Annotated in this window: 46 protein-coding genes and 1 pseudogene (2 of these 47 running past the window's edge); 24 read left to right on the top strand and 23 right to left on the bottom strand. The window is 40.5% G+C overall.

Annotation, left to right across the window (positions count from 1 at the left end; all coding sequences use genetic code 11):
• From AC504W_RS06340 to ggt, 6 genes are all read left to right on the top strand, one after another.
• Positions 1–1,792, top strand: the 3' portion of a protein-coding gene (locus tag AC504W_RS06340; protein ID WP_494876847.1) for a glycosyltransferase. 503 nt of this gene lie to the left of the window's left edge; 1,792 of the gene's 2,295 nt are visible here — the last part of the coding sequence; the start codon falls outside the window, past its left edge; it ends in the stop codon at positions 1,790–1,792.
• 291 nt (positions 1,793–2,083) lie between these two features.
• Positions 2,084–2,842 carry an ATP-binding cassette domain-containing protein gene (locus tag AC504W_RS06335; RefSeq protein WP_494876846.1) on the top strand — a complete coding sequence of 253 codons (759 nt, stop codon included), beginning with the start codon at positions 2,084–2,086 and terminating at the stop codon, positions 2,840–2,842.
• Positions 2,839–3,468: an ABC transporter permease gene (locus tag AC504W_RS06330; protein WP_494876844.1), complete on the top strand. Its 630-nt coding sequence runs from the start codon at positions 2,839–2,841 to the stop codon at positions 3,466–3,468. Before AC504W_RS06335 ends, AC504W_RS06330 begins: the two co-directional genes overlap by 4 nt.
• A 5-nt stretch (positions 3,469–3,473) precedes the next feature.
• The gene (locus tag AC504W_RS06325; RefSeq protein ID WP_494876842.1) at positions 3,474–4,439 is read left to right on the top strand and encodes a glycine betaine ABC transporter substrate-binding protein; all 966 of its coding nucleotides are present in this window, start codon (positions 3,474–3,476) and stop codon (positions 4,437–4,439) included.
• 44 nt (positions 4,440–4,483) lie between these two features.
• A complete protein-coding gene (locus tag AC504W_RS06320; RefSeq protein ID WP_494876841.1) occupies positions 4,484–5,227 on the top strand; it encodes a phytochelatin synthase family protein in 744 nt (247 codons plus the stop codon).
• Positions 5,228–5,374: 147 nt separating this feature from the next.
• Positions 5,375–7,174: a gamma-glutamyltransferase gene (gene ggt, locus AC504W_RS06315; RefSeq protein ID WP_494876839.1), complete on the top strand. Its 1,800-nt coding sequence runs from the start codon at positions 5,375–5,377 to the stop codon at positions 7,172–7,174.
• Positions 7,175–7,238: 64 nt separating this feature from the next.
• On the opposite strand, the gene AC504W_RS06310 is transcribed toward ggt, so the two are convergent.
• Together AC504W_RS06310 and AC504W_RS06305 are read right to left on the bottom strand one after the other, a co-directional pair.
• The gene (locus AC504W_RS06310) at positions 7,239–7,505 is read right to left on the bottom strand and encodes a hypothetical protein (RefSeq protein WP_015112844.1); all 267 of its coding nucleotides are present in this window, start codon (positions 7,503–7,505) and stop codon (positions 7,239–7,241) included.
• Between the two features lie 548 nt (positions 7,506–8,053).
• Positions 8,054–8,632, bottom strand: coding sequence for a DUF1802 family protein (locus tag AC504W_RS06305; protein WP_494876837.1), 579 nt, complete (start codon positions 8,630–8,632; stop codon positions 8,054–8,056).
• A 79-nt stretch (positions 8,633–8,711) separates the two neighbouring features.
• On the opposite strand from AC504W_RS06305, the gene AC504W_RS06300 reads away from it, so the two are divergent.
• Both AC504W_RS06300 and AC504W_RS06295 read left to right on the top strand, forming a co-directional pair.
• Positions 8,712–9,671 carry an aldo/keto reductase gene (locus AC504W_RS06300; protein WP_103126661.1) on the top strand — a complete coding sequence of 320 codons (960 nt, stop codon included), beginning with the start codon at positions 8,712–8,714 and terminating at the stop codon, positions 9,669–9,671.
• A 520-nt stretch (positions 9,672–10,191) separates the two neighbouring features.
• Entirely contained in the window at positions 10,192–11,745 is a 1,554-nt protein-coding gene (locus AC504W_RS06295) for a hypothetical protein (RefSeq protein WP_494876836.1), read from the top strand.
• A 93-nt stretch (positions 11,746–11,838) separates the two neighbouring features.
• Here AC504W_RS06295 and AC504W_RS06290 read toward each other — a convergent pair whose 3' ends face one another.
• The 4 genes from AC504W_RS06290 to AC504W_RS06275 form a co-directional block, all read right to left on the bottom strand.
• A complete protein-coding gene (locus tag AC504W_RS06290; RefSeq protein ID WP_494876835.1) occupies positions 11,839–12,819 on the bottom strand; it encodes a PRC-barrel domain-containing protein in 981 nt (326 codons plus the stop codon).
• Positions 12,820–12,877: 58 nt separating this feature from the next.
• Positions 12,878–16,540 (bottom strand): chromosome segregation protein SMC, encoded by a 3,663-nt coding sequence (gene smc, locus AC504W_RS06285; RefSeq protein ID WP_494876834.1) that lies wholly within the window; start codon positions 16,538–16,540, stop codon positions 12,878–12,880.
• Positions 16,541–16,758: 218 nt separating this feature from the next.
• On the bottom strand, positions 16,759–17,586 hold the full coding sequence (locus AC504W_RS06280; protein WP_494876833.1) for a HEAT repeat domain-containing protein: 828 nt from the start codon (positions 17,584–17,586) through the stop codon (positions 16,759–16,761).
• 33 nt (positions 17,587–17,619) lie between these two features.
• Entirely contained in the window at positions 17,620–19,116 is a 1,497-nt protein-coding gene (locus tag AC504W_RS06275; RefSeq protein WP_494876831.1) for a protein kinase domain-containing protein, read from the bottom strand.
• 391 nt (positions 19,117–19,507) lie between these two features.
• On the opposite strand from AC504W_RS06275, the gene AC504W_RS06270 reads away from it, so the two are divergent.
• Complete coding sequence (locus AC504W_RS06270) at positions 19,508–20,368, top strand: hypothetical protein (protein ID WP_494876829.1); 861 nt, start codon at positions 19,508–19,510, stop codon at positions 20,366–20,368.
• A 44-nt stretch (positions 20,369–20,412) separates the two neighbouring features.
• On the opposite strand, the gene AC504W_RS06265 is transcribed toward AC504W_RS06270, so the two are convergent.
• Positions 20,413–22,278, bottom strand: coding sequence for an aspartate kinase (locus AC504W_RS06265; protein ID WP_494876828.1), 1,866 nt, complete (start codon positions 22,276–22,278; stop codon positions 20,413–20,415).
• Positions 22,279–22,468: 190 nt separating this feature from the next.
• Positions 22,469–23,098 (bottom strand): DedA family protein, encoded by a 630-nt coding sequence (locus tag AC504W_RS06260; protein ID WP_096582944.1) that lies wholly within the window; start codon positions 23,096–23,098, stop codon positions 22,469–22,471.
• Positions 23,099–23,678: 580 nt separating this feature from the next.
• On the opposite strand from AC504W_RS06260, the gene AC504W_RS06255 reads away from it, so the two are divergent.
• Positions 23,679–24,032 carry an STAS domain-containing protein gene (locus AC504W_RS06255; RefSeq protein WP_096582946.1) on the top strand — a complete coding sequence of 118 codons (354 nt, stop codon included), beginning with the start codon at positions 23,679–23,681 and terminating at the stop codon, positions 24,030–24,032.
• A 176-nt stretch (positions 24,033–24,208) separates the two neighbouring features.
• On the opposite strand, the gene AC504W_RS06250 is transcribed toward AC504W_RS06255, so the two are convergent.
• Positions 24,209–24,769 carry an Npun_F5560 family protein gene (locus AC504W_RS06250; RefSeq protein ID WP_096582948.1) on the bottom strand — a complete coding sequence of 187 codons (561 nt, stop codon included), beginning with the start codon at positions 24,767–24,769 and terminating at the stop codon, positions 24,209–24,211.
• Positions 24,770–24,977: 208 nt separating this feature from the next.
• Positions 24,978–25,310, bottom strand: coding sequence for a 30S ribosomal protein S6 (gene rpsF / locus AC504W_RS06245; protein WP_096582950.1), 333 nt, complete (start codon positions 25,308–25,310; stop codon positions 24,978–24,980).
• Between the two features lie 359 nt (positions 25,311–25,669).
• Between rpsF and AC504W_RS06240 the strand changes: the two genes are divergently transcribed.
• Entirely contained in the window at positions 25,670–26,443 is a 774-nt protein-coding gene (locus tag AC504W_RS06240) for a fumarylacetoacetate hydrolase family protein (protein WP_096585579.1), read from the top strand.
• A 64-nt stretch (positions 26,444–26,507) separates the two neighbouring features.
• Here AC504W_RS06240 and AC504W_RS06235 read toward each other — a convergent pair whose 3' ends face one another.
• Together AC504W_RS06235 and AC504W_RS06230 are read right to left on the bottom strand one after the other, a co-directional pair.
• Entirely contained in the window at positions 26,508–26,984 is a 477-nt protein-coding gene (locus tag AC504W_RS06235) for a Tic20 family protein (RefSeq protein ID WP_494876826.1), read from the bottom strand.
• A gap of 80 nt (positions 26,985–27,064) precedes the next feature.
• Complete coding sequence (locus AC504W_RS06230) at positions 27,065–27,262, bottom strand: hypothetical protein (RefSeq protein ID WP_494876824.1); 198 nt, start codon at positions 27,260–27,262, stop codon at positions 27,065–27,067.
• 640 nt (positions 27,263–27,902) lie between these two features.
• On the opposite strand from AC504W_RS06230, the gene glyA reads away from it, so the two are divergent.
• The 3 genes and pseudogenes from glyA (at position 27,903) to AC504W_RS06215 (ending at position 31,719) form a co-directional block, all read left to right on the top strand.
• Positions 27,903–29,186, top strand: coding sequence for a serine hydroxymethyltransferase (gene glyA / locus AC504W_RS06225; RefSeq protein ID WP_494876823.1), 1,284 nt, complete (start codon positions 27,903–27,905; stop codon positions 29,184–29,186).
• Positions 29,187–29,355: 169 nt separating this feature from the next.
• Positions 29,356–30,402, top strand: a complete 1,047-nt coding sequence (locus AC504W_RS06220) for a glycosyltransferase family 4 protein (protein ID WP_096582956.1) — start codon at positions 29,356–29,358, stop codon at positions 30,400–30,402.
• 65 nt (positions 30,403–30,467) lie between these two features.
• A pseudogene (locus AC504W_RS06215) lies at positions 30,468–31,719 on the top strand (competence/damage-inducible protein A).
• Between the two features lie 68 nt (positions 31,720–31,787).
• Here AC504W_RS06215 and AC504W_RS06210 read toward each other — a convergent pair.
• A complete protein-coding gene (locus AC504W_RS06210; RefSeq protein ID WP_494876821.1) occupies positions 31,788–33,287 on the bottom strand; it encodes a hypothetical protein in 1,500 nt (499 codons plus the stop codon).
• 150 nt (positions 33,288–33,437) lie between these two features.
• On the opposite strand from AC504W_RS06210, the gene AC504W_RS06205 reads away from it, so the two are divergent.
• Positions 33,438–34,238: an LmeA family phospholipid-binding protein gene (locus tag AC504W_RS06205; protein ID WP_494876820.1), complete on the top strand. Its 801-nt coding sequence runs from the start codon at positions 33,438–33,440 to the stop codon at positions 34,236–34,238.
• Between the two features lie 310 nt (positions 34,239–34,548).
• Here AC504W_RS06205 and AC504W_RS06200 read toward each other — a convergent pair whose 3' ends face one another.
• From AC504W_RS06200 to AC504W_RS06180, 5 genes are all read right to left on the bottom strand, one after another.
• Entirely contained in the window at positions 34,549–35,997 is a 1,449-nt protein-coding gene (locus tag AC504W_RS06200) for a sensor histidine kinase (RefSeq protein WP_494876818.1), read from the bottom strand.
• 291 nt (positions 35,998–36,288) lie between these two features.
• Positions 36,289–36,885 (bottom strand): hormogonium polysaccharide biosynthesis acetyltransferase HpsU, encoded by a 597-nt coding sequence (gene hpsU / locus AC504W_RS06195; RefSeq protein WP_494876816.1) that lies wholly within the window; start codon positions 36,883–36,885, stop codon positions 36,289–36,291.
• Positions 36,886–37,017: 132 nt separating this feature from the next.
• Positions 37,018–37,959 carry a glycosyltransferase family 2 protein gene (locus AC504W_RS06190; protein WP_494876814.1) on the bottom strand — a complete coding sequence of 314 codons (942 nt, stop codon included), beginning with the start codon at positions 37,957–37,959 and terminating at the stop codon, positions 37,018–37,020.
• Between the two features lie 15 nt (positions 37,960–37,974).
• The gene (locus AC504W_RS06185; RefSeq protein WP_494876813.1) at positions 37,975–38,907 is read right to left on the bottom strand and encodes a glycosyltransferase family 2 protein; all 933 of its coding nucleotides are present in this window, start codon (positions 38,905–38,907) and stop codon (positions 37,975–37,977) included.
• A 134-nt stretch (positions 38,908–39,041) separates the two neighbouring features.
• A complete protein-coding gene (locus AC504W_RS06180) occupies positions 39,042–39,854 on the bottom strand; it encodes a hypothetical protein (RefSeq protein ID WP_494876812.1) in 813 nt (270 codons plus the stop codon).
• Positions 39,855–40,033: 179 nt separating this feature from the next.
• On the opposite strand from AC504W_RS06180, the gene cobU reads away from it, so the two are divergent.
• The 3 genes from cobU to AC504W_RS06165 all read left to right on the top strand — a co-directional run bounded on the left by cobU (position 40,034) and on the right by AC504W_RS06165 (position 42,315).
• Positions 40,034–40,591, top strand: a complete 558-nt coding sequence (cobU, locus tag AC504W_RS06175) for a bifunctional adenosylcobinamide kinase/adenosylcobinamide-phosphate guanylyltransferase (protein ID WP_494876811.1) — start codon at positions 40,034–40,036, stop codon at positions 40,589–40,591.
• 129 nt (positions 40,592–40,720) lie between these two features.
• Positions 40,721–41,152: a hypothetical protein gene (locus AC504W_RS06170; protein WP_494876809.1), complete on the top strand. Its 432-nt coding sequence runs from the start codon at positions 40,721–40,723 to the stop codon at positions 41,150–41,152.
• 200 nt (positions 41,153–41,352) lie between these two features.
• A complete protein-coding gene (locus AC504W_RS06165; RefSeq protein ID WP_494876808.1) occupies positions 41,353–42,315 on the top strand; it encodes a ribonuclease Z in 963 nt (320 codons plus the stop codon).
• Between the two features lie 296 nt (positions 42,316–42,611).
• Here the strand turns inward: AC504W_RS06165 and AC504W_RS06160 are convergent, their stop codons facing one another.
• From AC504W_RS06160 to AC504W_RS06150, 3 genes are all read right to left on the bottom strand, one after another.
• Positions 42,612–45,917 carry a PAS domain S-box protein gene (locus tag AC504W_RS06160; RefSeq protein ID WP_494876806.1) on the bottom strand — a complete coding sequence of 1,102 codons (3,306 nt, stop codon included), beginning with the start codon at positions 45,915–45,917 and terminating at the stop codon, positions 42,612–42,614.
• Positions 45,918–45,926: 9 nt separating this feature from the next.
• Positions 45,927–46,664 (bottom strand): CBS domain-containing protein, encoded by a 738-nt coding sequence (locus tag AC504W_RS06155; protein WP_494876805.1) that lies wholly within the window; start codon positions 46,662–46,664, stop codon positions 45,927–45,929.
• 928 nt (positions 46,665–47,592) lie between these two features.
• Positions 47,593–48,303: a P-loop NTPase family protein gene (locus AC504W_RS06150; protein WP_096582981.1), complete on the bottom strand. Its 711-nt coding sequence runs from the start codon at positions 48,301–48,303 to the stop codon at positions 47,593–47,595.
• Positions 48,304–49,151: 848 nt separating this feature from the next.
• On the opposite strand from AC504W_RS06150, the gene AC504W_RS06145 reads away from it, so the two are divergent.
• Positions 49,152–50,519: an NAD-dependent succinate-semialdehyde dehydrogenase gene (locus tag AC504W_RS06145; protein ID WP_494876804.1), complete on the top strand. Its 1,368-nt coding sequence runs from the start codon at positions 49,152–49,154 to the stop codon at positions 50,517–50,519.
• Positions 50,520–50,617: 98 nt separating this feature from the next.
• Positions 50,618–52,261 (top strand): acetolactate synthase large subunit, encoded by a 1,644-nt coding sequence (locus AC504W_RS06140; RefSeq protein WP_494876803.1) that lies wholly within the window; start codon positions 50,618–50,620, stop codon positions 52,259–52,261.
• A gap of 216 nt (positions 52,262–52,477) precedes the next feature.
• On the opposite strand, the gene AC504W_RS06135 is transcribed toward AC504W_RS06140, so the two are convergent.
• The gene (locus AC504W_RS06135; protein WP_494876802.1) at positions 52,478–52,804 is read right to left on the bottom strand and encodes a hypothetical protein; all 327 of its coding nucleotides are present in this window, start codon (positions 52,802–52,804) and stop codon (positions 52,478–52,480) included.
• Positions 52,805–53,132: 328 nt separating this feature from the next.
• On the opposite strand from AC504W_RS06135, the gene AC504W_RS06130 reads away from it, so the two are divergent.
• From AC504W_RS06130 to AC504W_RS06120, 3 genes are all read left to right on the top strand, one after another.
• A complete protein-coding gene (locus tag AC504W_RS06130; protein ID WP_494876801.1) occupies positions 53,133–53,537 on the top strand; it encodes a DUF4112 domain-containing protein in 405 nt (134 codons plus the stop codon).
• A gap of 87 nt (positions 53,538–53,624) precedes the next feature.
• On the top strand, positions 53,625–53,858 hold the full coding sequence (locus AC504W_RS06125; protein WP_494876800.1) for a Nif11-like leader peptide family natural product precursor: 234 nt from the start codon (positions 53,625–53,627) through the stop codon (positions 53,856–53,858).
• 647 nt (positions 53,859–54,505) lie between these two features.
• Complete coding sequence (locus AC504W_RS06120; RefSeq protein ID WP_494878582.1) at positions 54,506–55,648, top strand: saccharopine dehydrogenase family protein; 1,143 nt, start codon at positions 54,506–54,508, stop codon at positions 55,646–55,648.
• Positions 55,649–56,033: 385 nt separating this feature from the next.
• On the opposite strand, the gene AC504W_RS06115 is transcribed toward AC504W_RS06120, so the two are convergent.
• Positions 56,034–57,332, bottom strand: a complete 1,299-nt coding sequence (locus AC504W_RS06115; protein ID WP_103126680.1) for a cation:proton antiporter — start codon at positions 57,330–57,332, stop codon at positions 56,034–56,036.
• Positions 57,333–57,484: 152 nt separating this feature from the next.
• On the opposite strand from AC504W_RS06115, the gene AC504W_RS06110 reads away from it, so the two are divergent.
• On the top strand, positions 57,485–57,671 hold the start of the coding sequence (locus AC504W_RS06110; RefSeq protein WP_494876798.1) for a cytochrome P450. Its footprint extends 1,154 nt past the window's final position; the window shows 187 of its 1,341 coding nt (coding positions 1–187); its start codon is at positions 57,485–57,487; the stop codon falls past the right edge of the window.

Raw genomic sequence — 57,671 nt, 5'->3', positions numbered from 1 at the left:
AAATATTAAAGAGCGTCACCGGGAAGCAGATGAAAAATCCATTGCGGTGATCAATGGAGATTTTATGCCATCTGTAGATATTTTTATTCCTACATACAATGAACCAGAATTTATTGTGCGGCGTACGATTATTGGTTGTCAAGCTATAGAATATTCTCAAAAAAACATCTATCTTTTGGACGATAATCGGCGCACAGAAATACGAGAACTAGCAGCAGAACTTGGCTGTCAATACATTAGCAGAGCAAATAATCAACATGCCAAAGCCGGAAACTTAAATAACGCTCTCACCCAAACTAATAGTGAACTAATCGCTGTTTTTGATGCAGATTTTGTTCCTACCAAAAACTTTCTGACTCGTACTGTGGGCTTTTTTCAGGATGAAACTATAGCCATAGTCCAAACCCCACAAAGCTTTTATAATGTTGACCCCATAGCCCGAAATCTCGGATTAGAAAATATTCTTACTCCCGATGAAGAAATATTCCATCGACATATTCAGTCGATGCGAGATGGTGCAGAAAGTGCCATTTGTGCAGGTACTTCTTTTGTTGTGCGCCGCACTGCATTAGAAAAAACTGGCGGTTTTGTCACTGAATCTTTATCAGAAGATTACTTTACAGGAGTTAATTTAGCTGCTTATGGTTATCGGATTATTTATTTAAATGAATTACTCAGTGCAGGTTTAGCCGCCGAAAATATAGCTGCTTATGCAACGCAACGCCTGCGTTGGGCGCAAGGTACACTTCAAGGGCTGTTTATTCAGTCTAATCCGCTAATCGTTCCGGGATTTAGTTTGACACAAAGATTAGCCCATTTGGGAGGATTTTTGAGTTGGTTTGCCACTATTTCCCGTATTTCTTTTCTGTTAATGCCCTTGGCTTATTCATTTTTGAATGTTACTCCGATTCGGGCAAAATTACCAGAATTAATTTATTTTTGGTTGCCTGTTTACTTAGTTAATCTCACAGTATTTGCCTGGTTAAATAAGTATTCTCGTTCAGCATTTTTATCAGATATTTATTTTTTAGTATTATGTTTTCCTGTAGCGTGGACAGTAATTAACTCTCTGTTGCGTCCCTTCTCGACAGGATTTAAAGTCACACCCAAAGGAATAAGTAGCGATCGCTATACTTTCAATTGGAAATTAGCCTCACCTTTAATTCTATTATTTATCGCTACAGCTATTAGTTTGTGGCAAACCATCTGTATGTGCATACTCAAACAATCTATGGCTACAGAAGTACCAGCAATAGCTGAACAAACTGTATATATGGGCGTAGGTTGGGTGTGGAGTATCTATAATTTACTCATGATTGGTTCGGCAATTCTAGTTTTCCTCGATGCACCCAAAACAGATAAATTTGAATGGTTTGATCTACGGCGAGTTGTTGAGTTAAAAATTGAAAAGGAAAGTTTTTGGGGTGTTACCACAATGATGTCGGAAAGTGGTGCAGAAATAGCACTAACTCAGCAACTACCCATAAATTTATTTGTCAGTCAACCATTAACAATCAAAATTGCTGAAGAAAATCTACACCTAAATGCAGAGATTGTAAGTACAGGATTTGCTAATGAATTTCCCATTATCCGCATTTACTTTGAATCAGTCAGCCTTAATCAACATCGTCGTTTAGTAGAAATTTTATTTTGTCGTCCCGGACAATGGAAACGTCAAAATGCCCCAGGAGAGTTAAGTTCTCTGTTATTACTGTTGAGAATATTGCTGAAACCCCGCTTTATTTTTGATAAAAAAATTGATGTTAGCCCTGTTGGCGTGGCTAAGGTATAAGAGGATGGCTAGGGTGGGGTAAAAAACATTTGAGACATCAATATAGTTATGCTTGCCATCAGTGGGTGTTTTGAAGCTTGTGGCAATTTATTATGATGTGTTCTGTGTATATTTTCGAGATAATTTTTCATAAATAAAAATTAGCAAAGTGGCGAACACGCCACTTTGCATGACTTTATCTTCGTCGGCTAACGTGACAACACATACATAGTCTCTATGGCTGAATCAAATTTGACTTATGAGCAAAATCAGCAATAATAACGTAAAGTCAGCCTATAGCAACAGTCAACCATGTCGCAAAATCGCCAAATTGCTGTTGAATTCCACGATGTCAGCTTTAGCCGCAACCGTCGCAATTTAGTATCTCATCTCAACTTTTCTATCTATCAAGGAGAAGCTTTAATCTTACTTGGACGTAGCGGTAGCGGCAAAACCACGACAATGAAGTTAATTAATCGCCTTTTTACACCTACAAAAGGCGAGGTAATTTTTGATAACATACCGACAAATCAATGGGATGAAATTAAACTACGGCGGAAGATTGGGTATGTAATTCAAGAAACTGGTTTATTTCCCCATTTCACTGTAGAACGCAATGTGGGTTTAGTTCCTAGTTTAGAAAGTTGGAAACCGAAACAAATCAAAACGCGAGTGTATGAATTGTTGCAATTAGTGGGTTTAGATCCTGTGCAGTTTGCTGGGCGTTATCCCCACGAACTTTCCGGGGGACAAAGGCAAAGGGTAGGTGTAGCGAGGGCGTTAGCAGCAGATCCCCCAGTTTTGTTGATGGATGAACCTTTTGGCGCACTTGATCCGATTACGCGTTTAGAATTGCAGCAGGAGTTTCGGCGGTTACAGCAAGAACTCGGCAAGACAGTAGTTTTTGTTACTCACGATATTCAAGAAGCTTTTGTTTTAGGGTCTAGAATCGGTTTGATGTATGACGGAGAACTGGTAGTATTGGGTACAAAGGAGGAATTTCTGCGATCGCAACATCCAGAAAGCCTAGCATTTCTTGAATGTCTGCGTTCTCTGCAAGACAATTTATGAAAGATTTTTTCCTGATTAAGTATGCGCCAGAAATTTTTCAGCATACACTAGAACATTTGTTTTTGGTAGGCATTGCTATTGGAATCGCAACATTTATCGGCATTCCTTTAGGCATTTTAATTACTCGTCAACCTCGCCTGCGTCAACCAATTCTGGGACTAGCTAATGTGTTACAAACTATTCCGAGTTTGGCGCTATTTGGGTTATTGATTCCTGTACCTGTAATTGGTGGTATTGGTGTTGTTCCGGCAATTGTAGCTTTGACTGTATACTCTTTTCTGCCGATAATTCGCAACACATATACAGGTATTACAAGTGTAGATCCAGCAATTATTGAAGCTGGTAGAGGCATGGGAATGACTGATAAAGAATTACTATTACAAGTCGAAATTCCCTTAGCGATGGGTGTAATTTTAGCTGGGGTAAGAGTTGCCACAGTTATAGCTATTGGCATTGCCACTATTGCCGCTGCTATTGGTGCTGGTGGTTTAGGCGTGTTTATTTTTCGCGGAATTGCGGTGGTGAATAATGATTTAATTTTAGCGGGGGCAGTACCCGCCGCCGTGATTGCATTACTCGCAGATTTGCTAATTGGATTATTTGAAAAACGATTAAAAATCAAATAAAAGTAATGAAAAAATTTTTGATATTTTTCATTTTAACTTTTGCTTTAGTAGTAGCGATCGCAGCTTGTAACCCCAACTCGAATAATACCACTGGTGATATTGTTGTTGCTTCTAAAGATTTTACAGAACAAGATATTTTAGGTGAATTATTAGCCCAACAAATTGAAGAAACAACCAAACTTAAAGTTGCTCGTCGTCCTCGTTTAGGTGGTTCTTTTGTTTGTCATAATGCTATTCTTGCTGGCAAAATTGATGCTTATATTGAATACACAGGCACAGCTTTTACTGGTATTTTAAAACAAAAAGCTGTAAATGACCCAAAAGTTGTTTACGAGAAATTAAAACAAGCATACTCGCAGCAATTTAAGCTGGAAGTAATGCCTAGTCTAGGTTTTGAAAATACCTTTGCAATCGTAATTCGTGGTGAAGATGCGAAGAAATATAATCTGCAAACCTTATCGCAGGCTGCACAATATACACCGCAATGGCGCGGCGGTTTCGGCTACGAATTTTTAGAACGAGAAGATGGTTTTCCAGGGTTAGCTAAAACCTACGATTTGCATTTTTCTAAATCACCGCAAATTATGGACTTGGGTTTAATATATCGCGCCCTAATACAAAAACAGGTAGATATGGTGGCGGGAAATTCTACTGATGGACAAATTGCTCGTTTAGGTTTAGCTGTATTGAAGGACGATAAACAATATTTTCCACCCTATGAAGCTACACCAATTGTCAGACAAGCAGTGTTGAATAAATACCCGGAGTTGAGAAGTGCGATCGCTCAACTTTCTGGTAAAATTTCCGCAGATGAAATGCGGCAGTTAAATTATTTGGTTGAGGGAGAACTAAGAGATATTAAGGAAGTTGTGCGTGAGTTTCGTAAGGCTAAAGGTTTAGTCTCACGCAGAGAAGCCACTGCACTGGGCAGGTTTCCTGACTTGTTCGCTGAAAGCGTTCCCGCAGGGTAGCAAGTGGCGTGCGCAGAGGCGCAAAGTTTTTATATGGAGAAATTATGAATATTAAGTTACGCAAAACTTTTGAAACAACTGTTAAAGCTTCAATTATCTGGTTTTGTGTTTCTAGTGGTACTGTTATTTCTCAAACACTACCTCTTTCAAATAACCTAATTGGCTTTAATTCAGATGAGGGAGAAAAGTTATTAATTCAAAGTCGAGCTAGAGAAGATTTCTTTCCTTTGAGTATGCAGTTTATAACTCAAAATAATCAAGCTTTTTGTGGCGTTGCTAGTAGTGTCATGGTATTGAATGGTTTAGGAGTTCTCGCACCAGAATCACCACAATATTCTCCCTACAGAGTATTTACGCAAGAAAACTTTTTTAGCAATGAAAAAACTAAAAAAGTGCTGGCACCTGAAGTTGTTGCTCGTGGAGGAATGACTTTAGATCAATTAGGCGGATTACTTGCTAGTTATGATGTTCAAGTCAAGATTTATCACGCGACTGATACTAATTTAGAACAGTTTCGTAAGCTAGTAGCTGAAAATTTAAAGCAACCTAATAATTTTGTAATAGTTAACTATTTACGTAAAGAAATTGGTCAAGAAAAAGGTGGGCATATTTCACCAATTGCTGCTTACAATGAGCAGACAGATAGATTTTTAATTATGGATGTTTCTCGTTATAAATATCCACCAGTGTGGGTTAAAGCGGCAGATTTATGGAAGGCGATTAATACTAAGGATACAGTTTCAGGTAAAACACGCGGCTTTGTTTTAGTGAGTAAAGCAACTTCTTAATTTCAAGGAATTTAAGTAAAGAACCGCAAAGTACGCAAAGAAAGAGGAAAAAGATTTGCATAAGTCCTATATATAATATGCAAATTTCAATAAATAATTACGCTATCGAGCGATAGGCTAAGACATATCAAATAAAACAGTATACAAATGTCGATCTTTACGAAACCCAAACAGGTTGTATTTACAGTCTTTTCCCTTGGGGTTCTCTGTTACAGCCAAGTTGCATCAGCGACTACCACTTTACCCTTACGCAGTAAAAAGGGGATGGTAGTATCTGCACATCCTCTGGCGAGTGAGGCGGGACTTTTGATGTTACGCCAGGGTGGTAACGCGGTTGATGCAGCAGTCGCCACGACTTTTGCGATATCTGTAGTTGAACCTTTTTCAGCGGGAATTGGTGGCGGGGGATTTTTGCTGCTGCATTCTGAGAAAACTGGCGAGATGAAGGCGTTGGATTTTCGGGAACGCGCACCTATTAAAGCGACAAGGAATATGTATTTAGATGCACAGGGAAAGGTGCGTCCGAATGCAAGTGTGAATGGATATTTGGCGGTGGCGACACCAGGAACGGTGGCGGGGATGTATGAGGTGCATCGCCGTTATGGTAAGCTGCCTTGGAAGGAAGTTGTCAACCCGGCGATCGCACTGGCTAAAAATGGGTTTATATTAAGTAAACAATTAACTTGGCGATCAATTCAAGTTTACGAAAACCGCAAACCCGTAATTCTCCAGAATTCCGCCGCTAGAGGCATATTTATCCGCAATGGCGAATTTTATCAGCCTGGAGAAAGATTAGTACAACGGGACTTAGCACGCACCTTAGAAAGCATTGCCGAGAATCCTCAAAGTTTTTATACTGGCAAAATTGCCCGTGCGATCGCATCAGACATGGCACAAAATCATGGTCTAATTACTTTAGATGATTTGAAGGCATACAAACCGATATGGCGAACTCCTCTCTGCGGTAGTTTTCACCAAGCTAAAGTCTGTTCAATGCCACCACCATCATCAGGCGGTGTTCATCTATTGCAGATTTTAAACATTATCGGTGCCAGTGATTTGCAAGCATGGGGATGGCACCACCCTAATAGTTTACATTTAATGGCGGAAGCAATGAAGATAGCCTATGCCGATCGCTCACAATATTTAGGTGATCCTGATTTTGTCAAAGTACCCGTACAAGCCCTCATTAGTCCAGCTTACGCTAAACAGCGCCGTCAAGAAATCAATCTGGATGTAGCGAAACCTGCGTCAGAAATCAAGCCAGTAGCACCAGAAACGCTCAAACGTTTTGGACAAGTTAGCAATCAAATTGTGCCTTTACCCAACAAATTATTAAGGTTGCAAGCTACTCGCTACGAATCTCCAGAAACCAGCCATATTTGCGTTGTAGATGAACAACGCAACGCTGTCAGCCTGACTTTTACAATTAATCTTGGTTTTGGTGCTGGTGTGGTGACACCAGGAACAGGAATTTTACTCAATAATGAGATGGATGACTTTGCCATTGCGCCAGGTGTACCTAACGCCTTTGGTTTAGTTGGCAATGAAGCGAACGCGATCGCACCCCGCAAAACTCCCCTGTCGAGCATGACTCCGACAATCATTACAGAAAATAATCACCTCCGCATGGCAGTGGGGGCCCCTGGTGGTAGCACAATCATCACTCAGGTATTGCAAGTGATTCTCAATGTGCTGGAATACAATATGGATGTTGGTGCAGCTGTCTCCGTACCACGCATACATGATCAGTGGCTTCCTGATGAGTTGCGCGTCGAACCTTGGGGTTTGGATGCTTTAACTCTGCAAGACTTACGCCGCCGTGGACACAACATCAAGGAAGAAAATACACCTTGGGGTAATGCTAACGCGATCGCTGTCAAAGCAGATGGCAGCTTAGAAGCAGCAGCCGATCCTCGCGGTGAAGGTTCGCCTAGAGGCTGGTAAACAGTTGTCACTTACTGACGCAACACTGCCGTTGTTCGGGATTGTTAAAATGCTTTAATTGCAACTATTGATTCTGCACCATCGATTCTGAGTATTCTACTTGAGTACCAAACTCATTAGCTCTAGCGCTGGGTACTAATGTCCAGCCAGCCTTTAGCAGTTTTTGATAAGTTGCCCAACCTTTAGATCCACCGGGAATTTGATAATCTGGTACTGCAAATTGCGGATAAGCTGTGTATGGTCGCCAACCTTTATTCGCCTCAACTTGCAAATATAAAATTTTCTCACCGTCGTTGCCAGACTTAGATAACCAGCACATTTGTCGATTCATGGCAAACTCCTTAGTGTTTAGCTAAAATTGCATAATCGCAGACTTTTGTCAAGCCTTGCATCACTCTTCTGGGATAATTTTTGATTCCCCTAGTATGTGTCCATTTATCTACAAATTGGTTTAGTAAAATTACGTAAGCCAACAGATAGAGTTTTCTAGACCATATTTGAGGATGCAACACGAAAAAATCACTCCATCCCCAACCACTGAAACTTGCATAAAGTGACAATAGCTGCGGATTTTGTATGAAAAAGTTGTTGATGAGTCAATATCTTTAGCTCCATGACGGATAATGATTCGGCATTGCTTACAGGCACAAAAATATCACCCTTTTCAGCAATACTTCGCTGGTTATGAGGGTAAGAATTTTCTGATCGTATCTGCGGTTTTTGCGAATGTATGTAGCAAGAGTTACTTTTTGGGCGTATGGCTGAATAATAATTTATTTGTTTTGCTAGTTACACCAGTAAGATTTATTTATCAGTGTTGAGTGCTGGGTGCTGAGTCAAGACAGCACAGCAGGCGCTATTGTCTCTCACCTCTCACCTCTAATCACCAACAATTGTGCGAATTTCCTTGACTATTGCGGAGTAATGCGAATCTGACAAAACAGGTGTTGCACCTTCGATGTTAATTAGTTGCGCTAAATCAATCCATGACTTGCAACCACCATATTGAGGAAGATAGGGGATTTCTTGAACCTTGGGTATTTTATAAGTCCGTAACAGGATTATATACAAAGGCTGACGCGGTTTCCATTTCAAGCGATCGCAAATAAAATGCTCATTCCAGATATGAAAGGGGAGTAAAGCGTTAACAGTCGACTCCTCACTAATCGGCAAAATATCTGTAATTTCCGCCCAACTGCCAATGCGAACCGTTTCTGGATGCCAACCAGGAGTTACTGGACAAACAAGGTCAGCATATTCTGATTTTAGCAGGAATGACTGTTGATGTTCAAAAGTTGGGTAAAGTAAAACCTGCTCATGAGCAACTTGGAAGCGGCCATTTTGCTCATGAATACCACCTTTACGTAGCAACATAATGGTTTTGCCACTTTCCAAAGCATTTATCGCCACAGACCATTCTTTGAGAGCGTATAAAGTCGTAGTCAAATTCATCGGCATCTACTATAACTCTGATTTAATTTCACGCTAAGACCGTTAAAGTATGAAACTATCCGGGGAAATGAATTAAAGAAGCATCATGGAAAAGCGAAAATTAGGTACATCTGCCGTAGAAATTACACCCATCATTGTGGGAACTTGGCAAGCTGGTAAAAGGATGTGGGTGGGAATTGAAGATGCTGACTCCATTAAAGCTATCCGCGCCGCCTTTGAAGCTGGAATTACCACTGTAGACACTGCCGAAGTTTATGGTGAAGGTCACTCTGAGCGCATTGTAGCCGAAGCTTTATCAGATGTGCGCGACCAAGTACAGTATGCCACAAAAGTTTTTTCCAACCATCTTAAATATGATCAAGTGATTGAGGCTTGCGATCGCTCCTTAAAAAACCTCAAAACCGATTATATCGACCTTTATCAAATTCATTGGCCTGCTGGTTCGTTTAATAGCGAAATCGTACCGATAGAAGAAACGATGAATGCTTTAAATCATCTCAAACAGCAAGGAAAAATTAGGGCGATTGGTGTTTCTAACTTTTCTCGCGCACAATTAGCCCAAGCATCACAATATGGACGCATCGATAGCTTGCAACCCCCATATTCACTATTTTGGCGGCAAGTGGAACAAGATGCTATGCCCTATTGTAGCGAAAATCAAATTTCTATCTTGGCTTATTCACCCTTAGCCCAAGGATTGTTAACTGGTAAATTTCCTCGCGGTCAAAAATTTGCCCCAGAAGATAATCGCTCTAGTAATAAACTATTTCAAGGCGAAAACTTTGAACACGCTCAACAAGCTTTAGATAAACTGCGCCCCATAGCGGAACGCCATCATTGTACCTTGGCACAGTTAGCACTAGCTTGGTTAATTGCCCAACCCCAAGCAAATGCGATCGCCGGTGCGCGTTATCCTGAACAAGCAAAAGATAACGCCAAAGCCGCTGATGTCAAACTCTCCGTTGAAGAAATTGCCGAAATCGATGCGATCGGGCGGATTGTCACTGATAACCTTGATAACAACCCAGTCATGTGGAATTGGTAAGCTGATATTTCTTCATCACACCAGAACCCAGACTTTCTTGACAAGTAGGGGTTCTGACATTTAGCTAATAACTAACAACAAATATTGCAATAATAAACAAAATGTCAACTTTAGTAAACTAGCGCTTACTGATTCCTAACTCAGTGTTAAATTGAATAGCAAGACATCAAACTAAGAAAAACCAACCCCAAAGGGCAAACGACTATGATGTCTCCCGTCAGTAGCCCAAGCAAATGTTCAGCATAACTCTAATTAAAAGTGGTCAAAGCCTGATAATATAAATAAAAGGCGAAGCCAAATCCCAAAGCGGAAAAACAAAGATTGCTGAAGTTGCTAGTTATTCAGTCCACCTTAGTTGTTTACTCCTTCAATTATTTAGCTAAGTTTAAAAAATTTGAAACCTGTGAATTCCCAAAAACCTGGTCATCGTTGACCAGGTTTTGATGTTTTTATCTATTGCTATAAATTAAATTTTTATACAAGGATTTGATTATAATTTAACAAATACCTTGCAATATAAATGTTAGCGAAAAAAGCAATTAATCGGATTTCAACCTTATTTTCCTATTATCCTTGGTTGATTGTAATTATCTTTTCAATTCTCGGTTTGATAGGTATTCTTAACCATTCAATGTGGCGAGATGAACTCAACCCTTGGTTGATTGTGAGAGATAGCCAATCTTTTACCGATTTAATTGCAAATATTAAATATGAAGGGCATCCGGTTTTGTGGTATTTTTCTCTAGCATGTTTGAGAAAAATTGCTGACAATCCGTTAATCATGCAAATTTTTCATTTATCTATTACCATTACTGCGATCGCAATTTTTTATTTATATAGTCCTTTTAAATCTCAACAAAAATTACTGTTTATATTTGGCTATTTTCCCTTATATGAATATTTTTTAATTTCTCGGAATTATGCCTTTAGTCTGCTGTTTATATTTGCTTTTTGTGCAGTATTTCCATCTAGAAAAAAAACTTATTTATATTTGGCTATTTTATTAGGTTTACTAGCCAATAGTAGCGCTTATGCTTTACTGGTATCATTTTCGTTATCATTGTCTTTGCTAGTCGAATTTTGTTTTGATAAGGAACATAGACAGCAATATTTCAATCAAAGCAAAAAATATGATTTATTTTTAAGTATTGCAATTATTATATTCTTTCTAATATTGTCAGCTTATATTATTACTCCTCCTGGAGATAGCTATCTTCATGGAGGTTTAAATAATGGCTGGTCGATTCAACTTGATATCCGCCAATTATTCAAAAGTATAAATAGATTATTTGCTAGTTACTTTTTAATCATCCCGCAAAAAAGATGGCTGGATTCAATTTTTTGTGCTTTCATCACTTTATTTATATTTTGTTTGACTTTAATTAAACTTTCTAAAAAGCCAATCCCTCTCTTTTTCTATATTATAGGTAATGGTGTAATACTCGCATTTACTTATTTAAGATTTGCTGGAAATCCTCGCCATTTTGGTCATTTTTATTTAGTTTTTATAGCAGCATTATGGCTAGAGAGTCACTATCAAGACTCTAAATTTTTATTCAACAAATTGTCGCTATCACCAAAATTACTGAAATTATCTCAGCAATGGCATTATATTGCTTTTACATTAATTCTCTACGCTCAGTTATTTGGAGGTATTTATGGCTTTAGTAGAGATTTAATTATCCCCTTTTCCGCCAGCCGGGAAACAGCGCATTACATTCAGCAAAATCGCTTAGAAAATGAATTTATTGTAGCCAGTCGTGATGCTAATATGGCTGCGTTAGCAGGTTATCTAAATCGGAAGTTATATTATCCTGAACTCCAAAGAATGGGAAGCTTCACCTTATTTAAAAAAGGTCGTCAAGATGTTGACCAACCTGAGATATTAAGACAAACTAGTTCTTTGTTGCAGAGTCAAGAAGCTAAAAACAAAATTTTATTGATTTTAAATAAACAACTGGATTCCAATAGAAATGATTTAAAGATTATTCCTATCAAAAATTTTCAGAAGGCTTGGGTAGATAGTGAACGATATTATCTTTATTGGGTAGATAAAGTAGGAGACAGAAAATAAAATACTGTTGCTAATATTCACATTCTCAAAATGTACTGGCTCCCCTACAAAATTAACCCCTCCTCGTAACTGAGGAGGGGTTAAAACTTAAGATTAATATCCGCCTTCTTCTTCGTATTCCGGCTGTCTTTCTTTAACTTTCTTAGGAATGTTCACTGGTTTTGGTGCATCTTCCCAAGCATCACTTTCTACATCATCGTCGTAGTCGTCGTAATCTTCAGTGTAGGCTTTAGTTTCATACTTGGGTGGTTGTTGATATCTATCTCGCCCTGTGGCTTCACTCCAGTTATCTTCTTCGTCCTCTTCCTCGTAGCGAATAGATTCATACTGTTGCGCTCTCATAACTTCGCGCCGTGGTCTTTCTTCTTCTACGTAATCTTCATTCCATTCTTCTTCTCGCGCTACAGGTTCTGGGGCGCGAACTTTGGGCTTGGGTGGTTGTAATGGGACACCGCTAGGTAGCTGATTTGAAGGTGCAACTGTGCGCGGTGCAGAATAACCATATTCTTCTTCTGCATCACGTTCCCAAGGTGGTTTCCCGATACCTAAACGTTCTAAAACGCCTACTGTTAATTGGGTTGTACGTTCCTCGGCTCCTTCAAATACAATTAATCTGCTGGGGCCTGTGCTAACAATTTCCTCTATTGAAATCTCATAAGTGCTGAGAAATTGGTCGGGAATTTGCGGTACTCCCAAAGAAGCAATAATTATAGAGTGCAGCTTACCTGATATCCCATCAAATTTAAAGCCCCGCACTCTGCCTAAGACTTCACCTGTTTCTGTAATTACTTCCCAGTTAATCAGGTTGCTGAAAGCTTCAATTTCAATATCTTCTATGACATCTTCGTTATCAACCAAAATTGCATCACCAATTTGGTTGATACTGCTGAGGTACATATAGCGTGGCAGTCCAGAGATAGAGATCAGGCTGTCTCGCAAACCAAGAGCCACAACCTCCCTTTGATCAATATCAACCCAGATTTGATTCACAATCCCTAGCCGCTTGGCGTTGTCGCGGGTAATCACCTGAGTATTTAATAAGTCGGAACGCCTAATTATCTGTTCAGAGGTCATTCTATACCGAGTCCTGATCTCGAATCCGGTTTATCTATACACTATTATTAACAAAGATTCAAGCAGATGTATTCGAGGATGATAACTTAATTCCCAAAACTTGGGTATAAGCGCCTCGTGCTTGAGTAACGCCAATGGTGCGTTCGGCTGATTCTATCATCGGACGACGCAAACTCACAACTATAAACTGTGCTAGTTGTGCCTGTTGTTTGATCATTCTAGCCAATCGTTCTACGTTTGCCCCATCTAAGAACATATCTACTTCGTCAAAGGCGTAAAACGGTGATGGACGGTAGCGTTGTAGGGCGAAAATAAAACTTAAGGCAGTGAGGGATTTTTCTCCCCCAGACATGGAAGCTAGTCGTTGTACAGGTTTACCTTTGGGGTGAGCAACTAAATTTAAGCCACTGCTAAAGGGATCTTCAGGATCATCAAGTTGCAGATAGCCGTCGCCTTCTGAGAGGGTGGCGAAAATTGATTGGAAGTTTTCGTTAACAGCATCAAAGGCTTCTTTAAAGGCGCGTTGCCGCAAGGTGGTAAAGTTTTCAATTCTTAATAGTAATTCTGTGCGTTCTGCTTCTAATGTCTGCAACTTATCTGTAAGTTCTTGCAGGCGGTTTTGGGTGCGTTCATATTCTTCCAACGCCAGCATATTCACAGGTTCCATTGCTTGTAAGCGTTTGGCAAGCGATCGCAATTCTTTCTGCAATTCTTCTAAATTTACCTGCTCTGGGACTTCCGGTAAAGGGCTAGGCAATTCTGGGAGTAGTTCTCGCAATTGATTTTGCAAAGTTTCTAGTTCTTCACGCCGCTTTTGCTGGGTTTCTTGCAGTTTTTCTAGTTCCCATTCCAATTGTTGCTGACGGAGTAAATGCGATCGCACTTCTTGTTCTATCGCGTCACGTTTTACCTTTTCTTCGCCTAAATTCTTTTCCATTTCACTCAACTTGGCGCGAGTTTCGGTGATTTGAGTGCTGAGTGCTGAGTGCTGAGTGCTGAGGGTTTGGAGTTTATGCTGAGAATTTTCTTGTTCTTGATGATATTGAGTGATGCGTTGTTCGGCTTCTTGGATGCGTTCTTGTAACCGCTGCTGCTGATTTTCGAGATTTTTTAATCGTTGTTCGGCTTCCCGGAGGTTAGCTTCCCGTTGTTGTAATTGTTGCTCTTGCGTTTTAATTACCGCTTGAATTTGTTGCCATTCACTAGGCGTTTGGGATGCTTCTAACTCTGCTAAAACTTGTCGTAATTGTTGTAATTGCGCTTCTTGTCCTGGTAAATCTTTGTCTAAAATTTCTAGGCGAGACTGTGCATTTGTAAATTTTTCGGTATTTTGCGCCAGTTGCGATCGCGTTGCTTCTAATTGCGTTGTCAAAGCCTTAATATCTTTTTGCAACTGTTCTAATTGCAATTGCTGTTCGCGCCTTGCTTGACGGGCTTCGGTGAGTTCTTGGGATAGCTGTTTGGTTTTGCTGGATAAAGATGCGATCGCATCAATACAACGATCTAAAATCCGTTCTATATCTACCAAGCGATTTTTCAACGCAATCGCTTCATCTGATTCTGCGGCTTCCCCTGTACCGAAGCGCAATGCAGAACGCTGATTTGTGCTTCCTCCAGTCATTGCGCCACTGGTTTCGAGCAATTCTCCATCTAGGGTGACAATGCGATATAAACCGAGGTTTTTCCGCGCCTGTTCTAAACTGGCGAAGACGACTGTGTTACCAAAAACATAGTGAAATACATCTTTATAACGGCGATCGCATTCAACTAAGTTCACAGCATAACTGACAAAGCCGTTAGCTAACCGCAAAGTTGCATCTTGCGTAATTCTCGGAGCCTGAATCTTATTTAATGGTAAGAATGTTGCTCTTCCGGCACGTTTTTGCTTGAGTAATTCAATCCCCGCCGCAGCTATCCCATCGTCATCAACAACGATATGTCCCAACCGCGCACCAGCCGCAATTTCCAACGCCAACTGATACCGAGGTTCCACTCGTCCCAACTGTACCACCAAACCACAAACCCCAGGCATTCCCGATTGGATAATTACCTTACTAGCTTGTGTACCTTGGACTTCCTGTTGTGCTTGGGTTTGGGCTTCAATTTTATCTAACTGCCGTTGTTTTTCCCGTTGCTCATTAGAAAGCCGCTTTTGCGTATCTTGCTGAATTTGTAATTCCTGTTCTGTGGCGGCAAGATTTTGGGCTAAATTTTGAATGGGTTCGCTAGAGGCGTTAAATTCTGACTCGACTCGTGTACACTCAGCTTGCTTTTCTGCTAATTGCGGTTCTAAAGTGGCAATTAGCTGAGTTTGTTCATGAATTAATTCTTGTAGCTGACTATTACGTTCTCTTAACTGTGCTTGCTCTGTGCGTTGCGGTTCTAGAGTTTGCAGTACAGTTTCAATTTGGCGGTTCAGTGCAGTTTGTTGCTGTACCCATGCTTCCGACGCAGAGGCGATTTCTGCGGCGGCTTCACGGGATTTTTGCAATGCTTGTTGTGCCTCATCCCGTTGCTGTTGACAATATACAATCGATTGCCGTTCGACATTTTGGGTTTCGGCAATTTCTCCCAAAGCTTGCTGATGCTGTTGAATTTCTTGCTGAGTTTGCACCAAGCGTTTAGCGGTTTCTTGGGAAGTTGTTTCTAATTCTGTTTGCTGACGCTGGAGTTGCTTGCGTTCTGCTTCTTGAGTAGCAAGGCTAGACTGTACCGCTAATAATTCCTCTTCACCCAAAGCTTTGACATGAGCGTTGAGTTGTTCTAATTCAGCAGTTTTCTGAGTAATGCCGACATTCAGCGTTTCTAATTGTAGTGTTAAATCATGATGAGAGCGATCGCCATTTTGAATTTCCGTCGCTAACTTTTCTTGCTGTGCTTGCAGAGAACGCCACGATAACACCGCTTCCCAAGACTGCTTGTGCAGATATTCCGTCCGTAGCTTTTGATATTTTTCCGCTTTAGCCCTATCTTGAGAAAGGCGATCGCGTTGTGCAGTTAACTCCGTCTCAATAATTCGGCAACTATCTTCCTTCTCCTTCACCTCATCCAACGTACCCTTAGCTTGGTGAATCTTGCGATCAAACGCCGCCACCCCCGCCAACTCATCAATAATTTCCCGCCTTTCCCTAGCATTCATCGAGATAATGCTGGTAACGTCCCCTTGAAGCACGACGTTGTAGCCTTCGGGATAAATCCGCAGACTCTCCAACTCCTCATGCAACTCTGTCAGCGTACAAGCAGCACCATTGATATAGTAATTTGACGTGTAAGTTCCTTGATGAGTCACCCGCAACCGTCTGGTGACACTCCACTCTTCCGATTTTGGATTTTGGATTTTGGATTTTGGATTTTCATCCTCATCTATTTCCTCTGAGTCCTCTAATTCCTCTAATTCCTCCCCGCCTTCCTCACTTTGCGCCTTTGCGTCTTTGCGCGAAATAATTTCTTCCCCCGACAAATCAAACGTCACCGTGACACTAGCTTCCACAGATGCGCGTCCCTTAGCCGTTTGAGTATTATTTACCAAATCCGGCAAGCGATCGGCTCGCATTCCCTTAGAACTGGCAAGTCCCAAACAAAACAACAGCGCATCCAAAATATTCGACTTACCGGAACCATTTGGCCCAGATATGACAGTGAACCCCGGCAGCAAAGGCACTGAGGTAGTACCGCCGAAGGATTTGAAGTTGGTAAGTTCCACGCGCTTGACGTATACCATAGTATGCGCTGGTTCACTGGGCTAATGGCTAATGAAGAACAAGTGTATCAATTAATGAAAATTTAGCAATAGGTTGTATGAATAAATTATCGTAGACGCGCAAGCGGCTTGCCGTAGGTTACCGCCAAGGCGCAGAGAGCGCAGAGGAGGGGAGCGCATCACTAAAATATCAAAAGTAATTTTAACGAACTTTCGGAAAAATAGTATTATTCTCTGAATTATATTTGTTGAGTTTTGTTATCGATAAATGTTTCTAACTCTTGCATAGTATATGTAGAGAGATTGTTAGTAAACATATAATGAGAGAACAAATTAACAACATCAGAAAAGCAAAAATATGGTTCTACCTTTTTTAAATCTTTTCTCTGTCTTTTATAATCTGATTTAGACATATTTTCTTGCAGCTTCCGATGTTGTAATACTAATAATTGATATTCATACTCAGCCTCTGCTTGTACAAGTGGATGTGAGTCATTCCGCAATTTCTCAGAAAAATTGTATTTCATAGAAAAATTTACATCTTGTTCACTGGCTGAATGGTACATAAATTCTCCTAGTAAATTGATAACAGCCCAGCGAGTTGTGTAATATTGGCTGTTTACCATACTTGAAAGTATATCCGAACGATTTTCTACACCAAGCCAAAATAATTCACCTAGGAGTCGTGGTACTAAAATTGGATCACTTTCCCTATATTCATAGAACGCTTGTAGTAAAACTGGGACACTCTCATAACTACATATCTTTCCCAAAGTATAAATTACTTGTCTACGAATGAAGTGGTTTTCTGCAAATACAAGACGTTCTAACTCAGGAATAATCACAGGTTCTAATTGTGTTTCCCAAGATATTTTGCAAGTCTCATTACGAGAACAACTTAAAACAAAATCTGTAATAAATAGCCCAGCATAACCAACAACATCTGGGTCATGATTTTGTAGCATTTTAATTAAAGTCTCAATTGCACCAAGAGATGACGCAACCTCAGCCATATAGTCTGAGTCTCCTAAATGAGAGAGATAGTTAATAATTTTAGCTTCTAGCATTTTTAACGAGAATATTCTGTCAAGCAAAAATAACTATTTCTTCGGCAATGCTTTGATTTCTTGAACTATCTTGTTATAGCCTGATTGGTCGCCTTGTTCTTGAAATAGTTTTTCAGCTTTTTTAAAATCTCTCAGTGCTGCTTTTTTCTTACCTAGTTGGGCGTAGATTAAGCCCCGATCATAATAGGCTAAAGCATAGTTAGAATCAAGTGCGATCGCTTGGCTAAAATCCTTCATCGCTGCTGGATAATCTTTAACTTTTACACGCCCTAATCCCCTGCCATAGTAAGCATAATGGTTTTGAGAGTTAAGTTTAATCGCTGTTGTGTAGTCGGCGATCGCTTCTTTGTATTTACCCAATCCAAACCAAGCAAATCCCCTATCATAGTAAGCATTGGCATTTTGAGGATTCAATGCAATTTCTCGACTGGAATTTGCTTGTACTTTTTCGTAGTTTCCTAAACGATAAAAAGTATTATCTTGATGGTTATAAGCTACAGAGTTATGCGGATTTATTTTAATAGGTTGCGTAAAATTATTTACAGATTCTTGATAGTTTCCTTGATCATATTCACTGATACCTTGTTGATAAAGTATTTGCTCATTATTTATAGGTTTTAACCATTGACTAAAACATCCTATAATCAGAGCGACAAGTAAACTAGTCATCCCTATAAATATCAGTCTGAATCTTGTAAACTGGAGTTTTTGTGGTTGGTATTGGTAATTCTTTAATTGCTGGAGGTCATTGATAACTTCAGTAACGGACTGGTAACGTTTATAGTAGTCAAATCGTACCATTTTATTAATAATTTTGGTTAATTCTTGGCTAACTTTAATTGTTCTATCACGCCAGATAATTTCACCAGTAAGTAAATTTTTTTGACTTTGTAATCTTGATATTTCATTTTGAGATAACCCCATAATTGCTGCGATCGCAATTATTCCTAACGCATAAATATCACTATTATATTGGGGTTGACCTTGCAATTGTTCTAGAGGTATATATTCTAAATTACCGACTATAGTTGTTACCATTTCTTGTACGGAACCAAAATCAACTAATACCAGTCGATTATCTGAATATCTGCGAATAACACTTGCTGGTTGAATATCTTGGTGAATGACATTACGATGATGTATAAATAATAAAATATCTAATATTTCTAATAATAAGTTAATTACTTGGTCTTCTCGTAAAGGGAATCCTACTAAAATCTCTTCAGCTAATTCATGACCATCAATTAATTCTTGAACTAGATAAAATTCTTCATCTGCTTCAAAATAAGCAACTATTTTTTGAATTCTATCGTTTTCTCGTCCAAGTTGTTGCAAAACTTTAGCTTCTTTAAAAAAGCTCTGTCGCAGCCAAGCTAAATTTTGAGGATTGTTAGTTTCTGGTCGTAGCTGCTTAATTATAAATTGCTGCTCAGGAATTGTAATATCTTCAACTAGATAAGTTTTTACGGACTCCTCCGTATATAATAATTCTATGATGCGGTAACGTGTAACCAAAATTTGATCATCCATATAGATAAGCTTTTATACGAAGTTACCTGATTATATATTAGTATTCTTACTAGTATAATTTTTGTGGGGATCAACCTTAGTTACAAAAAATATACAAAGACTAAAGAAATTGTAATTCATCTGATTAATTTTCATAAATGGTACAAAGAATCAGAAACAAAACAGGAAACAATTCTGTAAGAAAATACTGTTTTTACTGATGTGACTCTGCCATAGTTTACTTCTTATACAACAAGTGCTTAATTTCCATCTCTTGATTTTGAGGCGGAATATTACTGAGTAATTACTCAATAATTGACTAATCCAATTATTGCCGTGGGATCACTCATGACATGCTATTGCTCGGTACGGTAAAAGAGTTGTAATCGAATTGCTATAAACGCTAAATAGCTTGAAAATCAACTTATTTAAACGCAACAAAAATCAAGTAACGGCGACCAAGCGTCAACTGATCGAGGCTCTGCGTCGGCGTGATACTGCGGCCATTCAGAACTTGACGATGCGATCGCAAAATATGATCGGCGAAGAAAAATTAACTGAGATAGTCAACGAAGTATTATGTGAATGCGATGCTGAAAGCCACAGTTGGTTTTTTGCCAGTTTTGTCGGGCAATTTAGATATCAACAGATGCAGCAAGCAGCCCAAAATAATGTCTTTCATATATTAGTGAATGCAGGTTTAGAACCAGGAAAAGACTTTAGTTTAGGGCTAGATGGTGAGATGATTGTGAGCGATCGCGCCAAGCAAATCTTACTTAATCATCTGCCCCAAGAGCAACGAAGATTTTTTGAAGCTCAATTGCAAGTTTCTCAAGTTGCAGATCCTATTGTGGCAATTGAAAAGCAGTTGGGTTGCCCATTTTATACAAATTTAACGGAAATAGCGGCTTGTCAAGTGCAGGAACTGAATAATCCGCAAGCCGCCGCTTATTTAGGCGTATTATTAGCTGGTTTAGTCAAAAGGCATCCAGCCCTCCAAGATGTGGACTTTCCGACAAAGTTTATTGTGAATACACTGCAAGGCTTACCTCAACAGCGAGTCACAGCAATATTAAATGATCCAGAAACAGATCCTCAATTTGATGAAGTAATTATCTTTCAGGATTTATTAGCCGCAATGGCAGAACCTGAAATGAGTGAAACAGAGGATTGTAACAGCCTAGAACAACTCAAAAAGCTAGATACAGTTTGGTGTGGTGAATATCGGCTGGCAGAAATAGTCGCCAGCCTAGAAGAATTATCGAGGGAGTAAGAAACCCCTAGATGAAATTGCGTCAACCTTGGTGTTGATTTAGTTTATGCTGGCACTACAAATTTTTCGCTCCCAGCGAGATCAAAGGCAGTATGAATCACTTGTAAAGCTTTTACACCTTGTTCTTGAGCGACGACACAACTAATTTTAATTTCTGAGGTGGCAATCATTTGAATATTGATTTGGTGTTGTGCCAACGCTTCAAACATTTTGGATGCAATACCTGGTTGTCCTACCATCCCTGCACCGACAATACTGACTTTAGCGATCGCACTATCTAATACAACTTCACCCCAGCCTAATTCGGCTGCAACTTGGGTAAGTAGTTTTTGGGCAGTTTCCCCATCCATACGCGGAACTGTAAAAGCAATATCCCGTTTAGGAACACCATTAATTAATCGGCAGCGTTGAGATTGAATAATCATATCAACACTGATGTTGTGCTGTGCCAATATGCCAAATAACTTCGCCGCCATCCCCGCTTTATCTGGAACCTGACGAATCGCCAGACGTGCTTGGTTCATATCTAAGGCGACACCGCAAACCGGGCGGGAGTGGGGAGTGCTGAGTGCTGAGTGCTGAGTATTAAATATTTGTTCTGCGCCTCTACTCCTCTGCGCCTCTGCGCCTCTGCTCGCCTGCTCCCCTGCGGCAACTTCAAAAGCGTTACTCAGTGCAGTCACGGCGCGATCGCAGTCTGCGGCATCAACTACGCAGCTAACTTTGACTTCACTAGTAGAAATCATTTGAATGTTCACCCCTGCTGCGGCGAGGGTGGCAAACATTTTCGCCGCCACCCCCGGACGACCAATCATCCCTGCACCAGAAATACTGACTTTAGCAATGTCTTGTTCGATCATCACTTCCGCTTCGTCTGATTTGGGGTTAGATGGGTTTCGGAGTGCAGGTGCGATTGCTGATGCTACTGCTTCTGCCCGTTTTAATATCGGTGTGGTGACGGTAAAGGCAATATCGTTGCTATTACCTTCATGAATTGATTGAATAATTAAGTCTACATCAACATTTTGACGGGCAATTTCCCCAAATAATTTAGCCGCTACCCCGGGCTTATCGGGTACACGCAATAAAGCTACTTTTGCTTGATTGGTGTCAAATTCCACCGCATCCACAGGACGAGCAATTTCTAAATTTACTAGCGATCGCTCTTGGGGTTTGCGCGACGTTACCCAAGTCCCTGGGTCTTCTGTCCAGCTAGAACGTACTACCAAAGGGACACCATAGTTGCGGGCAATTTCCACTGAACGGGGATGCAATACTTTTGCTCCCAAGCTGGCCAGTTCTAGCATTTCATTACAGGTAATTGCATCCATCAACTGGGCTTCAGGAACCAAGCGCGGATCTGTAGTTAAAATTCCTGGCACATCTGTATAAATTTCACAAAAATCTGCTTGAATAGCTGCTGCTAAAGCGACCGCAGAAGTATCCGAACCACCACGTCCCAAGGTAGTAATTTCTAATTCTCCGGTGCTGGATATTCCCTGAAAACCAGCTACCACAACTACTTTGCCTTGATTAATATGACGCAGCAATCGGTCAGTTTCTATATGCAGAATCCTGGCGCGGGTGTGTTCTGCTTCAGTAACAATTCCTACTTGTGCGCCAGTCATAGAGATAGCTGGCTGGCCAAGTTCTTGCAATGCCATACTCAGGAGAGCGATCGTTACCTGCTCCCCAGTAGAAAGCAGCATATCCATTTCCCGGCGGTTAGGATTTTGAGAAATTTGGCTGGCTAGTTTGACAAGTCCATCTGTGGTTTTTCCCATTGCCGAAACTACTACAACCAAAGAGTTTCCTGCTTGCACCGTTTTACAGACACGCTGTGCAACAGCTTGGATACGTTCGACTGAACCGACAGATGTACCACCGAATTTCTGAACTATAAGCGCCATATCTTTGTCTTGAATGAAGTTTGCCTACTTTCATCAAGGCTCCTACCGGGTTAGGAAGCTTTGAAGGCATTAGCAGTAGTTATTTAGTTTACAGAAAATAGTGAGAAGTTTGAAATTTTCATCAAAGTAAAAAAAGGCAAAAGCCAAAATTATTTGTTTTGACTTTTGCCTTTTTATTTTTTACTTATATTTATTCGCCTGCTGCACGCTTAACTTGGCGGGACTCCAACCACAAGGGAATGGCAATTACAGCTACTAAAATGAGTAGGGCTGCGATCGCAAATTGACTTACCCAAGTAACCAATTGTTCTAAAGAAATTACTCTGCCAGCAAAAAAAGCTAATGTCACCATCACAGCAGCCCAGGTAGTTGCTCCTGCTAGGTTATATAAGAAGAATTTTAGGAACGGTATTTCTGCTATTCCCGCTAGTGGGGCTGCAAAAATTCGCAAAAGGGCGAAAAACCGTCCAAAAAATATGGCTTTGGCAGCATTTTGACTAAACTGATCTTTAATATTCAGTAATTTTTCTTCAGAAATCCTAAATATTTTACCTATTTGCAGCAGGAAAGGCCAGCCACCGAGTTTCCCAACCCAATAGCCGCAAGCACTACCAAGTACAGCACCTGCAACAGCATCACCTAGAACTAACCAGTAACTCAGTTCATCACTACCAGCTAGAAACCCACCTACAAGAGTTATGGTTTCACCAGGAAGAGGAATGCCCAAGTTTTCTAGTAAAATGCCCAAAAAAATTGCCCAGTAACCATACTGGTGGGCAAATTCCTGGATGTTTTCTAGTGAAATAAATTCAAGAGACATCCCGCACCGCCGCCTTTACAATTTTTTACCTTTACTCTATCTTGGCGCGTTTGTGGCTGGAGTGTCAATCAAAGTAATGTTTTGCCAAACTTAATTCATTCTCAAAGACGGACTCAGTGATGGGAAAAATCAAAGGATGTAGGGTTATGGGAGTGTCTGGATGTATGTGAGCAAAACTCTTAGCCAAACCTTTATACGTAATTTCTATCCCAGTTAATCGCTAACAATTGATAAAATCTATAAATTATTTAGTATTGACTATTATGCGTTTAGGCGGTATTAACACAGGTGCATAGTAGCTAAAACAAATCAATAAATTTTTTATAAAAAATTCATAAAAATCTCGTTAAACTATGAAAATCTCGTAAAAGCTATTATTGATACTGAATTTACTAAGCCTTTGTGCCTATATTTAGGGAAGTTAAGATAAATTATACGGCATGAATACGTAAACGTATAGTATCGACTTACAACTGTGAGTTCACAATACCTGTGAATCAGCAGTTTTTAACCGTTGAAACCGTGCAGTATTGATGTCAATTTTCATCTTTTTCAGTAGTTCAACTACCCAGATAAATACATGACTATCGCACAAGAATTGCAAGTGGTTTTATTCAAACCCCAAGGTAGCATAGACTTGGAGGGCGGTATTGCTCTCAGCCAAACTATGGCAGAAGTAGTACCCCAACCTGATCAACTTTGGGTCATTGACCTGGCAGAAGTAGATTTCATGGATAGTTCTGGTTTGGTTCCGTTAGTCAAAGCACTGACAACTGCCCGTCAAAGTGGTTGCCGTTTAGTTATTTGTAATGTCAAAGCTCCTGTAAGGTTAATTTTAGAACTGACTCAGTTGGATTCAGTTTTTGAAATTTTTAACACTTACGAGGACATAACCAATATTGTCAGCACACAACCTTTGACACTAGCAAACTAGTCTCTAATTATATTACTAAAAATTGTTAGTGTTGGCCAAAAGCAATTATCTTTTTTACCATTAATAATTGATTTTCGTGATGCTAAGACTCAGTACTTTTGCAACTTTGGTAAATTACAAATCTGACTGAGAAAAAGCTCAAGCATTGAGAGCCTGTAATTGCAGGCTTTATTTTTTTAAGCATTCTGCACAGCAGAAACGTTGCCTTGTCCAGTGACGGGGCGAGGAAAGTTAGGTAAGTCAATACCGCTGTGACTGGAGGTGCGAGTTTTGAGCGCTAAACGGTAACTTACGCTTTGTAGTTCAGCTTGCAGTTTGCGATTTTCTCGTTGCAAGATTGCTACTTTCTCCCTAATTGGAGCCATCCGTTCCTCAAATTTACGACGATAAATTTGCGGTAATTCTTGTACTACCTGCTCCAACATCCGACTGCGATCAGTTAACTCTTGCACAGACTGACGCAGTTGATAAATTTCTGCATCACGAGTAGCAATTTGCTCTTGATAAAATGTTACCTGTTGCTCAACAGCTTGTAATTGTTCTCGTAACGCCTGCAACTGACTGAAGTCGCGTTCAGTTTCAGAACGCTGGGGCATAAAATTAGCATTGCCCTTAACCAGCCGAAAGAGTTCTTGAGATAACTGTTGTACTAATTGATCTCGCAGTTGCAACTCTTGGCGTAATTGCGCGGCTTCTGTAGAGAGAGCTTGGATGTTGGGTATGTCAGTTTGGCTCACAGTGGCTTGCAGCTCCCATTGACGAATCTTTTCTCATCTTAGGTATAACGGCGATCGTACTGCCTTTGGCAAGTACTTGTTAATTTAGCATTCCCAACCGAAGCAGAAAAAAGTCAAAGGTAAAAAAAAATTTTTGTTTTGCTGTAGTTAGTACTGAGTTTTGAAGTACAAATACTCATTACTCAGTACTATGTAATCAACAATGTCCCTAGGCAGTTACGGCAACTTTCTCTTCTGCTGCTTCTGCTCCTGAAACTTCTTGCTTAATGGTTAAGTAGCGAATCACCTCTTCACTTAATCGCATAGCACGTTCTAAGGGAGCAATAATATTTCCCGGCCCAGTGTAGTTCATTTGGATGTAGATTCCATCCCGTTGCTTTTTAATTTCATAAGCAAGACGACGCTTACCCCGATTTTGAATTTCAATATTCTCGGCACCTTGGTCTTGAATCAAGGTTTGGTATTTAGCTACCGCTTGATCTACCTGTTCGTCAGTAAGGTCAGGACGCAGGATATACATTGTTTCGTAAACTGTGGACATGAGTTGAAAATCTCCTTTTGGACAAGGTGGCTGCCAGAGTGAAATTATACAAAGATTCCTAGAGAATATCCGTACATTTAAACATCTGAAGCAACAAGGAACTATAATCTTACCAGTTTTTTATATGAATCATCAGCAAAATCTGCCAAAATGCGGACTTTAACTAAAAGTTACTTTATAGGTAAATATTGTGCGATCGGGAATTCAGCCTTTGGTAAACAACAGCAAATTAATTGAACTATTGGCTGAACCAACAGGTATGCTTCCCAAAGGGAGTTTATCAACTCCTGATTCTCATTGCTGAAGATTCTCCGCACTCACGGCTCTTAATTGCAGACAATAAGGATATTATCAAGGTTATGGCACAGCGCTATGTGCGAGTTCAAAATCCAGAAGGCAAAGTTTATTATGGTTTGCTACAGCTATCTCTAAATGTGCAGGTGCTGGATGCGCCACCTTGGTTACAAGGACAACCGACAGATTTAGTTTTAGCACCAGATAGTTACCAAATTCTTTCCCCTTGCGCTCCCTCAAAAATTGTGGCAGTAGGTAAGAATTATGCAGACCACGCAGCGGAGATGGGAACACCCGTACCAAGTGAGCCATTAATTTTTCTCAAGCCGCCAACATCAATTATTGCTACTGAGACCGAAATCAAGTATCCACATCAGTCTCATAGAGTTGATTATGAAGGTGAATTAGCTCTAGTGATTGGCGATCGCGCTTGTGACTGTACTCCAGAAGAAGCCCAAACCAAAATTTGGGGTTATACAATTGCTAATGATGTCACAGCGCGAGACTTACAACAAAAAGATGGTCAATGGACTAGAGCTAAGGGGTTTGATACCTTCTGCCCCTTAGGCCCTTGGATCGTCCGGGAATTGAATCCAGGTGCAAGATTGCAGACTTTTATCAATGATGAGGCAAATCCTGTACAATCTGCTGGGATTGATCAAATGGTCTTTTCTCCTGATGTTTTGGTATCTTACATCAGTAAAGTTATGACTCTGATCCCAGGAGATGTGGTACTCACGGGTACACCCTTGGGGATTGGCCCCTTGCACATAGGCGATCGCATTCGGGTAGAAATTGAAGGCATTGGTCGTCTAGAAAATAGCATAGTAGGCCGTTAAGCAGTGCTGAGTGCTGAGTCACAAAACTAGTCTCTAGCCTCTGTCCCCTAGTTCATGCGTCCAGTTACCGAACCTGCATATAAACAGCATCGGAAATTGCGGGAATTTCTGCATAACGGCCCAAAAGAGACTGGACGACTGAATATGCTACTGCGGCTACGATACCGATAAAAATAGTGCTATACAGAGTTTCGATCGCAAAGCCACTACTAGGAATTTGCCCCAAAATACCAGTCAAGATGCTACACAAAAAGATCACAATGTCTAAAAGAATTGCTTGCATGGTGTTAAAACGAATAAAATGGGAAATTTTTTCGTTTCTGACGACTAGTAACCATAAAGCAAAGAAAATAATCAGTCCGGCAAAACTAATACTGTAATAAAGACTGATTAACGGCATCAAAGGTAAAAACAGTAATTGCAACACAGGAAATTGTGTTAGCAAAAATTTACTAAACATAAAAACCTCAATCAGAGGTAGCAAATAAGGTAAACAAGCAAAAATGCGATCAGAAACGTTTGTAGAACCACGCCAAGCCATTTTACGTTCTCCTGTGGCAGAATTTTCAGAGTTACTTGAGCCTAGGATAACGCAGTTGTTTAGTTTCCCAGAAGCAGCAATTATCGGATCTCAGCAATCCGAAAGCCCATAATACACTCATACTGCTCTGGCTGTTGTTCGGTAAGTTTGCGAATAGCTTGACCACAATGCAGTTGACCGCCACGCCAACGAGGTTGACCACTCCTGTCAGCAAGTAAACAAGACTGGCAAACCTGCTCAGGAGCAAGGATTTGATCATCCATTAAAATGACTAACATCCAAAGGCCTCCCGTAAATCCTCAAAACAATTCGATGTGTTCAGGGGAGAAATTCATTTTTGGTATCTAAGAGCAGCTAGTGGCAGAATTGACATCTGCTAAACATCACAGCAATTTTGCTCTTTATTAGCTACGAAATGAGTTTGTACATCTGCTCTAACGTACTTTTTGACCAAAATGACGCTAGTAAGCAAAAATTTCCCAGTGAACTGTAAATTTATTGTATGTTGAGTCTCTTGGAGATAGAGTTATGGAGTAATAACTCATACATAAATTTTTACACCTAGTAGAAAAAGTCTGAAGTGTAAAATCTCAAGTATGAAATGAAAAAAACAGCCTCATCAGCTTTTTGGCGATTTTGGATTGTCTCTCTCTTTACACTGCGGCTTACTAGATTGATTCGGGTTGGCGTTCTCTTGACAAGTATTAATTTCAGGTTCCCGAAAGAGCTTTATAATAATTAACACATTAATGGGACTTAATCGGGCTGGGATCTAAAGTAATACATTTGAGTTACTACCAATATTGAATAGTCAGCAGTCAAAAAATCTGGCAATGAAAACATTTGACTGCAAATTATTACTTTGAAACTAGGTTCCAAAAAACACCATTGTGCAAATTTCCACTAAGGATAGTGAAAGTGACTAGGACTAATTCAGATTTTCTTGCTGCTTCTGATCCCGCGATCGCTGGATTAATTAACGAAGAACTCCAGCGTCAACGCGACCACTTAGAGTTAATTGCGAGTGAAAACTTTACATCTGCGGCTGTACTCGCTGCTCAAGGTTCAGTTTTAACTAATAAATACGCCGAAGGTTTGCCTGGTAAACGTTACTATGGCGGCTGTGAATTTGTCGATAAAGTCGAGCAAATCGCCATTGACCGAGCTAAACAAATGTTTGGTGCGGCTCATGCTAACGTCCAACCCCATTCCGGCGCGCAAGCTAACTTTGCAGTTTTCCTGACTCTACTAGAACCAGGCGACAAAATCATGGGGATGGATTTGTCTCATGGTGGACACCTAACTCACGGTTCGCCTGTCAACGTTTCAGGTAAATGGTTCCAAGTTAGTCACTACGGTGTAAGTAAAGAAACAGAACAACTCGACTACGACCAAATTCGAGAGCTGGCGTTAAGGGAGCGTCCCAAGCTTTTGATTTGTGGTTACTCTGCTTATCCTCGGATCATTGACTTTGCCAAATTCCGCAGCATTGCTGATGAAGTTGGTGCTTACTTACTAGCTGATATTGCTCACATCGCTGGTTTAGTGGCTTCTGGCTTACATCCCGACCCCATTCCTTACTCTGATGTTGTCACTACAACGACTCACAAAACCCTGCGTGGCCCTAGAGGTGGATTAATTTTAACTAAAGATGCAGAACTGGGTAAAAAGCTGGATAAATCAGTTTTTCCAGGAACACAAGGTGGGCCTTTAGAACACGTAATTGCAGCTAAAGCCGTGGCTTTTGGCGAAGTTTTAAAGCCGGAGTTTAAAACATATTCTGCACAGGTAATTGAAAATGCCCGTGCTTTAGCAACTCAACTACAAAACCGAGGCTTAAAGTTAGTCTCAGATGGTACTGATAACCATTTGATGCTTGTAGATTTACGTTCAATTGGTTTGACAGGTAAACAAGCAGATCAACTGGTTAGCGGTGTCAATATTACGGCTAACAAAAATACTGTACCTTTTGATCCCCAATCGCCATTTGTTACCAGCGGTTTGAGATTAGGTTCTCCAGCAATGACAACTAGAGGGTTGGGAGTTGCAGAATTTACCGAAATTGGCAATATTATTGCCGATCGCCTGAGAAATCCCGAATCAGAAACCGTCGCAGCTGATTGTAAACGCCGAGTAGCTGCACTGTGCGATCGCTTCCCCTTATACTCACACTTGCAAATTCCTGTACCAGCACTAGCATAAAGTCAAAAGTTAAAGGTAAAAAGGCAAAAGAATGATTGGTTTTTACTTTTGCCTTTTACCTTTTGACTTAAAAATCTTCTGCTGATAAAAGCCGAAAATGTAGTAGATATTAGGTAGAACCCTCCCTCGGCAGAGTTTTGTCTTAACCACTACTTAATTTAAAATACAGATGCCTGCTCAGATTTATCATCTGATCGCCTTTCTTGTGGCCGCCGTAGTCGTTCTCTGGACTACACCTGATGTTAAAAATATTGGTATAAAAAGTGGAACTGTAGATAAACCTGGTGGTCGAAAAGTCCATGAACGCCCAATGGTACGTCTGGGAGGAGTGTCTATCTTCGCAGGTACTTTCGCTTCTTTGCTAATTGTCTGGTGGTTAGGTGGATTTGGCAATTTGCCCCCTGACAAAGAATGGCAAATTTGGGGTGTCGCCATCGGGGGTCTGGGCTTTTTTCTCATTGGTTTAGCAGATGATTTATTAAATCTTTCTCCCTTGGGACGGCTGCTATTACAAATTATCGTTGCCGCTGGTGCTTGGAAAGTCGGTGTCAGTATAGACTTCATTACGATTCCCACAATTGGCATAGTTGACCTGAACTGGTTCAGTTTGCCGATTACAGTAATTTGGCTAGTGGGGATGGTCAATGCTATCAACTGGATTGATGGTTTAGATGGTTTAGCGGCTGGTGTGTCGGGAATTGCTGCTGTTGTCATGCTGTTAGTGTCTTTGTTTATGAATCAACCAGCCGCAGCTCTAATAGCCGCCGCCTTAGCTGGTGCAGCACTGGGATTTCTTCGATATAACTTCAACCCCGCCCAAATCTTTATGGGAGACGGCGGGTCTTATTTTATGGGATTCACCTTAGCCGCTGTAGGTGTAATTGGTTTGGTGAAAATTCCCGCTTTTACAGCTGTAATTTTGCCTTATTTAATTTTGGCAGTCCCGATTTTGGATATGTCAGCAGTCATTTTGACCCGCATTCGTCGTGGTAAATTGCCTTGGGTGGCAGATAGATGTCACTTGCACCATCGATTGTTACAAGCTGGTTTATCCCATCGCTGGACGGTTTTATTTATTTATACACTCACACTCTGGGTTGGCAGTTTGGCGTTAGCTATAGCGGGTATCCCCAGTGGTATTGCTTACGCTTTTGGTACAACTTCGCTGTTAACTTACACTAGCTGGCGAGTTTGGAAACACTCTCAGCAAAAGTAAAAACTAGCAAGGTAAAAGAAATACAGTAGTATTAGTATTTTTCTTTTACCTTTTGCTTTAATTACATGAGTGCAGAAATTATTTGTGTTGGTACTGAATTGCTGCTAGGAGATATCCTTAACAGTAATTCTCAATTTCTTGCCCAACAATTAGCGAAACTAGGGATTCCTCATTATTATCAAACGGTGGTCGGAGATAATCCCGAAAGATTAAAGCAAGTTATAGAAATTGCTATTTCTAGAGCGAATATTTTAATTTTTACTGGCGGTCTCAGGCCCAACACCCGATGATCTCACTTGTGAAACCATCGCTGATTTTTTTGGCGCGCCTTTGATAGAACGCTCAGAAATTATCGAAGATATTACTCAGAAATTTGCTCAACGCGATCGCGTTATGAGTCCCACCAACCGCAAGCAAGCTTTAATTCCCCAAGGCGCTGAAGTGTTACCTAATCCTACAGGTACAGCACCAGGAATTATTTGGCAACCCCGTCCTGATATTACTATTTTTACATTTCCCGGTGTTCCCAGCGAAATGCACCGGATGTGGCAAGAAACAGCAGTACCATTTCTGCAAAGCCAAGGCTGGGGTAAAGAAATTATTTATAGCCGGAGTTTAAGGTTTTGGGGGATTGGTGAATCTGCTTTAGCAGAAAAAGTCTCTTCTTATTTCAATTTACCCAACCCGACAGTTGCACCTTACGCGGGCAAAGGAGAGGTAAGACTACGAATTTCTGCCAAAGCAAATTCCGAAGCAGCCGCCGAGGAATTGATTGCACCAGTTGAGAAGCAACTCAAAGAAATTGCTGGGTTGGATTGTTATGGTGCTGATAATAATACTTTAGCTTCGGTAGTTGGTGAATTGTTGCGATCGCAAGAGGAAACAGTATCAGTAGCAGAATCTTGCACTGGCGGTGGATTGGGGCAAATGTTTACTGAGATTGCTGGTAGTTCTGATTATTTTTGGGGCGGAGTAATTTCTTATGACAACTCAGCAAAGATTCGACTATTAGGGGTGAACCCGAAAGATTTAGATAAATTTGGGGCTGTTAGCGCTACGATTGCTGAACAAATGGCGCTTGGGGTGAAAAACCGCCTGGAAACTACTTGGGGGCTAAGTATCACGGGAATTGCTGGCCCTGGTGGGGGAACAGAGACAAAGCCTGTAGGTTTAGTTTATATCGGTGTCGCCGGGCCGAATGACGAAGTGAAAAGTTTTGAGTATCGCTTTGGCACAATTCGGGAACGCTGGTTTATTCGACATTTAAGCGCTTGTACAGCGCTGGATTTGCTGCGGCGGCGGTTGTTGACGAAGTAGAGAAAGAGGCGATCACAATTCACAAGCGATCGCTTCTGCAAATAGCACAAATGCCTATTTTTACCAATTTAATTGATGGCTACCTGCATAACTTCTATGCTTTCAGCATTCAGCAATTTTTGATTAATCATTTTTAAAACTTTAGCCTCCTCTGGCGTAATTACTCCATCTAAATTAGCTATTTTTTGACATTGCGCTAAAAGAGGTATAGCAAAATCACTATTAATTTGCTCAAGGAGCGTTTCTAAAGATGGTGGCGATTTTATGTGAGATGTAATTCCATCTATGGATGCAGGGCTAATATTAGCTGCTTGTAATTCTGGTAAAATATCTTCCCAAGATTTATCAGGATTGCCTGCTAAGACAATGTGAACCAAGATTTGATCCATAATTTGTTCTTGAGAAATAGCAGCTTCAAGATATTTTTCACTTTGTGCCTGAGCAGTTATTAGAATAGCCTCAAAAGTTAACGGATTTTGCTTTGCTTCATAAAACTGACAAGCTGCATAACCAAGTGCATAAATCATTACTGCATTAGAACTAGCAGCAATGACTGCTCCCGCCACTGGCAGATTTCTCAATAAACCCAAACCTGCTTTAATGGCTGTTTTTCCACCTAAACCTAAACCAAAAATTGCTACTGCTTCCCCTTTACGCTCTGAGTCTTTTAAATCCATACCATAGGCAGCAGCGATTTGATAAACTAACTCTACAGATAAGGCGGCAGTAGCAGCCCAATCAACTACAAACATTGCTGCTGCTTGTCCTGGCGCAAGGCTACTAACAAGACCACTTCCTCCTGCTATAACAGCTTTTTCTAACATGAGGTGATGGGAAATCTGGGCTGGGTTCTCATTAGGGCGTTCTTGTTGTAATTTTCTCACAGCAGCCTCGGCTTTAACTACATCAACCTGTTCAATTAAAGGATTCAGCCAATCGTAATTTAAAGATTTTATTGCTGCCTGTAATTGGGGATTATTCCCAACAATTACTAATGCTTGCCCTGCTATTTGGGTTGCTTGCAAAGCTGCGCCACCAATTGCCCCGCCAATACCTACAGCAGCACCCGCAACGACCTGCCCTGCTTGAACAGCAGCATTTCCCACTGCTCCAGCTGTTCCTGCTACGGCTCCAAAGAGCGATACGAAAAAAGATGGTTGTGATACTGATAATTCACTATTAGCTGTTGTTTGAGTAATTGCCGATGAAGTTTGAATATTTGCTTTAATTACTGATAAATCCAACTCAAATTCTTGTTGCCAATCGGGTAAATCTTCTCCTGTTTCTAGCCCATATATTTTGACTTTTTTAACTGATTCAATTCCCAAATTTGTCAATTCTTTCTGAATTACTGGGACTAATAAATTTTGTTCTGGAACTTTGGCTGATTCCAACATTACTTGTAAGTAATCTTGTTTAATATTAGTTTTTGCTGTGATATTAGGTAGATTTAACCATTGCATTAATAATGTATTAATCGCATTCGTATCACCCTGTTTAGCCAGTTCCAAAATATTTAGCTGTGTCATAATTAGGCGGGAATACTGTACTTGGTTAAGTATTCCCATAAGCAAATTGTATGTAACATATATGACATCTGTCTATTAAACATCAGTCATTCCAAGTCAGCTTATCAGTACAATCAATCTGTAGAGACTTGCTGTATCGTTCACATTTTGTTACAAAAGTACAAAGAACTTCTAGAGACCCATAACCAAATGTTCGGCGGACTAACTGGTTTACAAGATCCTAAAGGCACAGACTGGGGTGAGCGAATGCTCAACACAGTTGCCAGCCAAACGATTCGCCATTTGTTTACCCAAAGCGAGTCAGTAGAAGTCTTGGTACGCTGCTATCCCTCCAGCAAGTTGTTGCAAGGCAGCATTGATAGCTTCAAAATGAATGGTCGTGGCTTAGTCATCCGTAGAGATTTTGCGGTAGAGGAGATGTCTTTTGAGACGGATGCGGTTGCAATTGATTTTGGTGCGGTATTAAGTGGCAAATTGAATCTCAAGCAACCTACCCAAGCGATCGCTCAAGTAGTATTATCCGAAGCAGGCATTAACCAAGCCTTCAAGGCAGAACTAGTCAAAAAGCGTCTAGTGAACCTTGATATACCTGCCTTAGTAGAATTATCTGGTGGTAAACCAGTTTCTTTTCCTGAAATTCAAGTAAAACTATTGCCAGAAAATCGCCTACAGATTTTCGCAAAAGCTGATTTAGATACGGACGAACTCGTACCAGTAAATATGACAGTCTCCATCGCTGTAGAACGGCGGCGACGGATTTCTTTTAAGAACCCCCAAATAGACCTTGAGCAAGTACCAGAAGCGCAACAAGAGACTTCCCGAACCCTTAGCATGGTACTAGCAGAGATTTTAGATAATATGGTCGATTTAGACCGCTTCGACCTTGATGGAGTAAAAATGCGACTCAACCGTTTAGAAACTGAAGGGCAAAAATTAATTTTCAGTGGATATGCGGAAATCGAACGTATTCCCCGTAGTGGTGGGAGTTAAGTATGAGATTTTCTAACTGAATATTTTAAATTTTGCACCAGCTAGTTTATTGTGATTAAAGTCAGTTGGCCAATGCTAAAAAGTTTTGCAAACCCTGATTTTTGCCGTATAGATATTAAACTGTTTGCAAAAGTCTCTATTTGCGCCTACCCTGCGGGACACCCTCTTGGCGTTAGCCTCTCCCCTTGGGAGAAGACCGCGCTACTTTAGCGCAACTACGTCTGTCTATGCGCGAGATAAAAAATATTTATGTTAAGAGGTCTATTATCCAACCTACTGGACTAACTGCGATCGCCTGACTATTTTAGGACTAATTTTTCCTAAGTTCTAAATTTTGCTGATGGCTAACTTCCAAAGGCAAGAAAATCGTTAATACCTCACCATATTGCGGACGTTGGCGGACAATTAGCTTTCCGCCAATTGCTTGGAACAGGTGTTTAGTTGCATTTAAATTCAAACTAATCGTTCCTGTTTCTGGTTGAAACATTAACAATTGACCCAGAGCTTTACGAATGGGTGGCGTGACAAATGTATCTGCTGCATCTGTGTCTTGACACTGAAGTTGCGGCGATAACTGTAGCTTGAGTTGATCTCCAGCCGGGATTACCTGCACTTGAATATGGCTACCAGCAGGTAAGCTGCGGGTAAAATTCTCCATCAAACCTGTGAGAACCCGATCCAACATTGTCGGATTACTGACAACCGTGGGAAGTTGTTGCGGTACTACGACTTCTAAGGTGAGGTTACGCCGAGTTGCTGCTTGTTGCCAACGAGGAATGCTCTGTTGCAGAACTTGATTGAGAGACATTGGTGTGAGATGAGTATTAGCAGCTTTCGTTGCAGCACAAGTTTCTAGTTCTGCCGCTTTGAATAGCAACTCCATACGGTCAATTTGCTCAGTACACTCATGATCAATAATTTTTAAGCGATCGCTCACACCAGCAGGTAAGTCCCGTCGCTTGAGTAGTAAGCGAGTCATGGTGCGAATAGTCGTTAAAGGTGTGCGAACCTCATGAGCAAAGGCTTGGAGCAATTCTACATCGGGGACTGGATGTGGAGAAGTAGGGATTGGGGGTTGGGGATGAGGTATACTTGTTGCCGTTTCCCAGTCTTTACTGACTTCTGGTTCTGGAAATTCCTGAAGTAACAACTGGCTAAACTGCATAGCAATGCGATAATCTGGCGCTACTGGGGAATACTGCTGAACTAAAGCATCGAGTTCCGCACAAAAATCAGGATTAGTCAGCATTACCCGCGCTCCTATAGCTCGCCATGCTTGCTGAACTATCTCTGGTTCAAAGGAAAATGAAAATATTTTGTTGCCATTCTTCCGTTCTGCTAAAACCAGCACTAATCTGAACTTATCTGTAAATACCAAGCAAAATTGCTCTGCTACTAGGGGATCAGCAGGTAGTAAGGGAAGGACTGCTTCTTGGAAAGAATTTTCTTCTACTACCGTCGCTGTTGTGGGCATTTGAAATGGCATTAAAGCCAAGGGGTTAAATGGCTTGGCTGTAAAAGTCACCGTCTGCAAGTTTTGAGTTAATGCTGGTTGACTAAATAAAGGTGCTGGTGCAGCTAATACTAATGCTGGTGTATTAGCAGGAGAAATAATTCCTAAAGTCTCAATTAATAAATGTTCTGTTGCTGCTAAACTCATACGCCACTGTCGCTCTGCCTTGGCTGGTGAACATTCAGCCATAGTTGATTGACTTTCGGCTAAAACTTCACTCAGACTTGGCAAGATCCATTCGTACACAGGTTTTCACCCCTTGGTTGCAGAGCGACTAATAAAGTGGAAAAGTAATATTGCACTACTACTTTAGAGGTTATAGTTATTTGTGTACGAGCAACAGTAGTATAACCGAACAATATGGGGGCAATTTCCCCGTCATCTGGGAAAATTTCACAGTTGGGAATTAAAGGCGATCGCACATTATAGAAATTAGAAATTACTCAATCAAATGACCAAGGAAGACCTTGACGGGTGATTCTGTAATTGAGACGTGTGTTAGCTGATTCAAAAAACCCTGATTCCCACTATCAAAAATTAACTTTTTTGCGTAAGTTCTGACTGATTAACTGAATTTTTCAATCTCGCATACTGGGGTTTACAAGGGCTTCCCCAACAAACCTGTCCAGGAGGCATATTGGCAAACACAGTACTGCGAGCGCCAATGACAGCATTTGCACCAATTTCAACGCCGGGGCCAACAAAGCAATCGGTTGTTACCCATACCCCATTATGAATAGTAATTGGCGCTGTTTTTAACCTAAAACTTGGGTCTTGGATGTCGTGGCTACCAGTACACAAATAAGTTTTTTGGGAAATCACACAATGTTCACCAATGCTAATGCCATCTAAGCTGTATAGAACTACATCATCACCAATCCAACTGTAGTCACCGATGGTAATTTTCCAAGGATAAGTGAAGCGAGCAGTGGGTCTAATTAACACACCTTGACCAATACGCGCACCGAAAAGTCTGAGTAAGGAACAACGCAGACTATTAAAAGGATGGAGCGTTAAGGGAAAAGCGATCGCCTGGACAAACCACCATAACAAAACATACCAGCCTGGACGACCACGGTCAAACCAGGATTGGTCGTATTTGCGTAAGTCTACAAAGGATTGGTCATTTGTCATTGGTCATTTGTTATTGGTAAATAAATAAAAGAGACTGGGTAGTATGATTTTCCCAGTCCCTCACGTCTAAAGAAAGCACCGATGATAGATTGCTCTCAAGCTGACTATACGGACTTCTTTACTTTAGATTTACTAAACTGCTGTTTGTTCAATTTTTTGGGGTAGAGAAGGTGGTACGGGTTTAGCGGTATTTGCAGTATTTAATTTACCGCCACAGTTGCGTAACTCATAAAGTTTCACGCCAATTTGATATTCATATTGACTCAACAGCCGCCCATAAATATACCCGGCTTTGCCATCTAAGAAACCACGCTGAATAATGTAGAACAAAATAAAGCGTAAAATTGGCTTAAAAGGTAAATGTACCCAGACTCTTTTCAAAAAGCGCTTACGTTGAACTGCATCACCAAATAAGTCAGCGCCAATTGTGCCTTGTTCATCTTGACCGCTGAGAAGATTGTAATAAACACGAGCTTCCCAATTAGAATAGCGATTGTGTCTTTCTAACCAGTGGAACAAATCGCGGAAGTCTTCATGTAGCATATCATTTTGCAGATAGCCCACTTTACCTTGCAAGATAACGTGTTCGTGAACTTCATTATCTCCTGTGTTGGGAATATCTTCAGTATTGAGGTTTTCGTAACGACCAATTTTGTGCTTAAACAGGCGCAGATTCCAATCGGGATATTTACCCCCGTGACGAATCCATTTACCTAAGAAAAATACCCGACGGTTGAGATAGTAACCGTTAAATTCTGCATTTTGAATTGCTTGAGCAATTTCATCCCATAATTCAGGAGTAATCCGTTCGTCACAATCGACAATTAGTACCCATTCATTACGAAAAGGTAAGTTATCTAAAGACCAATTTTTCTTTTTCGGCCAGCGTCCATTAAAGTGAAACTGCACAACATTTGCGCCATAGTTGTTAGCAATTTCCAGGCTTTTATCAGTACTTTGAGAATCTACAATAAAGATTTCATCTGCTCGTTGCAGGCTAGTCAGACAAGCTGGCAAATTAGCTTCTTCATTTTTGGCAGGAATTAATACCGAGACTGGAATTTTAGACAACATATATTTTGTTATTTGTTATTTTTTATGGGATGTAGAAAGCAGACCCTGAATAGCAGCATTTAAATAACCTATTTGACAATATGTATACACAAGTCTGTCGAAGCGTTCTGCTGGGTCATAAAAATACTGTAATGACTTATATAAACCTCGGATCAAGCGCTCACCACCGCGCAGCAACTGACCGATACCTGTTTTACCAGCAAGTTGTTCTCGGTAGCACTCACTAATTCCTTGCCACCAGCCGCGATTTAAAAACCAAGAGCGATTCAGCCGTTCGGGTGCAACGTTATGAGCCACTAAAGCTTCGGGAAGATAGGCAACTTGCCAGCCATGTTGAAGTGCAAATTCAGTCATTTGCAGTTCTTCATTAGATAACAAGTTTTTTCCGACTCGACCGAGTTGGGGATCGAAACCACCAATTTCTGCAAGGAAGCTACGACGGATTGAATAATTCAAGCCTCTGGGAGTTAAGCCAGGCTGCTCAATATAAACTATTTTTTCCCCTAGGTCGTAAGCGCCCAAATTGCCAGCTAACCCAGAAGATAGCCATTTGGGTGGTTGGATAGTTGGCGGCCATAAAAGCGTCACTTTGCCACCAGCAATCGCTAGTTTCGGGTTGCTTTGATATGCAGAGTACAATACTTGCAACCAGCAGTTGCTGGCTACGGCATCATCATCTAAATAAGCGATAATTTCTGCACTAGCAGCTTTAGCACCAGTGTTACGGGCAACAGATAACCCCGTGGTGGGTTCAAAGATATACTTTAAACGGGGATTGCAGGCTCTTTGTTCTACAACTTCGCGGGTGCGATCGCTGGAATTATTATCTACCACTATCACCTCAAAGTCAGCGGCAAAATCCTGTGCCAATAGGCTATCAATCGCCGCACCTAAATAGGTATCTCGATTGTGAGTACAGATAATGGCAGAGAGTTGGATGTCTGGCATAGGATTAAATTTAAGTTTTTACCCTTGGATTTTAGATTACAGTCTTCCATCCAAAGGTCGCCTGCTCTGTGCTAATCTATAACAAAAAATTCCCACCCACCAACCGCGTTTATTCGGAAATCGTCTTTAATTCTTCAAGCTTGTTGAATATGGCTGTGTAAAACTACGAGAGTTTCTGCTAACTGACTCAGGCGTGTTTCTAGATGTTGTTTGCGTCCTAACAGCTGGCGTAACTTTTGATGACGCGCGATCGCCATACTAACTGTTGGTACTTGATCTGGTGGACATGGCCGTGACCAAACTTTACCAGACCCATCCAAGCCACAAAGACGATAGCCTGTCCGTGAAAATTGATAAGCGTCTTTACCGCCAGTTGTGCAAAGTTCTTCTACATAATTCATCAGCTGGTCAACTTCTGCGTGGCGCAGCGTAGCAGTTCCTGGCTGTTCTGGTTCTTTAGGGTTGGATTCTAACCAACCGTTGACGATTGGCCCTTCTAAATAAAGGTCTTGGATTTGTTGCAAAATAGTTTGGAGTTCTTTTTGCCAACCAGCCACATGAATTTGAATTTCTTGCAACAAATTCATTGCTAAGGCTGGATTTGCTCCATGACGATGGTTGCTAAAGCTAGGAGTTTTAAACTTGGGTAGGCTAGGCGTTTTACCACCAGTGTCTTTTGCAGAAAATGTGTCTACTGAATGATGTTCAGAAAATAAATGCTGTTCAAAATCGCTCTCATTTTGAGAGTGTATCTCTAGGTGGTCTGTTGGTTCTGGTGCGATGTTCTCATCATCAGATGTATCTATATCTGGGGTAGTGGCTTTAGCAGAAACACTAATTCTAAAAGATACTGGATGCTTTGGGGAATCAGGCGCTTCGACCGTTGCATTGTCTCGATTGCCTAGATCGTGTAGAGTTGCCTCAATACGTTTTAACCCTGTTTTCATAAAAATATCCTCTATGTATGCTGCCCTCTGTGGTGTTTTATGATCCACAAAGGTGTGTTGGGAGTTTTCGCTTTTGCCAATTTTGGCACAAATTAATGCTGGTGCTAATTTTATCTTTTAGAAAGATATCTGCCACAAACAAACTCAAAATCATCGTTTAAAGGTATTAGGAAATATCAGTGGGTAAAGTTATTTTAATTACTGGTGCTGCGCGGTCGGGAAAAAGTGAATGGGCAGAATCCTTAGCAAAGCAGTCAGGTAAACAAGTTATTTATGTCGCTACCGCCACTGAAAATCCTGCTGATATAGAGTGGCAAAAACGCATTCTGGCACATCAACAACGCCGTCCCCAAAATTGGACAACTTTGGCAGTACCGATAGAAATATCAGCTACTTTGGCTGATGCTAAACCTTATGGTTGTTTGTTAGTTGATTCTTTGGGAACTTGGGTGACAAATCTTTTAGACCAGGATGAAATTAGTTGGCAAAATACAAGCACAGAGTTTTTAGAGACCGTACAATTAGTAGCTGCCGATATGCTGTTTGTAGCGGAAGAAGTCGGTTGGGGTGTGGTTCCAGCTTATCCCATTGGGAGGCTATTCCGCGATCGCTTGGGTTCTTTGGTACGCCAATTAGGTGCTATTTGTGACACAGTTTATCTTGTGACTGGTGGTCATGTATTGAATCTAAGTGTCCTGGGTACACCACTACCAAAAGCAATAGATGAGGAATTGTAACGGATAAATTTAAGAAAAATTACGAGAACTTGATTATTATTTTGTCTGCCTATAGATAGTCAAATTTTTAATAGAAAATTAATAACATACACAAAGCAAGTCTCCTCATACCGAATGTACAATCATGGTATGGCAAACACAGAAGATGTAAGAAAGTATCTCGCCTACTGGTTTCAGTTGGGTAAGAGAGTAGTAATCGGTAATGGGGTAACAAGCTTGTTGCCTCAGCCAGTATATCAAGGCGATCGCTATAGCCAGGAATTTGAAAAGTGTTGGCAGCAAATTATATCGTCAGAATCGGGCGATTGTCATTTAGAAGGCACTCACGAAACCATCGCAGAATTGCTGACCTCTGTATGGGAAATGTCGCCTTGTAGCCGTTGCAATATGCCAATTCCGATGAGAAATGTGGGAATGCCGGCAGAAACTTGTCCATGTAATGATTTACCCGGCTGGCCGAATACTGATTTACCAGCACCACGTTCTGCTATTGATAACCAACAAAAACTAACAGGAATTCGCGATCGCCTTTTAAAAAATCTTTCCGCAAAAACTAAATAAACTATGTTACACAATTAATTTCTCAAAGCTTGTAACCGTGGTTTATCATCAAAACTGCGGTATTTTTATACTTGCTTTCATGAAAAATTAAAAACCTTGTACTTTAAATGTGCAGTCTTGAAAGCAAAATTTTTTTGAGAAACCATGTCACCATATAGAATAAAGCACCAAAATCAGCAATAGGGAAACGAAAAAACGCTGTGCAGATAACATTTTTAGGGACAAGTTCAGGTGTACCTACGCGATCGCGTAATGTTTCTAGTGTCGCCCTAAGATTACCCCAAAGGGCAGAACTCTGGTTATTCGATTGTGGTGAAGGTACTCAGCATCAAATTTTGCGGAGTGACCTAAAAATCAGCCAACTTTCCCGAATTTTTATTACCCATCTGCATGGCGACCATATTTTTGGCTTGATGGGTTTATTGGCTAGTTGTGGTTTAGCTGGCAATGTTGACAGGGTTGATCTTTATGGCCCACCTGGATTAAATGAATATATCCAATCAGCATCACGCTATTCTCATACGCACTTTTCCTATCCGATTAAAGTTCATGCTGTCCGTCCGGGAGTAATTTACGAAGATCAAGAGTTCACAGTCACCTGTGGCCAATTACATCATCGAATTACTGCATTTGGTTATCGGGTCGCCGAAAAAGACCGTTCAGGACGTTTTGATATTGAAAAAGCCAAAGCGCTGCAAATTCCTCCTGGTCGGATTTATGGTCAACTCAAACGTGGCGAAACTGTCACCTTGAATGATGGGAGAGTCATTAAAGGTACTGAACTTTGCGGCCCTACAGAAATTGGCCGCAAAATAGCTTATTGTACAGATACAGTTTATACAGAAGGGGCAGTAGAACTAGCCAAAGATGCGGATGTATTAATTCACGAAGCTACCTTTGCCCATCAAGACGCAGATATGGCTTTTCAAAGATTGCATTCCACAACCACGATGGCAGCACAAACAGCTTTAGTGGCTGGTTCCCATCGGTTAATTATGACTCATTTTAGTCCTCGCTACGCTCCTGGCAACCCCATAGAATTGAAGGATTTGCTTCAGGAAGCGCGGGCGATTTTTCCTAAGACAGATATGGCTTATGACTTTATGACTTATGATGTTCCACGACGGCGGGAAGTTGAGTTAAAAGAAGTGTCTGTCAGTTAAGGCAGCATTGTGATTTCAAGCAGGTAGTAATGCGATCGCCCCAAGTCAAGCAATAATTACAATGCACTAAAAGTAAGCAAATTCAGCCCTGCATTTCTTACTAATACTTGTCATCGCCCAGATAAATCGATGGTTTTGAAAGCCAATGCTGTGCATCTATATTATGCGGTCGGGGCTTAAATAGAATTCTTAATCATTTTTGAGAAAATAGCATAATTGCAAGTATCTTGTATAAAAGCTTTGTAGCTTTTTTATCAGTCCCTTAGATGTAAGGCATTTTGCAAGTAAGCAATGTTCTAATCTTTAATCCCGATTACATCCGATAGAGTAGTCAATAAATCTGTGGTTGTGTAGGGCTTAGAGAAAAATTTGTCTGCACCAGCCGCGATCGCTTTTTGCTCGTTGGCGGGTAAGCCACTGGTGACAATAATCTTGACGTTGGGGTTGATGGTGCGTAGGGTGCGGATAGCGGTTAATCCGTCCATGTTGGGCATGAACATATCTAGCAAGACGGCACTGATTTCTGGTTGATATTCAACATAGAGAGCGATCGCCTCAATACCATCATTAGCCACTAGGGTTTTGTAATTATAATCTTCTAGGGTTTCCTGTGTGGTTTTTTGGACGACGGCTTCATCATCTACAACCAAAATCAACTCCTCGTTACCTCTGGGCAGTTCTGCCTCCATTTCTGCCTCGGTTGCTGTGCCTTCTCCTCTGAGTAAGAACACTTGAAATTCTGTGCCTTTACCTACCTCACTTAATACGTTGATAAAACCTTCATGATTCTTGACGATACCTAAAACCGTTGATAGTCCTAGCCCTGTACCTTTACCAACTTCTTTTGTAGTAAAAAATGGATCAAATATCCGCTCCAAAAATTCTGGCGGAATTCCCGTCCCGGTATCTGAGACAGTGACAACAATGTAGTCCCCTGCATGAGCGTCCAGGTGCATTCGGGCATAGGTTGTGTCAATCATACGATTTTCGGCAGTGATTTTGAGTATCCCACCATTGGGCATGGCATCACGGGCATTGACTGCCAGATTCATGAATACTTGCTCTATTTGAGTGGGATCAGCTTTGACCATCCAGAGTGTATTTGTGGGAATGTCAGCACGGATGTCAATGGATTTCGGAAATGTCTGTTTGATGACTTTGACCAATTCTTTGAGCAAATGTCCAGGTTGCAGTAGGATACGTTGACCTTCTGTACCACGGGCAAAGGTGAGAATTTGCTTCACTAAATCAGAGCCACGCTTTGAGCTAGTTTCTAAAGTTTTAAACAGTTCTTGAGTCCGTGCATCCACACTTTTGCATCTGGCAGGCAACAGTTGAGCAATCATCATAATGGGAGCAAAGACGTTGTTAAGGTCGTGGGCAATGCCACTGGCGAGAGTTCCTATACTCTCCAACCTTTGAGCGCGGTAAAATTGTTGCTCTAGTTGTTTTTTCTCGGTGATGTCGGTGTTAACTACTAAGATGGATTGGGGTTCGCCAAATTGATTGTTTACTAGTGTCCACCGACTAGCAACAATAATTTCTCTACCACTTTTAGTGACTTGTTCTAACTCACCTTGCCAAGCACCTTGTTCGATAGTAGTTTGTAAACCTACTTCGAGTTGCGATAATGATTTTCTGTAGAATATTTCATGGGCTTTTTTACCCAAGCTTTCCTCTGCTGTCCAGCCATACAAGCACTCAGCCCCTTGACTCCAGAACAAAATGCGGTTTTCTAAATCATGGACAAAAATAGCATCGGTGGCGATATCAATTAAAGCTGCTTGTTCTTGAATTTTCTCTTGTGCTTGTTTGCGTTCAGTGATGTCTGTGTCCGCAACTGTGACTATCCAGCAATTTGCGACTTCATCATATCGAGATGTAAAAGTCCCTGAAATCCAGCGTACACCACCATTTTTGTGATAAAAACGATACTGTATTGTCACAGTGGTTGCCGCAAACAAATTTTCTAAGGCAGGCATGAAAATATTTTCTAGGTCTTCTGGAAACACCCGTGACATCCAGCAATATTGCTCTATCATTTCTTGTTGAGTGTAACCAAAGATACCTTCACATCCTGCTGATTGGTAATCATATTCCCAATCAAGATTAGCAAACAGGCGAAAACGAGCTATTGAGATTGCTGAACTGTTAAGGATATCTCTGAGCTTCGCTTCTGATTGTTGGAGGTTGAATTCTAGTTGCTTTTGTTCAGTGATATCCATATTCACGCCAATCATCTGGAGTGGCTCACCCGTGATGTCATCGTATAATACTTGACCTTTACATAATGACCAACCAACTGTACCATCTGGGTAAAGAAACCGGAATTCGAGATCATGGGGTACTTGCTGGTCAATGGCTCGCAAAACTGATTGATGTAGCCGTTCGCGGTCTTCAGGATGGACAATTTGATTTAAAAAATTTTCATAGCTGACATCAAACGTATCAGGGGTTAAACCAAATAAAGAAAACAGATGATCAGACCAGATAACTTCATTGGTTTGCAAATCCCAGTCCCAAGTGCCAATATTAGCAGCCCAGAGTGCTAGTTTTAGCCGTTGCTCACTTTTTTGCAGATTTGCCTTAGCTTGTTGGCGTTCTGTAATGTCCTGATGCACCCCAATCATCCGGAGTGGCTGACCAGTTTCATCGTAGAAGACGCTTCCTTTGCCATGTGCCCAGTGTACTGTACCATCCAGCCATACTACCCGAAACTCGATATTACAGATGGTATGCTGATCAATACACTGCATCAGAGATTGTTCCACAAATTCTCGGTCTTCAGGGTGAATGAAATTTAAAAATGATTCAAACCTGTTGTTGAATGTCTGGGGATCGAGATCAAATAGAGAACACATACTCTCAGACCAGACCACCTCATTAGTTTGCAGATTCCAGTCCCAAATACCTGTCTTGCTGGCTGAGAGTGCGAGTTGTAGGCGTTGCTCGCTGTTTTGCAGATTGACTTCAGCTTGTTGCCGTTGGCTCACATCCCGGATGATGGAAAGATGGCGATGTGGCATAAAATTGGCAACCGCCGCAAATTCTGTTGCTCGTACTGTACCGTTGGGACGATGCAATAGAAACTCACCCGACATTTTTCCTTGTTTGCAGAACTGTTGCCAAGCCTGGGTAAAATTAAATTCGGGTGCGGCAAAATCCGCAATTGTGGAAGCTAAAAGTTCTTCTCTAGATACACCAAATAATTCGCAAGCTGCTGCATTGGCATCTACATAACGTCCCTCATCATCCGCAATCAGGATCGCATCCAAAACGTGATCAAACAAGGCTTGCAACTGCTGTTCACGCTGTTGTAGACGTGCATTAGCTTGCACCAGTTCGGCTGTCCGTTCCACCACTCGAAACTCTAATTCTTGTTGAGTTTGGCGCAGTGATTCCTCAACTTGGCGGCGTTGTTTGATTTCTGCTTCTAACTGCTGGTTGCTTTGCTGGAGTTGAACTGTTTGCTCTGTAACTTTGGCTTGTAAGGCTTGGATGACGTTGACTATTTCTACAGGATCAAACACTTGCAAAAGATTGGTTTGTGTCACCAGTCCTTGCAGTTCTCCTTGTTCATCTACTACAACTACCCGCCTCACCCCTTGCTCTTACATCAACTGGTGAACAGTCAACAAAGATTCACTAGGATTGATACTTAATACAGGGGTACTCATTACGGCTTGCACCTGAGTTTGAGCCATATCTAGTCCCTGTAACTGGACTTTGAGAATATCTTTCTCGGTGATCATCCCCACCGGAATCAACTTTGTCTGTTGTGGGGCGACAATGACGACGCAACTGATGCGGCGATCGCTCATCATCTGAGATAATTCCAACACAGATGTAGTTGACAGTGCATAAATAATTTCCGTTACCATCACCTCTGTCACACATCGCAGTTTCAGCAGATGCACTGGTTGGATTACCTGACGGATTCTGTCTTGAGTAATCAAGCCTAACAATTGCCCTTGCTCATCGACCACAGGCAAATGGCGAATGTGATGCTGGCGTATGAAAGCTAAAGCGGTGAGAGCATTTTGAGCCGCACCCTGTGTCAAGCTAATGACTGGCTGAGTCATCACCTCGAAAATTTTTACCCTGGATAAATCTACCCCTGCGCCAGTGAGCCTGACTACATCACGTAGGGTGAATATACCTATTAACTTTTTTTCCTCAACTACTAAAACATAACTACTAAAATCAGATGCAGAATCCACTGTACTGCTGCTTACAGGATTCATAAAAGCAATTACATCAACGAGCAGAGTATCCGGTAACACAGTTAAAGGGTAACATTCCATTACCTGCTCTAAGGTAGGTAAATCCACAGGATAAAGTGATGGCATTAGTTAAGTGTTTCCGTGAAAGCAATAAAAAAGTGATATTAAAAATCTGAACAGCAAAAAATCAGCTTAAAAAGTATGAATCTTCAGGCTAGATGACAAAATTTAGCTTTTTTCTCAAATCACAGTTCTGATGTTAATTTTGGCTAATATACTGAGATATTATTTTGTAATCTTAATAACTTTTTATGACTAAAATGTCTCAGATTGATTATACAACTATTTACAAAACACAAACTAAGCAACTCTAGGAGTTAATTTCTTTCCAAGGATTGTTACAGTATAAAAAATATCAATGTTTTTAAAATTAATGTGGTTCGCTCTTTGATTTAGCTTTTAATAAAAAAATCTATTTTAATTAGGTTAAAATTTGATTTACAGTTATGATAAAAACATCAGTATCTAGTGGTTTTAGTAGTTATATAAAGGGCTAAAATTTTTACCTAATGCTAGTTTGGCAAACGGGTGTAATCGCTCATAGCTTATTGCTGCTCTTACTAGAAAAGGCCGTGATATTCCAATATCACAATATCCAAGGGTGATCCCGATTTTCTCCTCTAGCTAACCCGTCCATTGCTTCGCAAGGAAGTTATGCTGTAATGGCAGATGAAAGCTTCACTATTAAAGTATTTGAGTAAGTAAACAGATTTTTTTTGAATTAATTTTCTTACTTGCGCCCTATTTGATAAGTAAATACCTAATTTTATTTATTAAACATAGAACTTAACCTATGTAGTACGCGAATAGCCTTGTGGTGATGTACTAGAAGGTGAAGTTATGACGCGACTGTCAGAGAAAATTAATGCCTAACACACCATATTATGCTGCGGTGCATCAGGCTACGGTCATAACACTAAAACTACTTGTGTTGTGCATAAATACAGAGTCAGAATGATCATAACAAGAAGTAGCAAATGACCATCGACTCATTTTAAGCCTGTTTTACTTCTTCATACCAAATGCCAACTTTTTCAAAAGCAGCATAAGCCAGCTTGAGAAAATGTACGACTCGCTGTTTGCTCAAAATACCAAATTCTTTATATTCTCGTGCTTCTGAAAAGGTCATACGAGTTTGGTCAATGATATTTCTTTCTTTGTATGCCAACTTCGGAAAATCCACAACCTGAACGTTATGCTTCTGTACTAACTGTTGCATGTTAGGGTCAGAATCAACGTGTTCCCAGTCGTCACACAGTCCACAATTCCTGACGAGGACATGGGGAACTTTATCACCGTAGCTATTTATAGACTGGACAAATAAATTTAAGCTGTCATATCCGCCTGTAGTTACAAACCACTTACAAAAACTAACTCCTTCGGCGCTTCCTAGTTCGAGTAACTGGTTTTTATCAATCCAGTTTTTGACGGCGCGATGGCTTTGAGCGGCGAGATTGACAATTACTGGCTTAGACATTGCCATCTCAAAGATTCTATCGGCTTTGTCGGCTTGGCGTTCATCTTCGGTAAACACAGCATACTGACACATCCCCTTATAAACACCAGCCACATCAGGATTTGATCTATCTGTCTCTATGGGTACAAAGGGAATTTTTTTATCCAGACAATATTGAATCATTGTCCGAGTGACTAGAGACTTTCCTACCCCACCTTTTTCACCATCTATTAAATGAATTGTTGGCATAATAGCTACCCCTAATACTGTTTGAAGTTATTTAAAATATCTGCTTGTGCTTTGGACGCTTTTGCTGTCTTCCGCTGCAACTTTTATACCATCTGTTGAGAAATACTGCTGGTTTTTCGGGAAATTAGCGTTTATCTATAGGGATTTTTTTCTAGAGTTTGTGCGTGTTATGTCACCAGTTAGGCTCAAAATTTAAATAATCCTAGCATCAAAGGCTGACAACCTTTCGATACAAACTTTTACATTAGCATTAGGGAGAAATTGAAGAACAGAAGCTAGAAAAAGCTGAAAAAGGGTGAATTGCTGTATTATTTAAATTTCCAGCTTTTCCTTGCTCTAGTTAAATTTACTTTTGCAAGACTAAGCTCCTAGATTTTTGCGATGAGAATCCTATTTAATTTTGAAAAAAAATGCAGTAGGCTTTACGTCCTGCTTTCTTGTTCTTGATTTTCTATCTCTACCAATAATTAAGAAGTCTAATCGGAATAACATAGTAGCGCTTTAGGTTTTTCGGTGCTATCGTAAAAACCTGGCTTTGTATGAGGTTGTTTGCTCGATTATTTGCCGATCGCTCACACAAAAATTATCGATTAATGGCACAATGGCTAGTAATTTTTGCCTAGCAATTGGATGAAAAAAATCTTACTACTCACTGAATTTACTCTTGAGAATATTTACCTAAAAACACATTCAATTATTGTATATATTGTTATATGTTTAATTGCGAAATTGTAATATTAAGCGACCAATAATAAGGGATAAGTCTACAATTTTGATGGTAGCTTCTATAACTAATTTGTGTAAAAATAGGCGGCTACCTCAAGCTATTTTTTAATGGGGGTCAGGCAATGGCTATCGCCACCATCAATCCCGCCACTGGGGAGACGCTCAAAACTTTTGAGCCACTCAACGATGCTGAAATTGCCGCTAAACTGGATTTGGCAAATCAAGCTTTTGAGCAATATCGTAAGACGAGTTTCTCTCAGCGATCGCTCTGGTTGCAAAAGGCTGCGGAAATTTTAGACCAAGAAAAAACAGACTTTGCTAAAGTCATGACGCTGGAAATGGGTAAACCATATAAAGCCGCAATTTCTGAAGTCGAAAAATGTGCCGCTGTTTGTCGCTATTATGCCGAACACGCAGCTGATTTTTTGGCTGATGTTGCTGTGAAAACTGATGCTAGTCATAGTTTTGTCCGCTATCAGCCATTAGGGGTGATTTTGGCAGTGATGCCGTGGAATTTCCCTTTTTGGCAAGTGTTTCGCTTTGCTGCGCCTGCACTGATGGCTGGTAATGTGGGTTTATTAAAACATGCGTCTAATGTGCCGCAATCTGCTTTAGCAATTGCAGAGATTATCCAACGGGCTGGTTTTCCTGAAGGTGTATTTCAAACTTTATTAATTGGTGCGGCAAAAGTTGCCGATATCATTGCTGATGACCGCGTGAAAGCGGCAACTTTGACAGGAAGTGAACCAGCGGGTGCATCTTTAGCCGCCACGGCTGGTAAACATATTAAAAAAACAGTTCTGGAATTGGGGGGAAGTGATCCGTTTATTGTGTTAGCTAGTGCTGATGTAGAAACAGCCGTGGCTACAGCTACCGCCGCGCGGATGTTAAATAATGGGCAATCTTGTATTGCAGCGAAACGCTTTATTGTGGAAGAAGCGATCGCTGATCAATTTGAGAAGTTGCTATTAGATAAATTTCAGGCGCTGAAAGTCGGCGATCCGATGCAACCAGATACCGATTTAGGGCCACTAGCTACACCAGATATTCTCCAAGATTTAGATCAGCAAGTCCAAGTTGCTAAAAACAGTGGTGGAAAAGTCTTGACTGGTGGGTATCATATTTCAGACCGTCCAGGAAACTTTTATCCACCAACTATCATCACAGATATTCCCCTTGACGCACCAATAGCTCAGGAAGAATTTTTTGGCCCGGTAGCTTTGTTATTCCGGGTTCCAGACATTGATGCTGCAATTAAACTAGCAAATGCTACACCTTTTGGTTTAGGCGCTAGTGCTTGGACAAATAACGACCAAGAACGCGATCGCTTGATTACCGAAATTGAAGCGGGTGCAGTCTTTATCAACGGTTTGGTCAAATCTGACCCCAGGTTGCCTTTTGGTGGTATCAAACGTTCTGGGTATGGCCGAGAATTAAGCATTCAAGGTATACAAGAGTTTGTCAATGTTAAAACTGTTTGGGTGAAATAGTAGAAAAGTATGAAGTCTGAAGTATGAAGTCTGAAATTAGATCTCATACTTCAAAAAATCTGCGTTTCCTATTTCGTGCATCTTATGAGGAAATTAAAATGAATACAGCAGAATTATTAGTCAAGTGTTTAGAAAATGAAGGAGTCGAATATGTTTTTGGACTCCCAGGTGAGGAAAATTTACACGTTTTAGAAGCATTAAAACATTCTTCAATTAAATTTATTACAACTCGTCATGAACAAGGTGCGGCTTTTATGGCCGATGTCTACGGACGTTTAACCGGGAAAGCTGGGGTTTGTCTTTCCACTCTTGGCCCTGGCGCAACCAATCTGATGACTGGTGTAGCGGATGCAAATCTTGATGGTGCGCCTTTGGTGGCAATTACTGGTCAAGTGGGAACCGATAGAATGCACATTGAATCCCACCAATATTTAGATTTAGTGGCAATGTTTGCCCCGGTAACTAAGTGGAATAAGCAGATTGTTCGCCCAAGTATTACACCAGAAGTAGTGCGGAAAGCCTTCAAGCGATCGCAAACCGAAAAACCCGGCGCAGTCCACATAGATTTACCAGAAAATATTGCTGCTATGCCCGTTGAAGGTAAACCTTTACAGCGGGATAAAATTGAAAAAACCTACGCCTCTTTTGCCAGCATCCGCGCCGCCGCCGCGATGATATCCCAAGCGGTGAATCCCCTAATTTTAGTTGGCAATGGTGCAATTCGCGGCCAAGCTAGTGATGCCGTGACCCAATTTGCCACGCAAATGAATATACCTGTGGCGAATACATTCATGGGTAAAGGCGTAATTCCTTACACTCATCCTTTAGCTTTATGGTCTGTGGGATTACAGCAACGGGACTTTATCACCTGCGGCTTTGATAATACAGATTTAGTCATTGCGATCGGCTACGATTTAATTGAATTTTCCCCGAAAAAATGGAATCCTGAAGGTAAGATTCCAATTGTGCATATTAGTACAGCTGCGGCGGAAATTGATAGTAGCTATGTTTCTCATGTAGAAGTCATCGGCGATATTTCTGACTCTCTCTCAGAAATTTTAAAAGTAGCTGATCGCCAAGGTAAACCTCATCCCTACGCCATTACCTTGCGCGGCGAGATTCGGGCTGATTATGAACAATACGCCAACGATGAAGGTTATCCTATTAAGCCGCAAAAATTAATTTATGACTTGCGGCAAGTTATGGGGCCAGATGATATCGTTATCTCTGACGTTGGCGCACACAAAATGTGGATGGCGCGTCATTATCATTGTCATAGTCCCAATACTTGCATTATTTCTAACGGTTTTGCAGCAATGGGTATTGCTATTCCTGGTGCTTTAGCGGCTAAACTCGTTTATCCTAATCGCAAAATTGTTGCCGTAACTGGTGACGGTGGCTTTATGATGAATTGCCAAGAATTAGAAACAGCTTTGCGTGTGGGTACTCCCTTCGTCACCTTGATATTTAATGATGGTGGCTATGGCTTAATTGAATGGAAACAAGAAAACCATTTTGGCAAAGGTAATTCATCCTTTGTACATTTTGGTAATCCTGATTTTGTCAAATTTGCTGAAAGTATGGGTTTAAAAGGTTATCGAGTGGAATCTAGTCTCGATTTAATACCTATACTCAAAGAAGCCTTAGCCCAGGATGTACCAGCTGTCATCGATTGTCCGGTAGACTACAGAGAAAATCGTCGCTTTACTCAAAAAGCTGGTGAGTTGAGTTGTGGTGTGTAGTTAATGCTGAGTTAGAAAATGTATCGGCATCAAAAAGCATTTGACTTAACACCCTAACATGCTCTTGACTTGATACAGCATTGCAGCCTCATACACCCTGTTTTCTGACTAATAAATGAGGCTGCTATCAAGTGTTTTCCCGGCAAATTCTCAACATTGCATTTTTGAAAAAATTAATTTGACAGGGTATTTTCAGCAAATAAATAAATACCTAATCTATCTTGTTTTATTTTGCAAACTACGTAATTGCTCTACTATATAATCTTCTAGTTCTTGTTTTTCTCTACCACTAGCTCTACGTTGATAAGTTCTGCCTGTTTCTTGAATAAACTTGCGCTTCTCTAATTGAGAACCTTTAGATTTACTGCCTGATTTTTGCAAATTTTTTTGTAATTCTTCCCAAGTTTGTTCCCCAATACTTTCACCTAGTTTTTGTAATGCTTGAGGTAATAGTGTTTTTGCTTCTCTGTGGAAATCTTCGTCTGTTTCTAGGGCATTTAACTCTACATTACTATAGTCAATGTCAATTTGAAATTTACTCATTAATTTTTTCAAAAAAACAACTTATTAATTATTGCATACAGTCACCGATTTGAAATGATTTAACAATCTAGCAGTAGCCAAGTTGGTTAGAATATCGGTAAATAATGAAACTTAGACGGCAAAAGGCTTTTAACTCTGTTACTGCGATAAATTCAGTTTAGCAGGGCGATCGCCTACTCAAAACTCTGCAAAATTTTTGTCAATTTCAGCAGGGAATAAGCCAGAAGCAGCACCAATAAACATAGATGTGTCTAGTTGTTCTTTCTCAGGATACAAGACATATCAATGAAAATAATGCACCTTAAAAATAGTGCGGAGATCATCAATTATGGATGCTGTTAAACGCCTGGCTACTCTTGAACGTATCCGCAGACTTAGCCGTCTGATGGATACATCTATACGCATACCTCTACTTGGTTTTCGCATTGGATTAGACCCCATTATTGGTCTGGTTCCAGGTGCTGGAGATTTCATTAGTACAGGATTTTCGGCTTACATTATATTTTTAGCTACCCGCTTCGGTATTCCTCGCCAAGACTTAGCCAAAATGATTTTTAATGTTGGTTTAGAAGCTGTAGTTGGTAGTGTACCTTTAGTGGGTGATTTGTTTGATGCGTTCTACAAATCCAACATTCGGAATTTGGCAATTTTAGAGCAACATCTGACAAAAGTTACACCAGAATCTCAAGTGGTATCTGGTGAAGTAGTGCAAAAGGAATTGAGCCGAGTTTAAGATTGAGAGTTGCAATATTTTGTAAAACTAGAACAGTCTTAATGAACACATTCAAGCTTGACTATTTAATATAGGAGATGAGCTATCATGGCAATGCAAAATGCTGCAAAATTTTTTCAAGCAGTCAAAGAAGACCAAGCATTTCAGCAAAAACTCAAGGCTACAGCTAATCCAGAAGCGTTTGTTAAGATTGCTAGAGAACGTGGCTATGATTTCACTGTTGAAGAACTAGAGGCTGAAATTGATAAATTGTCGGCAGAAGATTTAGCTGCTATTGTCAATCCAGGGTGGGGGCCAAGAAGGCACATTAATCCTAGATAATTCTGGAAATAACAGGCTAAAAGTCTATACTAAAAGACTAGATACTTGCATAGGCTTTTACCTGCAATTATGATGCTGAACGTGCTTGAGCTAAATCACGTATCAGCAAAGTCCTAGAGTAAATGTAATCCGTTAGGCTTAGAGTTTCTTCAGAATCCAGGACTTTATTGCTCTCAATCTGTCCTAATAGCAGCTTAACCAAATCTTTGTCACTAAGTCCCAGGAGTGTACTGCTTTGGGTTTGTTCCACTACAGCCCAAAGCTGACGTAATATTTTTGAGTTCACAAGGCACATCTTCATTACTCTCGCTCCTGGCTTGAATGAACGCGGATCACTACTGATGAGAATCTAAAGAAAATATTAAATTATTTAGTTTCGCCAGAATCTGCAATATTACAAAAACTTATTAAATATATGTATACTTACATATTTGACAAAATTTGTTTATCAAAACAACCCTGATTGCCTGAGACGGTTTGATGGCGGTCTCTTTTATTTATAATTTTATACCGAGTCTTTACAAATAACCGAAGTGCGTAAATGCTGGATATATCTTCCTATATTGGTAGGCAAGTCATCCTTGTAACCGATGACAAAGACAATGATCAACTGGTCAAATACAAGTAATGTTGCCCATACCGGAGTAATGACAGACCGCGTTTTAATTCTTGGAGGAAGGGGGCGAATTGGTAGCAGTGTCGCTCAGGATATTGCTAACCATACGCAAGCCAAAATTACCATCACTGGGCGTACTCCAGAGACGGGAAGTTTGCCCTTAGCAGAACGAGAACAGTATTTAACTTTAGACTTGGCAGAAGTTGATAAACTACGGGAAGCGATCGCTAACTCTGATTTAGTCGTTCACTGTGCAGGCCCGTTTCACTACCGTGATGCCAATGTTCTCAAATTTTGTATTGAACAAGGCGTTAACTACATAGATGTGAGTGACCACCGTTCTTTTACTAGCAAAGCTTTAACTTATCATGAACAAGCTGTTGCATCTGGGGTAACAGCCGTAATTAATACAGGCATTTTCCCTGGTATATCTAACAGTATGGTGCGTCAGGGTGTAGAACAATTTGATGAAGCCGAAAAAATCAAGTTGTTCTATTTAGTGGCTGGTTCCGGTGGTGCTGGTATCACCGTTATGCGGACAACTTTTCTCGGCTTACAACATCCTTTTGAAGCTTGGATAGATGGCAAATGGCAGGAAGTCAAGCCTTATAGTGAAAGAGAACTTGTTGATTTTCCCCATTATCAACGTAATGGAGTTTACTGGTTTGATATGCCAGAAACCTTTACCTTGCCTTATGCCTTTCCTTCAGTTAAAAGTGTAGTTACTAAGTTTGGTTCATTTCCCGATTACTATAATCATCTGACCTGGATTGCAGCACATATTTTCCCCAAGTGGTTAATGCAGCGTAATGGCATGATTGAATTCTTATCTCATGTCAGCCATACCATGACAGATTTTACTAATCGTTTCAGCGGTATTGGTGTAGCAGTCAGGTCAGAAGTTACAGGCAAAAAAAATGGTTCAACAGGCGTTTATGCTTCTACTGTATTGCATGATAATGCTGCTTTAGCCACTGGCTGTGGTACTGGTACTGTTGCTCAATTAATTCTTGAAGGTAAACTTCATAAACCAGGAGTTTTACCTGTAGAAAATGCCCTACCAACAGATTTGTTTACTCAGGTGATGGATAGTCGCGGAATTAAGATTGAACATACCTTTTTAAAGTACCCTGAACAAGTGATGAGTTCTCACGGCAAAGACTCAGCGACATAACAGGACAAAAGCGGCGATCGCTGCACCAATATTCGTGCGACCAACTTAAAATAATATTCTCAAAGCAAACGTCCTGATACAGTTCACACTCTCCGCTTGTCAAATGTATCACCTTAAAAGTGAAACAGTCTCTGCAAATCATCTTCAATAGAAAACCCCACGGGTGCTGTGGGGTTGTTTTATTAGGGTTTCTTATTATAGTACTAGAGTACTACACTTAAGTAAAATTTGCAAGTACTTTTTTTCTTATACCATCTCGCTAAAAATCTCTCCAACTCTCATTCCCTGATGTACTCTGCATCTCTGTAGTATCCTCTACCATACGGGTTCTCCTGTAGAGTACAGGAGTCTAAATTTTTCCGTTAACTGTTGATTATGTCTGCGTTTACTCAAATTCATCAATAGTAGAAGCCGGTAGAGGTTTTTTCTGTTTGGCAATATGAGCCTCATACCAAGTCATTAAGGGAGTTGCACTAATTCCATGTACAATTACTGACACAACAATAGTCGTGTAAGTTATCCAGGCAATTTGTTCAGCAGCTTCTCCCTTGAGACCGTTACCAAAAGCATAGGCAAGATAATAAAGGGAACCAACACCACGAATTCCAAACCAACCAAATAACCAGCGAGTTCCAGGGTGTAAATTGCGGCGATGGGAACTAAATGGATGTTTACTGATTGTGCTGACCCATGCACCTAAAGGTCGTATAAACACGAATAATAAAATAATTACTACTAAAGATTGGAAAGCATAATCAAGCATAGGCTTGAATAGTAAGATTGAGCCTAACAATAGAATTGTGCCAACTTCTAACAGCTTTTCTAGTTGTTCAATAAATTCTAATTGAGCCAATGGTTTTTCTGGATTGCGATAACTTCGTTGCACGACTAAACCCGCTACAAATACTGCCAAAAAACCATAACCATTCACAAATTCTGTTAAAGAATAAGTCAGTAAAATTATACTAATACCAACAAAATCTTCCATTAATTTATCAGCAGAACGGCGCTTTTGGAGATTTTGATCAATCCAGACGATTACTTTAGGAACTAAAATACCCATCAAGATTCCTGCTGCGATCGCCCAAAGTAAATCTATCACTATCCATTCTTTAAACCAGTTGTGCCAATTATCATCTTTTAAAGCATAAATCCCAAAATAAACAAAGGGAAAAGCTAAGGCATCATTTAATCCACCTTCTGATGTTAAACCAAAACGTAACTCATCTCTATCATTAGTATCAGTCAGTTGTACTTCTGAGGCTAACACCGGGTCAGTAGGTGCTAAAATCGCTCCTAATAATATAGCTTCTCCCCAATTCATCCCTAAGAATAACTTGCCCACAACAGCCAAGCCAAAAATTGAAATTGGCATTAATAAACCAATCAGGCGAGATGTAATCCCCCAAACTTGAAAATTTAGTGGACGAATAATTTTTAAGCCACAACCAAAAACCGAAACAATAACTACTAATTCGGAAATTTTTTCTAATAATTCGGCGTTAAATACATCATCCCGACGTAATTGAATTAAACCTAAGCCATAAGGCCCAAGAAAAATCCCAACCAATAGATAGATAAGTGAAAACGATAAAGGTAGACGGGTAATCCAACCAGATCCCAATGTAACTACCAGTAAGAGTAATCCAATTACAAACAAGTCAATAATATAAATATCAAACATGGAAATTAGTATAAAAAATGTATACCAATTTGCCAGTTTAATTGTAATATGTCTAGCAATAAATTACCTATAGGTAGATTTAATGAAGAAACAATCCGGTAATTAATACTTTTGTTCGGTTAGTAAAAATAGCAATACTAGGAGCCTGAGTTATGCAACTCCCAGATAGTCCAAAAATTCCTAAATTTATGCAGCTAGTTCAATGGATTTATCAGCCATTGCAACTAATGGAAAATTCTGCCAAAGCACATGGTGATTGTTTCACGTTATGGCTAACTAACAAGCAGCCAATGGTGTTTTTGAGTCACCCGCAAGCAATTCAACAGTTGTTTACAGACA

Source organism: Nostoc sp. C96 (genome assembly GCF_059384975.1).
Note: the sequence above shows the minus strand (reverse complement) of the source record. Positions and strands in the feature narration are given on the sequence as shown.

Coding starts and splice junctions, on each gene's coding strand:
- AC504W_RS06335 (WP_494876846.1), top strand. CDS start 2,084: ATGTCGCAAAATCGCCAAATTGCTGTTGAATTCCACGATGTCAGCTTT.
- AC504W_RS06330 (WP_494876844.1), top strand. CDS start 2,839: ATGAAAGATTTTTTCCTGATTAAGTATGCGCCAGAAATTTTTCAGCAT.
- AC504W_RS06325 (WP_494876842.1), top strand. CDS start 3,474: ATGAAAAAATTTTTGATATTTTTCATTTTAACTTTTGCTTTAGTAGTA.
- AC504W_RS06320 (WP_494876841.1), top strand. CDS start 4,484: ATGAATATTAAGTTACGCAAAACTTTTGAAACAACTGTTAAAGCTTCA.
- ggt (WP_494876839.1), top strand. CDS start 5,375: ATGTCGATCTTTACGAAACCCAAACAGGTTGTATTTACAGTCTTTTCC.
- AC504W_RS06310 (WP_015112844.1), bottom strand. CDS start 7,505: ATGAATCGACAAATGTGCTGGTTATCTAAGTCTGGCAACGACGGTGAG.
- AC504W_RS06305 (WP_494876837.1), bottom strand. CDS start 8,632: ATGCCGATGAATTTGACTACGACTTTATACGCTCTCAAAGAATGGTCT.
- AC504W_RS06300 (WP_103126661.1), top strand. CDS start 8,712: ATGGAAAAGCGAAAATTAGGTACATCTGCCGTAGAAATTACACCCATC.
- AC504W_RS06295 (WP_494876836.1), top strand. CDS start 10,192: ATGTTAGCGAAAAAAGCAATTAATCGGATTTCAACCTTATTTTCCTAT.
- AC504W_RS06290 (WP_494876835.1), bottom strand. CDS start 12,819: ATGACCTCTGAACAGATAATTAGGCGTTCCGACTTATTAAATACTCAG.
- smc (WP_494876834.1), bottom strand. CDS start 16,540: ATGGTATACGTCAAGCGCGTGGAACTTACCAACTTCAAATCCTTCGGC.
- AC504W_RS06280 (WP_494876833.1), bottom strand. CDS start 17,586: ATGCTAGAAGCTAAAATTATTAACTATCTCTCTCATTTAGGAGACTCA.
- AC504W_RS06275 (WP_494876831.1), bottom strand. CDS start 19,116: ATGGATGATCAAATTTTGGTTACACGTTACCGCATCATAGAATTATTA.
- AC504W_RS06265 (WP_494876828.1), bottom strand. CDS start 22,278: ATGGCGCTTATAGTTCAGAAATTCGGTGGTACATCTGTCGGTTCAGTC.
- AC504W_RS06260 (WP_096582944.1), bottom strand. CDS start 23,098: ATGTCTCTTGAATTTATTTCACTAGAAAACATCCAGGAATTTGCCCAC.
- AC504W_RS06255 (WP_096582946.1), top strand. CDS start 23,679: ATGACTATCGCACAAGAATTGCAAGTGGTTTTATTCAAACCCCAAGGT.
- rpsF (WP_096582950.1), bottom strand. CDS start 25,310: ATGTCCACAGTTTACGAAACAATGTATATCCTGCGTCCTGACCTTACT.
- AC504W_RS06240 (WP_096585579.1), top strand. CDS start 25,670: ATGGCACAGCGCTATGTGCGAGTTCAAAATCCAGAAGGCAAAGTTTAT.
- AC504W_RS06235 (WP_494876826.1), bottom strand. CDS start 26,984: ATGGCTTGGCGTGGTTCTACAAACGTTTCTGATCGCATTTTTGCTTGT.
- AC504W_RS06230 (WP_494876824.1), bottom strand. CDS start 27,262: ATGTTAGTCATTTTAATGGATGATCAAATCCTTGCTCCTGAGCAGGTT.
- AC504W_RS06220 (WP_096582956.1), top strand. CDS start 29,356: ATGCCTGCTCAGATTTATCATCTGATCGCCTTTCTTGTGGCCGCCGTA.
- AC504W_RS06210 (WP_494876821.1), bottom strand. CDS start 33,287: ATGGGAATACTTAACCAAGTACAGTATTCCCGCCTAATTATGACACAG.
- AC504W_RS06205 (WP_494876820.1), top strand. CDS start 33,438: ATGTTCGGCGGACTAACTGGTTTACAAGATCCTAAAGGCACAGACTGG.
- hpsU (WP_494876816.1), bottom strand. CDS start 36,885: ATGACAAATGACCAATCCTTTGTAGACTTACGCAAATACGACCAATCC.
- AC504W_RS06190 (WP_494876814.1), bottom strand. CDS start 37,959: ATGTTGTCTAAAATTCCAGTCTCGGTATTAATTCCTGCCAAAAATGAA.
- AC504W_RS06185 (WP_494876813.1), bottom strand. CDS start 38,907: ATGCCAGACATCCAACTCTCTGCCATTATCTGTACTCACAATCGAGAT.
- AC504W_RS06180 (WP_494876812.1), bottom strand. CDS start 39,854: ATGAAAACAGGGTTAAAACGTATTGAGGCAACTCTACACGATCTAGGC.
- AC504W_RS06170 (WP_494876809.1), top strand. CDS start 40,721: ATGGCAAACACAGAAGATGTAAGAAAGTATCTCGCCTACTGGTTTCAG.
- AC504W_RS06155 (WP_494876805.1), bottom strand. CDS start 46,664: ATGCCATCACTTTATCCTGTGGATTTACCTACCTTAGAGCAGGTAATG.
- AC504W_RS06150 (WP_096582981.1), bottom strand. CDS start 48,303: ATGCCAACAATTCATTTAATAGATGGTGAAAAAGGTGGGGTAGGAAAG.
- AC504W_RS06145 (WP_494876804.1), top strand. CDS start 49,152: ATGGCTATCGCCACCATCAATCCCGCCACTGGGGAGACGCTCAAAACT.
- AC504W_RS06140 (WP_494876803.1), top strand. CDS start 50,618: ATGAATACAGCAGAATTATTAGTCAAGTGTTTAGAAAATGAAGGAGTC.
- AC504W_RS06135 (WP_494876802.1), bottom strand. CDS start 52,804: ATGAGTAAATTTCAAATTGACATTGACTATAGTAATGTAGAGTTAAAT.
- AC504W_RS06130 (WP_494876801.1), top strand. CDS start 53,133: ATGGATGCTGTTAAACGCCTGGCTACTCTTGAACGTATCCGCAGACTT.
- AC504W_RS06125 (WP_494876800.1), top strand. CDS start 53,625: ATGGCAATGCAAAATGCTGCAAAATTTTTTCAAGCAGTCAAAGAAGAC.
- AC504W_RS06120 (WP_494878582.1), top strand. CDS start 54,506: ATGACAGACCGCGTTTTAATTCTTGGAGGAAGGGGGCGAATTGGTAGC.
- AC504W_RS06115 (WP_103126680.1), bottom strand. CDS start 57,332: ATGTTTGATATTTATATTATTGACTTGTTTGTAATTGGATTACTCTTA.